Raw genomic sequence first — 57,671 nt, 5'->3', positions numbered from 1 at the left:
CCTTGCTTCCTGCGCATCGAGGAAAATGAAGCGCGAAGACCAGCGATAGGTGAGGGGCATCAAGTCGAGGCTGTTGAGGATCCCCGGCCAGCTCTCAGCCGGCAGACCGTCTATCGCGACGACGCCGAGGAAGCGGCTTTCAACCTTTGGGGTCAGGCCATGCTCGAGCTCAGCCGTCGCGATCCAGTCGAGATACATCGGCGCATCGGGCAGTCGGATCGGATGGTTCTCACCAGTGATGCAGAAGCGAACGAATTGCAGCAGTTCGTCGTAGCGGGCGAGCCGCTCCCCTCCCCTTTCGACGACCTCGCGTGTTTCCATCCGGCGAATCGAAAGGGTGTTGGCGAGGTACTGCTCGATCTCGCGCACAGCGTTCTTGAAGACGAACAGTACCGTGTCGGCATAGCTCTTCTTACGGCTCTCCTCGTCCGAGTAGATGTATTTGCTGAGCGCCGTTTTCTTGGACTCGAGCGGCCGATATGTGAGGACGAGCGCGTGTTTGCTCTCGAAATGTCCCTGCTCGCGCCCGAAATGCGCGCGCCGCTCGGCGTCGATCGCGCGGGTAATCGGATCGGGGAAATGGCATCGATCATCCGACGGATAGTCGAATGTCGGGATGCGCACTGCCTCGACCTGGATCATCCAGCCGCTTCCGAGCCTCGACAGGATCGTATTGATCTGGCGAGAGAGTTCGTTGCGCTCCAGGTCAGTCGCGCTTTCGGAGTCCGGCCCGGCAAAATACCAGCCTGCCATTAGACTCCCGTCCTTCAATAGAAGGACGCCATTGTCGACCAGACCGGCATAAGGGACGAGATCCGCAAAGGATGGGCCGGTGGCCCGGAAGCGTTTGAGAGCGACCATGTCTTCCCTCAATACCGGCGCCATGGCGAGGAGGTCGCCTTGTAGTAATGCTTGTAGGAGATGTGGCGAATATAGACCTGCCGCATCAGCGGGTCCGCCTTTGCCATCATTCTCAAGAAACCAACGATGACGATCCAGATGGCAACGCCGAACAAGGCGGAGTATGCCGTCAGCACCACGAAAATCAGAATGACAGAAGCAAGCCCAGTGAGCAGCACAAGTTCCCTGTCCGCCCCCATCAACAGGTTCGGGCGTGACAGGGCACGATGAATGCGGTTGCGTTGCAGTCCCGATGAGGACTCAGCCATGAGCCCCCTCCCCTTCTCCGCTTGGATCGATGGAGGTGGCTCGCACGTCGGAGAGCCCGATAGAGGCGCCGGTGGCGCCGAATAGGCCGACGATGGTGGTGGCGCCGAGCAGAATGCCGGCGACGAGCACGACATAAACCAGTCGCCGCGCGAAATCGTTGAGTTCGCCCCCAAATATCAGCATGCCGCCGGCGATCGCTACTGCTGCAAGTGCGATGGCACCGGCAACCGGGCCGGTAATCGACTCCTGGATTTGTTGCAGCGGACCTTCCCATGGGAGGCCGCCGCCGGAGCTCGCGAGTGCCGGGGCGACTGACGCTAAGATGATGGGCGCTGCAAGGAGTGCTGCGGCGATAACAGCGTTCTTACGCGACATGGCGGGCCTCCTGTTCTTCCGTGAGCTCATCAGACTCGATTTCGTATTCACCGTGGGCGTAGCGCTCGACCTGTATGACGTCGCGAACCCGCCGACCCCTTGCCGTTCGCTCGATCGAGATGATGAGATCGACCGCTTCTCCGATCACATCCTGCATCGGCTGCTGACTGGCTTCAGCTGTCAGTTGCTCGAGACGGCGGAGCGCCGACATGGCGGTGTTCGAGTGAATCGTGGCAACGCCTCCTGGATGGCCAGTATTCCAGGCCTTGAGCAGTGTAAGCGCAGCGCCGTCACGGACCTCGCCGACGACGATCCGGTCGGGACGCAGGCGCATCGTGCTTTTCAACAGCCGCGCCATGTCGACTGTATCGCTTGTGTGGAGAAGGACGGCGTTCTCGGCTGTGCACTGGATCTCTGCTGTGTCCTCGAGGATGACGAGGCGGTCGTCAGGCGCCGACTTGACGATCTCGTTGATGACGGCGTTCGCGAGCGTCGTCTTGCCGGAGCCGGTCCCACCGGAGATGATGATGTTGAGCCGGGACGAAATTGCGCTGCGGATCGTCAACGCTTGCTGTTCGCTCATCACGCCGGAACGCACATAATCCTCAAGCGGGATCAAGCGCGAGGCGCGACGGCGAATGGTGAAAGCCGGCTTCGAGACGACGGGCGGCAAAAGACCCTCGAAGCGATGGCCTCCGATCGGCAACTCGCCTGAGACGATCGGCTGCTCGGTATCGACCTCGGATTGGAGCGCATGCGCCACCGTTCCAATCACCATTTCCGCCGCCGCGGACGACATTTCTCCGGCGGGTGCCACGCCATGGCCGAGCCGTTCGATGAACAGTTTGCCATCTGGATTGAGCATGATTTCGACCACGGTCGAATCATCGAGAGCGACGCAGAGCTGATCGCCGAGCGCCTCCTGAAGCTTGCGGACGAGTCGAGGATGAGAGCGAAGCTGGTTCACGGCTTTTTCCTTAGGCTGCCTGGCCCAGAGGGCCGGTGAATTGAGAGCGATAGCTGGACGGACGCAGCCTCTGGAACGCTTCCGCGTTCGCCTGAAGGATTCCCGCTACGGCTATGGTCACTCCGATACGGCTCGGCTCGCCAATGCGCCCAAGCGGCCAGCCGACACGGCTGAGAATGCGTTCGAACCGCAGGTCGGTCACGGTAACGATCTCGGTGATGGCGTTTGCGAGGCACCACTCGATTATGCCCGCAAACATGGTCAGCGTTACCTCATGCACCGAGCCCGATCCCCTGCCTTCCTCAAGGCTGGTATCAACGCAGAAGCGGGAGCTCTCCACCATCGCCGGGTGTGCGCTAAGCCCGTCCTTCGGTAGAAGCGACGGAAAGACGTTCGTCACCATCGTCGGGCCAACGGCCGGCAGGAGCCGTGCGCAACCACTCACATCGCCGGCGTTGGAAACCGCCAACACGTAGGTTGGATCAAGAGTGTCGAACCCATCCGATTCCTGACCGTCTACAACGTTGACCTCCCAACCCAGCCGCTCAGCGAAGACGCGAGCGCGTAGTTGGTGATGTTGCTGGATGAGCCGAGCTTCGTGAACATTCCGCGGTTTGGTGAGCGCGAAAACCTGCATGAATTTCTCCGTCGTCGTTTAATCGGCGGAGAAGTCAGCATGGAATGGAATTGAGCGGTAGTTGGAGGATCCTGCAATGGTGGGCGAGTGAGTCGCAGCGCGGTGCTCGCCGAGTTTGGGGAGATCAGGTCGTTTCACGCCCAACGTGGGTAGAGCGGTTTGCAGGATTCACAGATAAACAGATCGAGAACGCGAAAGCGCGAATGATCGGGTAACTCTCGGAAATGTTTCGGAAAACAGGCCTACGATCTCGATTTCATCTAGCTTAGGTTAACCAGCCGTTAACCATTAAGTCCTTGCCAACCAAAGGGTTTTGAGTATCGTCACGGTAAATCTGCCGTTCTGGCAAAAATTCCGTGATGAGAGATTCTAACGTGAGCTTCGCGACAAACTCGAACCGTAAGGCTTTGCCCAGCGTTGATGAAACCATTGGTGAGCAGGCCGATTTGCTGAGCTCGCACCTTCAGTCGATGAGCGAAGCGCTCTTTCCCCCAACCTCTCAAAAGGTTCTACGCAAGTTTACGTCCGGCGAAGCCGCGCGATTGATGGGTGTATCTGATTCCACGCTGAGAAAAATGACTTTGGCTGGCGAAGGCCCTCAGCCGGAAACTACGAGCAACGGTCGACGGCTCTATACTCTCTCCGACATCAATCAAATTCGGCATCTGTTGGCACAATCGACCCGCGGACGCGGAAGCATCGAGTTCGTCCCCCATCGCCGTCCAGGCGAGCATCTTCAAGTCCTCGCAGTCACCAATTTCAAGGGCGGGTCAGGCAAAACGACAACGTCTGCTCATCTTGCGCAACATCTGGCACTTCAGGGCTATCGGGTTCTTGCTGTGGATCTGGACCCGCAAGCGAGTTTATCCGCCCTGCTCGGCGTTCTCCCGGAACTGGATGTCGCGTCCAACCAGACTCTCTACGCTGCAATCCGATATGATCAGGAGCGCCGCGCTTTATCTGAGGTTATTCGCCCTACCTATTTCGACGGGCTCGACCTGGTGCCTGGTAATCTCGAGCTTATGGAGTTTGAGCACACGACTCCCAAGGCGCTGAGTGCTGGCGGTAGCGGTGAAACGCTTTTCTTCGCGCGGGTCGCAGAAGCACTCGACGGTGTTGCCGACAATTACGATATGGTCGTGATTGATTGTCCGCCCCAGCTGGGCTTCCTTACGCTGAGCGGGCTGTGCGCCGCGACAGCAATGATCGTGACTGTACACCCACAGATGCTCGACATCTCGTCGATGAGCCAGTTTCTGCTGATGACCCGAGACCTTCTCGGTGTCGTTCGGGAGGCAGGGGGCGACCTCAAATATGACTTCGTTCGATATCTTCTGACGAGGTTCGAGCCACAGGATGCGCCCCAAACAAAGGTCGCAGCCCTCCTTCGCAACCTGTTCGACGATCACGTCCTCACCAACCCCATGGTCAAGTCGGCGGCCGTATCGGATGCCGGGCTTACGAAGCAAACGCTTTACGAGATCGGGCGCGAAAATCTCACCCGATCAACCTATGACAGGGCGATGGAAGCGCTGGACGCCGTCAATGTCGAGATCGAGACCCTCATTAAGCAGGCCTGGGGCCGCGCGTGATGGACATTCTCACCGGCATATTCCCCTGCCGGCCTGCTTGTTGGGAGCTCCCAACAACGAGCGAAACTCCGGGTCGGATTAGAATAGGAGAGGAAATGTGAGCAGGAAGGATTCTATCGACTCTCTCTTCCTGAAGAAGCCGGTCGCTACCGCTTCATCAGCCTCCAAGTCAGCCGACCGCGTGCGCACCGGCGCAATCTCGGCGATGGGTTCGTCGCTCCATGAGATGGCTGAAAACGCCAAACAGGCGTCCAAACTACAGCAGCAGCTTGCCGAAGGTGAAGCGGTCATCTCGATCGAACCGGCGTCAATTGATACGTCCAAGATCATTGATCGGATTCCGATCGAAGTCGATCCTGCGTTCGACGCTCTTGTCGAGAGCATCGCAGAACATGGCCAGCAGGTTCCGATACTTGTGCGGCCAAACCCACAGGCGGCAGGGCGATTCCAAATCGCATATGGTCGCCGCCGCCTGAAAGCAGCAGAAAAGCTCGGCCGTCCCGTCCGTGCGATCGTCCGAAACTTGTCGGACAGCCAGCTCTATGTCGCCCAAGGCCGAGAAAATCTCGACCGGAAAGACCTGTCGTTCATCGAGAAGGCTTTCTTTGCGAAGAACCTGGAAGACGACGGATGCGACCGGCCAACGATCATCGCGGCTCTGGTCTCTGACAAAGCGGACGTGAGCCGCTACGTTGCCATCGCGCGCCAGGTCCCCCAGGAGCTGGTTAAATTAATCGGTCCCGCACCGAAAGCCGGACGCGCTCGCTGGATGACCCTCGTCGAACATCTCGCTTCCCCCGCCAAGCTTGAGACCGCACGTGAGCTGCTCGCTGGCTTAGCGGAGCAGAGGCTGGAAAGCGACGGGCGTTTTGACGCGTTGTTGCGCGCGCTTAGCGAGCCAAGCAGGAAAGAGCGTGCCAAGAGCTCGGACCTCTGGAAAACACCCCTCGGGAAGCGCGGAGCACGCGTCGAGGCGCGTGAAGGCAAGACGACTATCACCTTCGAGGAGAAGGTCGTCCCTGCTTTTGGGCAGTTCGTCTCGACGAAGCTGGATCAGCTTTACAGGGAATTCCAAGAACTTAACAGTAATGGAGAAGAGCGATGAGCTAAGCGTGTGTTCGGTGAACAGGCCAAACTCACACGGCAAAGAAAAAGGCCCCCGAAACAGATCCCGGAAGCCCTTCTCAATTAGTTCGCACCTAGAGAATCGCATTTCCCGGAATCCACGTCAAGAGTCTTTGGCATCGTTTTGGTGAGCGTTTTTCTGTTGCCTTTCGAAAGGTAATGAAAAATGCAGACTGATCGCATAGCGACGCCCTTCGGGCGGCGGCCGATGACGCTTGCCTTGGTGAAGGCTCAATTCGAGTCCGCGACCATCAAAAAGCACAAGTCAGCCGACAAGTGGAAGATCTACCGAGACGTATGCGATGCGCGGACCCTACTTGGGCTGCGCGATCGTGCGTTGGCTGTACTCAACGCACTGCTGTCTTTTTACCCCGGAAGCGACCTGACTGTAGGCGCCAATCTCATCGTGTTTCCGTCAAACGCGCAGTTGTCGGCTCGCGCTAATGGAATCGCCGGCACGACACTTCGGGAGAACCTGGCGCTTCTCGTGGAGGCCGGTCTGATCTATCGAAATGATAGTCCGAACGGCAAGCGCTACGCGCGAAAGGGGCGGGACGGTACTATCGAAACCGCTTTTGGCTTCAATTTGGCTCCGCTGCTTGCTCGATCAGAAGAGCTCGCGGTCATGGCCCAGCGGGTGGCTGATGAAAACCAGCGCCTTAAGGTGATGAAGGAAAAGATCACGATCGAGCGCCGGGATATCCGGAAGCTCATTTCCGCTGCAGTAGAGGAGGGCGTTTCGGGTGATTGGCAGGGGATTGAGGACCAGTTTGTTGCCATTGTCGCCCGGCTTCGAAACACCAGGGCGGCTAGGGAACTGGCAGATCTCCTCGACGAATTGACGTTGTTGCGGGAAGGCGTGGTCAACATGTTGGAAGTGCAGGTTCTTTCAGCAAAATCCGATGCCAATGATAGCGAAATCCGTCAGCACATACAGAATTCAAATACCGAATCCATCAATGAACTTGAACCTAGCTCTAGAAATGAGCTCGGGGCAAAACCGAGCCAAGCGCCGAGGCGTCACGGGGAGCCGATGAAATCATTTCCACTTGGTATGGTGGTTCGGGCGTGCCCGCAGATATCGGATTACGCGCCCGGCGGACAAATCGATCAATGGCGCGATATGATGGCCGCTGCTGTGGTGGTTCGTTCCATGCTGGGCGTTTCTCCTTCTGCCTATCAGGAGGCCTGCGAAATCATGGGCCCCGAAAATGCTGCCGCGGTGATTGCCTGCATTCTTGAGAGGGAAGGTCACATCAATTCAGCGGGCGGATATCTCCGCGATCTCACCGCTCGCGCGCAACGGGGTGAGTTTAGCCTCGGCCCGATGTTGATGGCACTCATGCGAGGCGCCGCGTCAACCCAGGCCAAATCGGCGTAGCAATATGCGATAGGAAGCGAGCTGTTGGGAGCTCCCAACAAACAGCAAGAGGCGGAAAAGCAAGGGGTCGATCTGACGCCGCGCTCTCACCACGACGACTCATGATATGAAACCGCCCTGCACAGTCGCATCGCTTCCGGGTTTACCCAAGCAGGGTTTTCGGACGCCCTGCGTTTCGGTTGTTGATGAATAGAAGGTCAGTTTCATGAAGCCATTCGACAACGGCCCTTTCACCGCAGTCGCTGCCACGGTGGCGGAGGACCTGCGTGCGGGTGACGGTGAGTCCGAGGTGAGCGCCCTCTCCCGGCGCCAGACCAAACTGTGCAAACGACTGGCGAAGTTCGATCTGGTTGAGATTGTTGAGATCCTGGCCGGCCTCTTAACCCACCCCGACAACCATTGCGCAACCCCTCGCATTGAAGCGCTCATCCACTTGGCTGTCCTGCACTGCCGGGGAACGCAGAAGCCAACTCTCCTGCAGATCCGTGAATGGCTGAATGATATCCTCTTGAGCGATGCCCTTGGCATCGGCGAAGATCGCGTCGAAGACGTTTTTGCCACTGTCGTTCCCTCACCGAGTGGTAGCGCGATCCTGCTGGAGGGTGCGTGGCGCGATAGCGCTTTCTGCCTTCAAAATATGATGGCTGCCTTGCTCCGGTTGATGGACGAACCCTGGGCGGCGTCCGCGATGGCTAATGTGATGGCCTTACTTCAACTCGCACGCAAGATGGCAGAAAAAGCCGGGATCCAACGCTACGAAATGACAACCGTTGGGCCACAGCAAAAGATCAAGGTGACTCCAGAGCGCGTCGAGTTGACACGACGCGCGGTTCAATTTTCCTTCCAGGACATCATCGCGCTTCACGTGGTTGCCCGCGACATAGCGCCCTTCGTCCTGGATGCCCGGGATTATGGTGTTTTGGCGTCGGAGAACCTTTCCCACAGCAGCCTCGAACGCTACCCGCTCATCCGTAAGGGTAACAATTGGCTGGTTGCTTTGCCAACTGCCATCGGTGTCGCCGCGCGCAGGTTTATCCTGGAGAAAGCGAACGACGCCTCTGCCCTCCCCCGTTATGAAGACGCACTCAGGGCCGTTGAGTTGCAGGAAATTTATCACAGAATCCTACCTGGCTGGGAAATGACAAACGCCTCGGGGCCGGTCGAGCTCAGCCGGAATGTCCATGTGATCGAAACCCAGTTCGATAAGGGCGCCTACGCGCTGATCGTCCATCTTTCCGACGATTTGAACGCAGCGCTCGGCACGGGTCTCAATGGGATGGAGCAAATCTCAGTCGGCATCTGCGAGGCCCTTTCTCGTCTTGAGCGGGAGGTTGCCGCGCGAGCGGACTATCGCCGCGGACTTACCGTATTCGTGCGCGGCGGAGCAGGGCGTGGATATACGATCGACCTCGACCGGTCGCCAATTCCCTGGCATCGCGCCGATCTCGACCTTGGCGACGCGGCCAGGATGGCTCGAGACATCGACTTTACCGGCAAGCGCATCTGGAAGCTCTTGTCACGTAAGGAGGAGATCGCCTCTGAAGGGAACTCGCTTGTCAATTTCGGCGGCTTTCTAAATTTCTACGGTTATCTCCGCAGCCAGCATTTCGATTTTTTGCCGGCAGAGAATACAACTGCGGACATCCTTATTATCCCGGCGGACTTCGAGGGGCAGGAGAGGGCGCGCATTCGAAAGGCCATCGACTACCATCTGACATTTAGCCCGACGGGCCGCACTTTGATCGAAGTCGAACGCCGGTCAACCGCATCGTTCTTCAAGGAAGTTGAGACGCTCCCCTTGTTCATTGCGCCGCAGGAAGCCGTAGACGATATGTTTATGGCTGTCACTGAAACCGCGCGCCGACCTTGGTGGGTGGAGTATCGCAGGACTGACAATGATAGACCCGAGCTTACTTTGCGGATCTGGGATGCTGCGCAGCAATGGCTGGTGCGACTCGCGCGACTTCTTGAGGCGGATCTGGCCTCCCTACCCGATTGGCCGGTTTCCTTCGTGCTGGACTTTCCGGATATTGCCGATCTCGATGACAGTCTGCCCAAGGCCGATGAGAAACCACAGCGGCCGCGTGTCAGGTTGGTCGGAGGTGTTGTTCATATCACGTCCACCGTTCCCGTGCTTCGGGGCTATGTCAATGCCAGCAATATTGCCGAACGCTACCTGATCGCCGCAATGGCAATGGGTGCAAGTGAATTTGCTGGTGTTGAACGCTCGCTGGACTGGGCGGATTTGCTTGCCTCGAGGGTCGTTGGAACGGATGAGGCGAGGTTCGTACACGCCATTCCCGCCGAAGACATACCGCAAATGCTCCTGTCAGCCGTTCCTATGCCCAAGCCGCGCTTCTGGCTTGAGGAAGATCACGCTTGGTCCGTATCTAGACTGGCTCGTCGCGCCGGAACTGACCGCCATGGTGTCGTCCCCGCCGCTGACGTCAAACCGCTGCTTCATTCAACAGTTGCTTTTGTCTGGGCGCGCATAAAAGCACGATTGGAGACGATCAACCGCCGCAGCATTGTCGAACTGGCGATCCTCAATCACGAGGCGATCGACAAGGACCGCTTTGATTGGAAGCAGACGGCGGCCGCACTCCTTTCCTTACACCGCGACCAGGAAAACGTCCTGCTTGTGCATAATGAACGGGAGGCAAAGCGGGCGGCGTCGAGTGTTGCGAGCCGTGCCTTGGCAGAAATGGCAATCTGCACCTCCCCCGTTGACGGCGGTCGTTCTTGCTCCGCTATCGATTTTGACGAACTGCTGGCCGATACATGTGCAATGATCGACTGTGCCACGCAGAGCGATGCCTACTATTACGGGCTTGCCAAAGTACCGCTTGAAATCGCGAGGAACGGCAGCTTCATCTTTGACAGGGGCTTCTTGGAGGAACTCCATCTACCTTACATGTATGCCCAGGGCGACCGCGCATTTCATGATGCTGCGGAAGCCTATGGTGCCGCTTTTGCGCAAGCGGATTCTGACGAAAGCAATGACGATGTGCCGGACGGGCTAGATCCTGATTTGAACGCAGCGATATATGCCGAATTCGGGATGTCCATTGTAAATCTTATCGACCTCTCGCAAGTGGTAGCCGCACGCGGGTTGGAGCAACGCACGCTTTTCCTGGTTCTGCGAAAAAGCGAGACTTTGGCCATCTTGAGAGAAGTTGGTGCTGATGTTGATGCGGAACGCGCATACGAAGCTTTGACACTGCTGCCTCGACCTGTGTGGAACGATCCGCACCCAGTACGCGGATCGGGACGCGACTGGCAGCCTTGGCGGATGAACCGAAGGCTTTCATTGACACGCCGGCCGTGGATCCAGATTACCGAGGACGCTGATCCTGAAATGCTGCTTTTTCCAATTCTCACATCCCGGGTTATCCGAAGAATCTTCGATGTCGTTGATGGGCGGCTGGGCTCGGAAATGTTTGATACAAAGGAGATCGATCGCTGGATCGGTAAGGTCGTGAATGAACGTGGTCATGCCTTCAATCATGCGGTGGCCGCCAGCCTCCGTCGCAACGGTTTTGATGCGCAACCGGACCAACTCATGACCCTTTTTGGCGCGGACAAGAAGGCAGGCGATATCGATGTTCTGGCCTGGAAAATAGAAACGAAGGAAGTCTGGATCATCGAATGCAAGCGCCTTTTACTCGACCGCACCGTCGCAGAAGTCGGCGACCGGCTGGCGGATTACACGACGGCGGGCAAGCGCAACGGAAAGCGTACACCGATCCAGAAGCATCTGGATCGCGTCGCCTTCCTCAAAAAGAACCCTGGTCCTCTTGGAAAACTCACCGGCTTAGATCCGGACAGACTTATTCTGCGTTCGGCGTTGATTACGGACAGGATCGTACCGATGCAATTTGCCAAGTCCGTGGATCAGCTGGTGGACAGGGTGTGCAACTTCCGCAAGATCGATGATGTGTTTGGCCATAATAGATGATCCCTGACGGTCGAAAAGCACTAGGTAGTGGAACTCTTCAATGCCGGGCCTAGAGAACCGGTCGACACTCCTCGGCAGTAAAGAGAACCGAGCGATCGGTCGCTCATCGATGGTGACTCAGCGCCGGATAAGGCCGAACCGGTGGGCTTCGTCCAGCAAGTCCCTGACGGAAGAGGGCTGCCATTTCTTGCCGCCTCGTGCGGGCCGTTCACCCATCTGGTCAAGTTGAGCGCCGATGTCGCGAAGAGATAGAGTTGGATCGGCAATGGTGATTGCTGCTACCAGCTTCATCAGATGGTCCTCGGGCGCGCGGCGAGGGGACCGGGCCAAAAGTTCTTTTTCCGCGAGCTTTTCGCGAACCATGCGATGAACGGCTCGACGAAGGCGCTCAACGGTCCAGTCGTGGCCGCGGCGATTGAGCACCCGCACGACATTGTCCCAACTGTGTTGCGGACGGAGTTGCCGCACCATTGGCAGCCACGTCTGCGCGGACGCAACGAGCTCGTCGAGATAGAGTTTCTCGCGTGCTTTTGATACTGCTTTGATTGCTTCCGGTCGTCGTTCTCGCAGACCCGGGTTTCCAGGAAGCTTGCCGCGTGCCTTCGCCGCCCTGATGCCGGCTTTGGTGCGTTCGGCGATCAGCGCCCGCTCGAGCTGCGCGACAGCACCGAGGACCTGAAGGGAAAACATGCCTTGTGGCGTCGAAGTATCGATCGGGTCCCGTATCGATCGGAAATGCACGCCCCGTTCCTCCAGATCCTCGATCACGGACAAGAGGTGGCTCACGGATCTCGCCAGCCGATCGAGGCGGACGACGACCAGGACGTCGCCCGCGGTGAGTTCGCCGAGCAGCCGCGTCAGGACGGGTCGCGCGCGCGACGCACCGGAACCATGCTCCTGATAGATCCGATCGCAGCCGATGGCTCTCAACTCATCGATTTGGGCATCGTGTAGCTGATCGTCCGTCGACACACGGGCGTAGCCGATCAGCCGCTTTGGGGGCTGCTGGATATTTGCGGTTTGTCGCTTCGCCATGACGCCTCACCAGTCTCGTTTCAAACCGCTTTGTACAAACAAAGAATGCGCGAGAAAATGGTCAGTTGCAAGCGTGTTTTAGGCATTGAATAGCGGCCCATCAGACTCGAAATGCTACCGCGGACGAGCAACGGAGCGTCCGCAGTAGCAAATGCGCGTCAGCGGGCTTCCAGGGCGGAAATGCCCGAAAAACAGCGGCTTTGGTGATGGCTGCGGGAGGAGAAGCCTGCTGAAGGGCGCCGGAGCTCAATTCCGGAAATGAGGACCGGCCATGTGCACCGGCGGCGGTCGCCGAATTTTGCGATGAGTGAATCCGGTCATCCCGGCCGAAATCGCCTTGGAAGCCCGGAAAACCAGGCGTTTCCGGCGATCCAGGGCGACCGACATCGCTGATTTGCGGGCTTCTGGCAATCACTTCCGATAAGCATTACTTATCGGAATTGAGATTCAGCATCCGCGATCTATAACAGTGACGAACTTTTAAACGCATCTAGAGTTCATTTAGCAAATCATTTACCGTAAATTCAATGCGTTATGATTTGTCGAAATTGCCCATAACAAGCCTGTTAAGTCCGATTTCGGACGCTGGCATCGCGCTGGCGCGCCTCGACGAGCGCATTGCCCGTTCGCCGGTCGGGCAGGGCTGGATCGAGCGCATGCATTTTGCCGATGCCTGCGCCTCGCTATGGATCGACGGCGAGCTCGTCCACCTCGAGGATCTGGTTCTGCACGACGCCCACGCCGACATTCGCACGCCCACCCATGAACTGACGATTGCGCGTGATGTTTTGCGCACCCGCCGGCGCATTGCCGCCCAGGCATCTGGCTGGGCGCTTTCGCTCGATGGTGTTCGATCGCTGCGCCAGACGTCAGATGCGACGGCGGCCGGCGTGGACGAGATGCAGACTGTCGGTGTCACGAAGAACAGCGCGACGGTTGATCCGGAAGGGGAGGGGGAAGATGTTGACGACGCCAAAACTCTTCCGGGTGTCGATTATGCCGCCATCGATGCGGTGCTGGCCCGATCGGAAGCCGCGATCGAGAACGCAACACGGCCCGGCCGTGCCGGCGCGGCGGAAAAAGATCCGCTGGTCTATGATTTCGACTGGGACGAGGATGCTAGGCTCGACGAGTGGCGCGGCGTGCTGCGTCAGTCTGAAAACTTGCCGGCGGTGCTGCAGGCAATCGTCGCCCTCGATGCCTGGAACGAATTGTCTGTGCTGCAACACGCGCCCTGGCTCGGCCGGCTGTTCGCCGCCGCAATCCTGCGCCAGGCCGGCGTCACAACCGCCGCCCATCTGGCCGCGTTCAGTTTCGGGCTGAAAACAGTTCCAGTCGAGCGCCGCCGGCATCGCGACCGGGAGGCCCGGCTCCTCGCGATTGCGCATGGACTGATGGCAGCTGCTGAAATCGGGCTGAAGGAACACGACCGGCTGGTCCTTGCGCGGCAGTTGATGGAAGGCAAACTGATCGGTCGGCGGACATCCTCGAGACTGCCGGCGCTGATCGATCTTGTCATCGCCCGGCCGCTCGTTTCCACCGGCATGGTCGCCGAAATATTGAAGATGAAGCCGCAGTCGGCGCTTCGGATCGTTGGAGAGCTGGGATTGCGGGAGATGACGGGGAGGGGACGGTATCGGGCCTGGGGCGTCATATGATCGTGTTTTTCCCTCTTCTCATCACCTCCGTTAGTCTTCTAGGAAGAGTTGTGGTGTATTCGCATCCGAATAAGTTCGGGGATGGGGACAAAATTGGAAATTCGGCAGGATGCATGGACGGTTGGCAAGCTCTATGGCCAGCGCGGTCAGATCAATTTGAACCCTCAATGGCAGAGAGGGCCAGCGTGGAAGCAGTCGCGGCAAGTTCTGCTGATTGACTCAATTCTTAGAGGTATGGATATCCCGAAGGTCTACCTTCGCGAACGGCCGGGGGATGCGGTCTATTCACACGACGCAGTGGACGGGCAGCAACGTCTTCGCGCCATCTGGGAATTTAGATCGGGGCAGTTGACCCTTGATTATGCGGAGCGACTTCCGGACGTCGGGAATTTTCCAATCTTCGGTCTCAAATATGATCAGCTCGATCAGTCACTGCGAAACCGCTTCGATAATTTCGAAGTGAGCATCGGTGAGATTCTGAACGCGAGCAATGATGACATTTCGGCATTGTTTGCACGCTTGCAGATGGGCGTTCCGCTGAACCCGGCCGAGCTCAGGAACGCACAGCTGCGGCCGCTGAACCGGATCATGGCCTCGATCGCCGAGTCGCATGAGTTTTTTCAGAACAGCAGAATTTCTCCGAGCCGTTCGAAACATCTTGATTATCTCACTCACGGGTTTGCGGTTCTGGCGCATGGGTCCAATCGGGATATAAAAGCGCCTGACTTGCAACGCTTGATCGCCCAATTTGGACCCAACGACACCGATGCAATCCTGGAGCTTGCTTCGCGGGCCGGCGATGTCCTCAATGTGCTGGACGATGTCAACAAGGAGCTGAACTTCCGCATTACCCAGAAATGGATTTTCGTGGACCTGTTCTGGCTCATTTCGCAGAGGCATGACAGCGGCGCAAACGTGGATGCGGTTAAACTCGCAGCGGCGTACCGGCATTTCGACCAGCTGCGCACGGCGCACAATGCGGCGCCGGAGGCGCTCATCGCTGGAGGAGGGACCACGTCGCGTTTGAACCGGCACCTCTACGACTACATCGTCGCATTCAAAAGCCAAGGCGGCGTTAAAGAAAGCCTGAAAACCCGTAACGAGGCACTTCGTGCCTTTTGCCCCGACATAGACGTGAGGACCTAATGGCTTTTGATCATGACAGAATACCCGGTAACCTCATCGAGACATACAAGCGCGGGAAAGCGGCCATCTTCGTCGGCGCAGGCGCCTCGAGCGGTGCAGGCCTTCCCAACTGGGGAAAATTTCTCGAAGCCTTGGTGGACCATGGGCAGAAGCAGTCGGTGGTGACCGACGACAAGGCGAAAGAGTATCTGCAGCTTATCAAGGACCCAGCCAAATACCTGATGGTAGCGTCCGGCCTCAAGGACGACCTTGGAAACTACTTTTCCGAGATTATCGAAAAGACCTTCAAGGATCCGAAGCCAAAGCCGACTGACCTGCATAACGCGCTAATAAGGCTCGACAACCTGCCGTTCGTGCTCACGACAAACTACGACACTATCATAGAGCGGGCTTATCGCGCCGAGGTCGACGACGATGTCTCGGTGTTGACCTACAAAGATGAAGGTGAATTGCAGCGCCGGCTCTTCAAGCGCGAGTTCTTCATCCTGAAGGCGCATGGAGATGCCCAGCGAACGGGAAACGGTATCATTCTAACCGAGCGGGACTACCGCGAAATCCTGTATCGCCAAAGGGCTTACCAACATCTCCTCACGGGCATGTTCTCGATGTTCTCGATCGTGTTCGTTGGAGCATCGATGAACGATCCGGAAATGCGTCTTTTGCTAAACTACATTGCCGACGCGTACCCGCAGGACTCGGGACCAAATCACTACGCCGCGATGGCCAAGGAGGAAATAACATCCGTTGAGCAGGAGCGGTGGTTCAAGGACCTCAAGGTGCAGCTGATACCGATCAGCAAGGATAACAACTATGCGGAGCTGACCGAATTCTTGGTCGCCCTCCGGGAGGCGGCCGCTTAGTCGTCGGAGGTGTCTTTAACAGCGCGCCCTTGGGATGTCGGCCAACGCGTGACAGCGTCTGAAAAAGCAGAAGGGTACTGAACAATGCTCTGTATCCAAATTGGCGGTTGCTGCTAAGTTCGTTGCTCGAATCGTTAATTCGTCTACAGCTTTGCGGAAATAAGGGGGCGGAGCTTGTCGGATATACCATCTATACATGCGTGGGTCAGGTTTCTTAGAAACTATGGACCGATTCCCACCAACGACAACATGTATGACGAGACAATCCAGCGCGCGCTCCGTCGTCACAAAATTCGGCCGATTACGCTTCCCGCGCCACTTCGCGACGAGCTCGTTGAGAATTTTCGCGGCCCTTCCCCAGTGTCATACATCATCACCGGCACAGCCGGCGATGGAAAAACATATCATTGCCGCGAGGTCTGGGTTGAGCTGGGCGGTGACGCAAACATCTGGAATCACGGTGACAAGGTCCAAAGGCTGGAGCTTGGCGAAGGCCGGTCTCTTGTCGTGGTCAAAGATTTGAGCGAACTGCGCGATGACGAAAGTGCATCGCTGATCGCTGAATTCTCGGCCGACATCGCTGACCCAGCCGCCTCAAGATTCTACCTCCTCGCCGCCAATCACGGGCAGCTCCTCGAGAAATTTAAAACGGCGCCGAAGACGCCTGAGGTCGAACGGGTGAGCCAAGTCGTCGAAGATCTCTTGGTTACGGGGATGACGAACGACACGGGAATTCGTCTCGAACTGAGAGACCTCAGTCGATCTCCGGCGGCCCAAATGATCACGGCGATTATCGAGGCGATAACTGAGCATGAAGGTTGGCAGGGATGTGACAGCTGCGCTGCACGCAGCGACGGCGCAATCTGTCCGATCTTCGAAAATCGCCGACGGCTGATCGGCGTCGGCGAGATGGATCCTTTCAAACGAAGACTTGCGGCGATCATTGAACTCAGCGAGCGCAACGGCAGCCATTTTCCGGTGCGTCAACTCTTGGCACTGGTCGCCAACAGCCTCCTCGGTCATCCCGACGCCCGAGACGGGCTGATGACGTGCGCCGACGTGCCTGCGCTTCAAGACGCGGGGCACCTCGATTTGGCGAGCATCTATCGAAATATTTTTGGCGAGAACCTAAAGTCAAGCAGGGCCGAAAAGACCGAACTGTTTCGAAAGCTCAACGCGTTCGGGATCGGCGCGGAGACGAGCAACCGGGTTGATAATCTGCTCGTCTATGGCGCTGACGATCCGGCCTATAAATCCGACTATGACGAGCTTGTCGTTTCGGATCCTGTGTACGGGGCGACGGCAGCCTTCACGGGCGCTCAACGGACCTACCTCGAGGGCGCCGATATCAACGAGCGCGCCCTGTTCCTTGGCGCGCTTCGAGCCCAGCGGCAGCGCCTGTTTTTTACGATGCCGGAGTCCAAGATCGACGAGTACGATCTCTGGGACCTCAGCGTGTTTCGATACGCCGGCTTGTACCTCGAAACGGCGCAGAAAATTGCCGCCGGACAAGCGGCGCCCCGGCAGGCGGTCAGCATGATTGTCCGCGGCCTGAACCGAATCTTCACGGGGATGTTGGTTCAGAACCAGGATGAGCTCGTGCTTGCGACATCCGGCAGCTTTTCGCAATCGAAGCGTAGTCCTCTGCTCGATGAAATTATCTCGGTGCCTCGCGCAAGCGGCGAAGAGGTCAGCATTGTTCCGGACAAAGCCGGCAGAAACTTCGGGGTCTCCGTCAAGCTAGTGCGAGGCAGCGAAATTCCGCCCGTCTTCCTGGCATTGTCTCCGACCAGGTTCGAGTTTCTCGGTCGCGTCGCTGAAGGCGCGTTACCCAGCAGTTTCTCGCTTGAATGTCACGAAGATCTACTCGCCTTCAAAGCGCGCCTGCTGCGGGAGACCGAAAACCGTCGCAAGCTCGATGGTGACGATGTCATGACAGACGGCGAACTCGTTTTGCGGTTTATCGATATAAATTCCGATGGCCGTGCTCAGCCCCGACGCGTGATCGTGCGAGTATGACAATGGAATTTCTTGATCGCCCCACCCAGTTCGAAGACCGCAACGGCCCCGCCTACTGGATCGACGAAGCGATCTGGGGACACCGCCTTCATGACGAGCAGTCCCCTTGGCTGACTTTCCTGGAGTTCCTGACGGTGCTGCTGTCGGAGCACCGCGAAGGCCGGGCACTCAGCGAGGACACTTATAACAGCCTTTCATATAAGCCGCAGCTTCAGCTACGTCTGCGCAATCTGGTGTTCAACAATCCTCATGTGATGACTGTTCGCGCCGAAGCAGGGTCAGACGAAGCGGCATGGTCACTTTGGCTTGATAAGATGGCGGCCACGGCAGGCGGCATCGACAAACCGGATTTTAGCTATCTCCGCGATTGTTTCGAGACGTTCGAGGATTTTGCCGCGGTATTGAACTTCCTTCAGGGATCAGCAATCGAGGGGTCGAGCAACAAGCGGTGGAGCTCGAAATTCGTCTTCCCGTTTGGGCCTCATTCGCTGTTCGAGGACGTCAACGTCAAGCCGAACGGCAGCGTGTCGAACGATCGACGGTTTTTCGCCCGCACGGGCGAGATCCTCTACCTGATGTTAAGCAGGAGCAGGCACACCGACGACCTTCGCGCCTTGCTGACGTCTCGCTTTCTCGATCAACCCGCACCCTATGATGCGATGGCGCGGGCACTCCAGGGAGAAATCCAGCTCGCCAAGGCGGAACGCGGTGGCGCCTATCTGCCGTGTTCGCAGCATCCTGTATTTGATCGAATGGCCGAAGATTGGCTTGCAATTCTGAAGTTGCCAATTCCGGGCCACGACGCAATTCCGCACCTTGTGACCACTGCCGGTCTCAATCTGTTTCTCTATCAACTCGACCGGGCAAAAGAGCTGCTCGGTCATTCCAGTGTTGAACTCGTTTGCGAAATCGTATCCCCGAAGAAGTCGGTGGTGCGGGATCTGTCGGCCGACTCCTATCAACAAAACAATATGCTGCCGCAGCTGGCGATCGAGCATTTTATCATGCGGATCGCCGAGACGCCGGCCTGGACGGCTGCGGTTGCATCCGACGAACCCGTCTTGAGAGCCAGTGACCTGATGCAGCGCGAGTTTGGATGGCCAGACGGTGACGAGGATGAGACGGTCGGCGATCCCAAGCAGCTGCTTGACGAACTGCTCAAGAAAGCCACGACCCGGCATAGGCAGCACGTGGGTAAAATTCATGCGACATGGTCGCGCGCAATCGGATTGTCATCGCGCCGATCGAGCCGGCGGGTGCGCTATGCCCCTACCGATCGATTGCTGAAAACCCTGGTGGTGGCCTGCGTCGACAACAGGCTTGAATTCAAAGACTTCCTGACCCGTTTGCATCAGCGCTACGGGATCATCATTGGAGACGCGCAGGCTCGGTCGTTTGTCGATGCCGGGACGGCAGATCAAGAAGACTTTTCCGACAATGCCCATCGCCTTGAAGAACGATTGGCAAGCTTGGGCCTTCTCAGACGCCTATCCGACAGTTGCGCCTATGTCGAAAATCCATTCCAAAGAGAGAGAGCCGAGTGAACCCCTCTGATCTCATTGGCGCCGCCGGCGCGACATCGATCCGTTTGCGTCTTGACGCGCTGTCTCCTGAAGATGGCATGGCGCGCTACCTGCTCGACCGTCTGACCGGCGAGCAGGTGGCTGCGATCACCCAAGCGCTGCTCATCGATGCGAAACTGACCAAGCTTCTGAGAATTGCGTTGCCGCGGAGCCTGGTTTCACCCTTCGGTCTCCCGGAAAGCGTGCTGACGGACGAGCGGATGGTGGCGATCCGGCATGCCGATTACGACCGTCCAGCGCTTCTTTTTGCCAACACGGATGAGGATCAAGGGGCTTCGCTAGGGGATGTGACTCTGATCGGCGCGAAGCAGCTGACGGAGGAGCCGGGACCTTGGGTAGAGGCCGCCGCCGTCGGTCTCGGTTTGAGCGACAGCCAGATCGCAACCTGGACCGCTGCGTTGAGAGGGCTGACCGCAGCGGATGACTGGACGCTGCATCAGATTGCGACCTACGTCGCCATGACCCGCTCCCGGATTGAAACCGACGCAGTTCCGGTCACGGACGCACTCGGATGGGCTCTGCCGGCACTGCGGCTGCCGCGCGATAGCGGGTACTTCCTCGGGCTTGGCGAACGTGATCGCGAAGTCCCTCGCCGGTGGAAGAAGCTGTTCGAAAAGCTCGTCGCCGATCGCAAACCTCTGATGGTCAAACAGCGTCCCAATCGCCAGATCATCGACAACGAAGAACTGAGAGACCAGTTCGCCGAGGTGCGGGAGGATATTCCAGCGGAGGTGCATCCTGCCATTGAGGCGTTCATCGAGGCCGCGCCGGGGTGGGGCCCAGAAGCGGAAGCACTCAGTTTCTTTGAATGGGAGGCCGAAAGCGTTCTGCAGCTGTTTTCCGGGATCAAGCTGAAGAAGACGTCGCTCGCTCAGGAGACGATCAATTTCTTCGAGTTCACATTTCCCGACCGACTAAGTCCAGCCGACAACGAGTATCTCCGCGTTCTGAAGGGCCGATCGCTGAAGGAGACGCGGGAGGACGATCGCGAATTCTTTGAGGCTCACCGGGACGATCTCGGGCAAGACAAGGCTCTCAGGGTTAAGTGGGAGCGCTTCGTCTTCGGTCGCCCGATCGAATGTACCGATTTCCTCGAAGGCCTTCTGCGGGTTATTGAACGTCTGTTTGGCCAGGTCAACCTTGGAGGCGGGCCGCGCAAACTGAGCATCAAGTCAGCGCGGCGATCACGCAACCAATGGCTCGATTTGAACGCTGATGTTGGCCTATATTTCGGGCTACGCTACAGAGGGTTGCCGCCGCTCCTTGGCGCTGCCGTCGAATGGGACGTACCGTATCTCTTTACCTACGAAGAACTGCTTGATCGCGCGAAAACCCGTCAAAAGAAGTACCGGCGAAATGAATCGACGGCACGAAGTGCCTTGCAAATCAAATTCGATGTTGCCCTAACAGCCGGGCGGGAGCGGGCGACAGTCCAGCTCGTGTGGAGTGGCCTACCGTCAGCGATCGGTTTGGAACTGCCGAAGGATCTCGGTCGTCTCATCAAGCGACCGTTTGGACGCAGCAGCGTCACGCGGCTCTCGGTCAGTCGAAAGGGCGCACTCCAGTCCGTATCTCTAAGCGATACGGGAACGCTGCAGCCAGCTTTCGGACAGGATTCCGGAACGCTCATCCCGCGCACCAGCACCGGTATCGACCTTGCGAAGCTCTTCCCAAAACGCTTGAAGGAGGCGCAAGACGCCGGCCGGATCGCACAAGATGGTGCTGACGACATTGCTGCCGCGTGGAAGCACTTCGCTGCCCTATACACAGACGCCCTTACATCACTGCAGTCATCAGGGTACGCCTCTGCTACCCTCGTCGCCCAAGCCGACGCCTTCGGCACCCTGCTGAACAGCTTGGCCAAAAATGCCATAGGCGACCTCAACCGCCGCGATATCTGGGAGCCAGTGCTCAGGATCGGGACGATCGAAGTGCTTGGAGGCGCACCATCAGCCATTGTTGCACCTTGGCATCCGCTGCGATTGGCCGGTGTCGCAGCCAAAATGCGATCGGTCGCCGGCTTAGCCGACTATCTCTTGTCCGATGTCGACGTGAACTTCGGCGACTCGCGGCTGTTTTTCAGCGATCTTCGCGACGAACTTAGCCATCCGCTCTATCCCGAAATCGCCGTCGGCTATGACGGCAGCGAACCCGTTCTGCTCACGGAAACCAGCACGGTCAACGACTATAGCCTGTTCGAGCGGCCCGTCCGGGATCCGTCCGAGGCAACCACGGACGTTGATCCATCGGAGGCCGCACGACAGATCCGCTCGCTGCTTGAACGCTATCTCGATCTCCAACCGCATGAGCGGTCGAACCTCAGCATCATGCTCTACAACTGCGATGCAGCCGGCTTGCCGCTCGCAACGGTGAGCGCGCTGAGTTCAGTGCAGGACCAAGAAGAAGTCCATTGCAATGTGCTGGTCCGCCACCGCGACCGGGCCCGCTTGTCCGGTGTTTACACTGAGTTGCTAGAACGATCGGAAAACGATCCCGATGCGGTTGTCGTCAGCGAGACATCGCGGAACTTCATGTCAAAGCTTCGCATCGGCGTCATGCTCGACGTTGCGGGCGGGTCGAAGTCGGATGGAGCTCGCGAGATAGACGTGGCATTCCTGCATGACGTCGTATCGCGTCAAGCGCGTGAACAGTGGTTCCCGGTTCCTGCTTTGCCGGATAATCCTTCTTTGCTGGAACACGTGCCAGCGCGCTGGTCCTACCGGCGGGTCACCGCCGAAGATGAGCTCAAGGCGACGAGCTACCTGACATGTCCGCGTCAGCCAGATGCCTGCTGGTCTTACATTGATGCCGTTGCAAACGTTGTTCGACGCCAGTCGCACGTCGAGGGCGAACATTATCTACCGGCTCGTCAGATCTCGTTCCAGGATGGTGGCCTGAAGGGGATGTTCGACGAGGTGCATAACTTGGCAGAGTGGGTTGCCACCTACGACGATCTTCTCGACAAGCGGCAGCTTGCCGCCCAAGGGATCAACGTGATCCGGTATCGTCGCCAACGCACGCATGGCCGCAACATGGTCGTTTCGTCCACATCGGAGCTGCGAATACTTCACGTGCTGGTCAGACGGCGGCTTGCGGAACTCTCCTTGGGTCTTGACGACGATCGTCTTGCGGGTCTCGCGCGGCGAATGATCGAAGACGCCAACGCCATATCGGGCGATATCGTTCTGCGTGCGGCCAAACGGGGCGTTTCAGCAGGAGAACTGATTGGGTTGGTGTTGAGTCGAGCGCTTGTCGAAGAAGAGCTTGGCGAGCGCGCAGCGGTTGCCTGGTTTCTGCTCGACGACTACGCGGAATGGCTCGGACAAAAGGAAGAGGGGATCGCCGACATCCTTGGTATCAGCCTCTCGGCACGCCAAGATGGTCTTCCAAAGCTCAGGGCAATTGTGACCGAAGCCAAATATGTCGACCAGACGGGTTTGGCGGAGGCGAGCCGCAAGTCACGCAGCCAGCTGCGACAGACTGTTGCCCGTATCGATGACGCTTTGTTTGGCGATCCCGGACGCCTCGATCGCGACCTCTGGCTTTCCCGCATCTCCGATTTGTTGCTGGACGGTACGGCAGCACTAGGCCAGGCAAACCTTCTCGAACGGGTTCGAGACGGCATTCGCCGCGGTGCTGTCCCGATCGATTTGCGCGGTTATTCCCACATTTTCGTTTCCGGCCCAGCGACTGACGGCAGTTCGCTGGGAGAGCAGGATGAGTTGCCGGAAATTCAGATGGGGCTCCAGGAAACGTTCACGCGCGAGGGGCTCCGCAAACTGATCAAGGCTTACGAGGCGAAACAGAGCCTAACCGAACTTCGCGCCCAGCTTGGCGAAAAGCATACCTGGAACTCGGTCAGTTATCGTCACCCCGCGCCGCGGGTGGATTGGACGAAGCCTATCAACGAAGAACATTCGATTGCGGGGAGCGAAAAGCCGATCAGCCATGACTATGATCAAGATGACGACGAGGGCGATCCCGAAGGCGGAATTGTTATTGAGACCGTAGAACCGGGCACAAACGGCAATGGTTCGGTCGCCGTGAGCGGCGACGGCGGCGGTCTGTCCGGCGGGGAAATCACCCCCGCCCCAGCTTCGACCCAAACCAAAGACGAAGACCAGCCAACTATCTCACGATCGTCTTTGACGAACACGCAACCGGGTGCTCCTGCGTTGCCGGGCGGCGGCACGGCTGCTCCGACGCCTGACAAATTTCCTCGCGCCGGCGCCGAGATCGGCATTGCCGCTCTCATCGAAGCTCGCGCTCAGAAAGCACGCGAAAACTCGGCAGACGAACGTGAATGGTTGGATAGCACCGCACAAAAGCTGCGCTCCGCACTGCTCGGCTACAATCTCCAGGCCAAGATCGTCGGGACGCGTTTGACCCCAAACGCCGCACTCATCCGTTTTATGGGGTCGGATCGTTTGCGCGTTGAAGACATCGAAGCGAAACAATCATCGCTTCTGACAACACATGGGCTGAGGCTGATCTCGATTTCGCCATTGCCGGGCGAGATCGTCGTCGGCGTGGCCCGGCCGCAGCGACAAGTCGTTTCTCTTTGGGATGTTTGGGGCCGACGGGAAATTAATCGCAATGCTGCGGGCGTGAACACGTCCTTCGTGCTCGGCCTGAAGGAACTTGACGGCGATATTCTCTATCTGAATCTTGGTGGCCCATTCGCCGGCGGACAACAGCATGAGCCCCACACGCTCGTTGCGGGCGCAACGGGGTCGGGGAAATCCGTGCTGATCCAAGCGCTCCTCCTCGACATCGCTGCGACCAACTCCAGTGATCTGGCGTACATCCACCTGATCGATCCGAAAATGGGTGTCGACTATGCGGCAATCGAGAGACTGCCGCATCTGCAGGGCGGCGTGATTGTCGACCAGACGCGGGCGGTTGAGGTGATGGAGGGTCTCGTCACAGAGATGGAGCGCCGCTATGAGCTGTTCCGGTCCAAGGGGGCTCGAGACATTCGAGCGTTCAATTCCAAAGTCGAGCTCTCCGAGCGGCTGCCATATGTCTTCCTAGTCCATGACGAATTTGCGGAATGGATGCTCACGGAAGATTACAAGTCTGCCGTGACATCCAACGTTTCGCGCTTGGGCGTGAAGGCACGCGCCGCCGGCATGCATCTGATCTTCGCGGCGCAACGGCCCGATGCGAATGTCATGCCAATGCAGCTACGCGACAACCTTGGCAACAGATTGATTCTGAAGGTTGCAAGCGTCGGAACATCCGAAATCGCGCTTGGCGTGAAAGGAGCGGAACAGCTCTTGGGGCTCGGCCATCTTGCGGCAAAGCTCAGCGGTGAGCCAGCAATTATGTATGCACAGGCGCCGTTCCTGTCCGATGATGATATAGAAGCCGCGGTGGATGCAATTCGGGCCAGTGACGCCGGCCGTGGTTCGTCTCACTAAGCCGGCCAGATGGGGTCATTTGTGGCAGACGACGCAGCTAGCGGCTGCTTCGTCGAGGCCGTAGACGTCGTCGATCGTTTCCGAGGTTCTGCCGGATAGAGGATTGATCCGCCGGCCGCGTCGCAACCGCTCCCGACGTTTCTCGTAATCGGACTTGATCTGTTCGACCCGTTCGGGCGAGATCAGATCTGTCAGGCTTTCGCCTTGGCTCCACGTGAACGGCGAGCCGTCTCGCAAGGCGGTCTTTTCATAGTCGACGGCCTCGGCAAAGCGATCGGGATGGTGTTCCGCGAGCCGAACCCATTCGATCTTCTGTTGGTAGAAGCAGAACGTGCAGCCGGACCGGGAACGCCATTGATAGTAGGCCGGCTCACCGACGTCGGACTGCTCAAGTATCTCGATGACGCCGGTCCGATCGACCCCTGCTTCACGAAGCGGAAGATGCACCCGCATGTTGGGGTGTGTGGCTTGATAGCCCTCGCGGCTTGGCTCATCGGCGCGGATGGCGACATAGGAGTGGATGATCGTCCCGCTTTCCAGATCCTTTTGCAGCCAATGCTCCAGCGGCCGCAGCTTCAGTTGTCGCGTGCACCAGCGGGTGCGGGGCGAGGGGAGAAAATTGCCGTACTCGTCCAACCAAAAATCAAAGTCGCGATCGGGGTTAAGCCGCTCGATCGGCCGACCCAAGAAGCCTTCAAGCTTATCCAGGAAGCTATAGACTTCAGGCAATTCCTTTCCGGTGTCCGTGAAGAAATACTCGATCGGCAGCTCTGGACGATGCTGCCGCATGTAAACGGCGAGCGCGGCGCTGTCGCGCCCGCCCGAGAGACCGAGGATATGACGTTCCCCACTCATTGCCTGCCAACCTCATCTTCGCCATCGGCTGCCATCATCGCGACCGCACGCGCCAGTGCAGCAAGCTGCAGTCGTCCACTCTTGTTTTCTGATCTGAGCGAAGCCACCAAGCGATCAGCGATTCCTGCGGCGGCCACCTTTTCGCTTTCGCTCAGTTCGAAGCTGCGCATCAACGGCGGTGTCTTTGGGTCGAGGCCGACGACAAGTGCAAGGGCCTCGGTTTGGGAGCGTCGATCTCGCACGATCGCCAAAGCCTCAAGTTCCCGGAAACGGCGCCCGTATCGCGCAATTTCCGTCAGCGCTTCCTGCCGATCTCTGTCCGACCAATTCCGAGCGGGGCGATGCAACAGAACACTGACCGTGCTCTCGATGTCGCCTTTCCCAAGCTCCATCGCTGCGACGCGATCTGCAAAGGCGTCGAAATTGTAATCGTTGGTCAGCCCTTTCAGCACCGATGCGCGTTCCGCGATCCCCACGAAACTCAGCGCATCGATGCCGAGCGCCTTTGCAAGTGCGAGACGCAACTCCTCGAGAAGTGCCGGATAGCTCGCTTCGGCCGCTTGAAGGGCGTGATAGACGATCTCCGGGGCGAGCTCTTCACCGAGAGCAGCGGGAAGATCGTCAAACAGGAGACGCTCGGGATCATCCGCCTTCATCACAATCCCGCGGATTTTCACGGCCAAAGGATCAAGGTTGGTCGTACGTTTTGCGAATTGTGAGAGCTCTTCAAAACGCTGAAACAGAGCTGCGGCGACAGGCAATGACGTGCCGTGATGGTCGACGCCGAGCAGCTGCGCGAGGCCGCTGAGAAACGCGGTTTCGCGCACGGACCGGTCAATCCGCCTCAAACGGAAGAGACCAGGCTTCTGCAAAAGCTTGTCGACGACGACGTCATCGATTGCTGTTTGATACACTCCGTCGATATAGACCGCGACGCTCTCGCGCTTGGCAAGTATGTAGGCAAGCGCCAATACCGGCATTACACCGGCTTTGATGCCATAGGGCGGCCGAGCCCACTCCGCATAGACAGCATCGAGAGGATTTTCGCCCGCAAGGTCGATTACATCCCACGCAGGGCGGAGCGATGCTCCTTCTTGGCTATCGTCTGGTTCCGAAAAGCCAAACACGCCGGCCTTGATCTCTTTGTGCAGTCCGAACGGTCGAAGCAAGGTAAGATAGAGGCCGAGCTCTGCAGGATACTGGGTCATTCCCAGCTGCTCATGCGCATACGAATTGACCATTGCGTGAGCTAGTTCGCGCAAAGCTGCCATCGAATTTGATGACGGTTTGTCGCGCTGGAGCAACTCGCTTTTGATAATCGGCGCCTTGGCGTAACCGGCGTCAGCCAGCGCGCTTGCAACGACCGTCAACGGCGCGCGGACGGCTTGGCTCGGGTGAGGCGCCAGATACCAGCTTGCGTTCTCAAAAGCCGTTTCGAGCGCGCGATGAAGCTGATCGATGCAGTGGGATTGTCTCGCGGCAATCTCCCGCCTTGCGATCCGGTCGCCCTCCAGCTGCGGATGCTCACGGAAAACGCGTTCGACCGCCAACAACTCCGCAGCCGTTGACCGGAGGGCAAAGCTGTCATTTGCCCCGCCTACGGCAATCACACGCCCCTTAGTCTCTAGCGCCTTAGCCGCCTTATGGGCCAGTTGGTCGACGGATTTCGTCGTCAAAGAACCGTCGCCGAGAAGCAATAGCAAAAGGCCACTGCCATGAACCGGGCGGGCTAGTATGCCGCTCGTCAAAGACTCGATCGTGTCGTTCGGGCCGACGACCTGCAGGGCTATCTCAAAAGTCCTCAGCGCGCCTTTCTGGAAGTAATGCCGTTTAGCCGTGGCAAAGCCCCAACCGACGCGGCGCGGAATGTCCGCGAGCTCAAGTGAATCCGCCGGTTGGATAGCCCTGCCAATGGCTTCCTCAAGATCGAAGTCGCTGCCGGCAAACAGTGCATATCCGCCAAGGCGTGGCTGCCGGATCAGGATAGCCCAATCGACGAGATCCTTGATCGCTCTGCTGATCGCTTTGTTCCCGAAGCCGGGTACCGACGCGTTCAAAAAGTCGTCTGCGAGCACGACGCCAGAACCGTTGCGGAAAAACTCGATGATCGCGGCCGCTTTCGTCAAGGCAACATGCAAACCGGTTCCTTTGACGCCGGCCCGCTCGATTGCTTCGAATGCGAGGCTGAAGCGGTTGCCGTCCACACCCGCCGTAAGGGCCATTCCGAAGTTGGCAGCAAGATAATCCCAGAGCATCGAGGGGTCGTACGTCCCGCCCTTAAGATCGGTCGTCTCCAGAAACTCCTTGAAGCCGGAGGGCTCGGCGGAACTTAAAAAACCGAAGACGCTCCGCTCGTTCTGGGCAAACCGCGCTCTCGAGATCGGTCCGAGCAGAAGCGCGCTCACCGGGTTAAGAGGCCATGTCTGCTCAAGCGCTTCCGCGAGCACATCAACGTCAGTCGGGCGGCGTTTGGCGACCGCTTCAGCAACAACGCGGGCGCCGGACGCATCATAATCTGGGCGCTCAGCGGCTATGGCCCGGCCGAGCAGCGCAACCGTTTCGTCCGCACCCGAAAGAAACGCGATGTCCTGGTAGCGGCCTTGGACCTTACGCCACTCCTGGCGCGCGTCGCGGGCAGCGCGCGCTGTGTATTGGTCGAACGACTGGTGGAGAATGCCAATGACGACCAAGCGGCCGTTGCTGCGCGAGGCATGCTCGGCGAGATCCTGCAGCAGATGGACATCACCGCCCTCGAGTGCCTCGTGCTCAAGAAGTTTGCCGAGTTCGTCGAGGATGAGGAGGGTTCCGCTGGACGCGCCTTCGCCGCCCACTATCAAAGCTTTGATGAGTCGGTCATCGCTTGCTGCGAACTGTGTCGCGGCGTCCGCCGACCAATTGAGCGCATTACGTGCGGCTTCGACGACAGCGTCCCGGAGGCGTGTCCGACTGCCGGTAACGGCGACGACTTTCCAGGGGCCGCTGGTTTCCGGGAACGCCTGATTGAACAGCGTTGAAAGAGGCTCTCCCGCAATATCGCGAGCAATTTTCCGGTTCTTCTTTGCGCCGGCGACGAGGTTCGCAAGTAGCAAAGCAGCGCTCGACTTGCCACCGCCATAAGGGCCGGTCCAAGTGTAGGCGCTTTGATAGTGGTCTCGCTGGCTCTCCCCAAGAGTGCGCAGAGCTTTTGCCACACTTGCCTGTAACACGTATCCGACCAATGGCGGCGTGCCGTTCAAGTCGGCATCGAGCCGGGCCGATCGCGCGAAACGGCGATCAATGGAAACAATACTGGCAAGCTTGCTCATGCTGCGATCTGATGGTCAGGTTTGCGAGGATAGGCGAGAGAAAGAACCGTCGTCGGATCGAACGCGGCCGTGCGTTGAATCTGGCGAAGACCGGCTGTGTCGACCCATTGCCACGCGCCTGCAGTCAGATCGTCAAGCCGCATCAGTCGAGAAATAACGCTGTCTTCGTCGAGTTTGAAAACGCGGCCTGGCGAGCCTGCTCCATAACAAATCTGTTCAGCCGTCAATGTGGTCGCGCCGCCGGATCGTTCCCAGAACTGACCAAGCGCGAACGCGAAAACCGCGTCATGAAGGCCGGGCTTAGGGCCACGAACAAACTCGTACCAGCCCCCAAGCCGAGCTTCCCGGATCAACGCAAGCTCGGCTAACAGAGGCTCTGCCGCGTCTTCATTAAGTGTATCTGCGCGCCGCACATAGCTGCGCAAGAAAACTTCGATATCGCGCTTGAGTGTTCCGCGCGTTGCCCGCCATCGGTTGTTCTCCACCAAGGCCATTAGCTGGTCAAGCAACATCGCCGGATCGAACTCGATCGCGTTGAGCAAATTGAACGCGTAATAAGCAGTTGTCGTCATCGCCGGCGTGCTAGCGATATGCCAATGAGCGAGCCAAATCGTCGATGATTGCTCAAGATACGGGTCGAACCCATCGTCAGAGAGAACGGAGCTACCAAGGTCGGTCGGAGCGATGATGCGATCGACTTCAGCGAAAAAGCCCGAGGCGAGAGCCCAATAGCGCATTGACACGGCCATATTGCGCCCAACGCCAAATCGGGTTATTGCATCTTGTTCCTGGAATGTTCTCGAATCGGCTCCGCCGCCAATTGCATCGAAGGCTTTCTTCAACCATAGCAGTCGAAGCGGGAACGTCTCGTGTCCCGCAAACTGCCCTCTCGAATCGATCTTTATCGTAGCGCGTCCCATGAAGGGGACCTTACTGGTGAACCTCTCCAGTTTCAAGGCGAGACAGCGCGGCGGCATCAACAATGTGGCCGGCAGCGGTTAATATCTCTTCCGAATTCTGGTAGCGATTACAGAGAATCCGAATAACGCCACGAGCGTCCGCTTCAGAAAAACCAATAGATTCAAGAACATGAGAAGTCTTGATTTGTCCTGAGGTGCATGCCGAGGCTGTTGAAAGCGATACGTGGCGGCCGATGCGGGCACAGAGCTCGTCCGCATCGACGCCGAACAACTGGATTGACGCTGTGCCTGGAACCGTTGGCGCATCGCCGCTGACCCGACGAAAGCGAAGCTGCCGTTGTTCGAGCATCTCAAGCAAGCGCTCGATCAACGCCGAGCAATGCTCTTGGTCGGATTCAAGTCGATCTCTCGCGAGCCGAGCTGCCGCACCGAAGCCCGCGACGAGTGCGACCGGCTCAGTTCCCGGCCTCATACCGCTTTGCTGGCCACCACCCAAAGTCAGTGGAAGCGGCTTCGGCGCCGATGCTGCAACATACAATGCCCCTATGCCCATTGGACCATAGCACTTGTGGGCGGAAAGGGTGAGGTAGTCGACTTCAAGCTCAAGGACGTCGACATCGATCTTGCCGGCTGCTTGTGCAGCATCGCTGTGGAAGAACGCGCCGCTCTCATGCGCTAACACAGCAGCTTCCTTTACCGGCTGAATGACACCGGTCTCATTGTTGACCATCATCACTGATGCAAGGAGGAGATCTTGGTCGACGAGTTTTGCAAATTCGGCAAGATCAAGCCGACCGCGACGATCGACGGGAGCAATGCTGACGTCGAACCCTTCGGACTGCAACGCATGAGCAGGCTCCAAGACTGCCTTATGTTCGACTGCCGAAACGAGGACGCGTTTCCGGTTTGGTTCGAATCTGCGAGCCGCGCGCGCCACGCCCAAAATGGCGAGATTGTTAGCTTCTGTGGCGCCCGACGTGAAGGTGATCTCGCTTGCGGTGGCGCCGATCAGGTCGGCAACGGATTTGCGGCCCTCTGCAATCGTGCGTGCGGCAACCTCGCCTGAAACGTTCGGCGAACCCGCATTGCCCGGGTGCGCCCAAACGGCAAGCATCGCGTCGCGAGCTTCAGGCGCAAGCGGTAGAGTGGCAAAACCATCGAGATAGATTGGGTGCTCCATTTCGAAATCTTCCCCACTGGGCTCGCGTTGGATGTTAAAGAGAATCGAACGATGAGGTTTCAGATGTCGAACCATATAGCGAATGAACTACAGCAAGAGAATTCTCATAATCACAGCGCCGCGGAACATATCCGGATAGCTGATATCTATCGAGAGCAGTATGCGCACTTCCGCTCAATGAACGACATCTTGTACAAGATCCCTCCGCTTTTTACCGTCGCGCTAGGAGGCTTGTGGTATTTTGCGGTCTCTCAGCTGAAGACCGATCGAGTTGTGGCAGCGGGCATCTTTTTCTTTTGTGTGATTCTGAGTATTGCGTTCATAAATATCATGGGGAGATTTGGGCGCGCCTTTAACGGATATCTCAATAACCTTAATAAGTTCGACGGTGAATATCGGGTGACCTTGAAGCCGTCCAACTTGCCTTCGACTGTAAAAACAATCCAACTTCTTCTTGGGGTTTCAGCGATCGTTTCGATTATTGGCGTGGGCCACGCGATCAGGACGCAGCCCCTGCATTCGACGCCCGTTGAAGCGTCGGTCGACCAAGCTACTAAGGGCGGCATTTCGCAGATAGGCGTCGAGGAACCGCATCGAAGCCAGTAATGTCCGTACGCGCCGAGAGGATTCGAGGGTTCGACTATCATCAAGAGCAGTGCTCGCAAACCAAATCAGCTCGGCCACGCGAGGGGAGGCCCTTTCAGCAGTGAAAGCCTTAAGCTGCTGTGCGTTTCGGTCGTTCTCGACTAACGCGCAGGTTCCGAAAGTAGCCGTTCGACGAAAGGACACAATCGTTCACTGGATGGCGCTTTGTTAATTACACAAATCACCGCGGTTGACTTAGCCGCCCCCCGCGGCGACTGTCGCCGCCTCAAATCGTTCCAGGAGGATGCGTCCCACACCGGGGGAGCGTATACAGATGCCGATTTCCTGGCGCGGGTTGTCGTCCATCGTGTCAGCCGAAAGCCAGTTCTGGCTAGTTATGACAGCCACGTCATCGTCCCAGGTGAGGAACTTCGCGTGTAGTCGCGGGCGATGAACAGGCCGGATCCGAACGCCGACCTTAGCCGCTTCGGTGGTCAGCCGCGCGATGTCGGTCGCCGTGATTGCGCCGCTGTCCTCGCCGTAGAAAAGACGCACATCCAGATCGCGAGCACGTTTCGAGGCCGCGAACACGGGTGCCAAGATCAGGTTGTTCGCCGCGCCTGCAAACCGGTGGCTGGCGATGACGAGGCTCTTATCGGCAGTGTCCCTCGCCTCTCGAACGAGTTCGGCATGGTCAGATCCCAGGAGAACGCAAACGCTGGCTTTGCCTTCGTGCTGCGAAAGCTGGCTTCGCAGGTTGACGGCGAGAGCGACGAGGTCGCTCGTCAGATTGGTCCAGTGACCGTTGCCGCCCCGCGATAGCTCGGCGACCTGATCGATGACATCGGCGACCAATTGATAGTCGCGCATGCGGACCGAAACTTCGAAGCTCGAGAAGCCGCTGTAAAGCCAGTTGCACGATCCGACCAAGGCGATCACGCGGTCGGGGGTGCCGTCGTCGGCGAGCACGATCTTGGCGTGCGATCCCGTCGAAAACGGGTGGATCGTCAATCCGTCGAGCCCTTCAGCTTCAAGCTCGGCTCGCAGTTGTTGGACAACCTTAGCCGTCGAACGACGCTCGTCAGCATTCTTGTCCTGACCCCAGAGGATGTCGACCTTCACGCCCAAAGCGACGGCTTTGCGGAAATCCGGAAGCAAGGCGGCGAAGCGCTGGGCCGACACGAAGGTTGAGTGGATCAGAAGCCTGTGCCGCGCCCGGCTAATCGCTCCCCTAAGTGCGGTTTCGTGTTCGGCACCGCCAGCAATCAGGTCGTTCGTCGTGAAAGCGACCTTGCGGATTGGCGGCGTGATCTGGGCGCTCTCGGATCCGGCGAGCGACGTCGGCGTGTATGAACGCTGTTGGCCGCCCGCCGACTTGGCCGACATGGCAGCCGCCGCACGCTTGATCTCCTCGATGAGCATCGCAGGGGTGCGGGGGCTCATGCCTTCGGGCTGTCCGTCCCTCACCGGCACGAGCGCCCATCGCTTGGCGAGGCGGTTGCCGTAGGGGTCTATGCCAACGAACTTCTCGTCGGCTTGGAACAGCGCGTCAACGAGCGGTCGCACCTCTTCGATAAGCTGTCTTGCGGGGCGCTCGATGCGCACGATCGGCTCGCCTTGCTCTTCTCTTTTCTCAACGACATGCTCATGGACGAAGGGAAGGTCGCGGCTTCTGAACAGCGTCCCCGTAATCTGGTCGATCACGAACGTCATGTTGCGGCTCAAGCGCCGGGGGGCCGTCGGTAACTGATCGTAATCCTTCACAATGCGGCCTTCCGGTGTGATCTGGAATTGCACGGCAGATGCCGATTGCATCATCTCGACCCAGCCCGCGCGCATGAGACGGATCAGCGCCTCGACGATTACGCGCTCCGGGATGCACGCCCGCTCTTTAAGCGCATGCACGGAGGTTGATCCGCGGTCCAGCTCCCACAGAAGCAATTGCTCCAGAACGGTCCACGGACGGCCTTTGTCAAAGTGAAATTTGCGGCGTCCCTGTAGGACGGGAATGGCGACGCGGATGAGACTCATTTTCCACCGACCAGACGTTCAAAGGGGATGATCACCGCTTTGCCACGCTGCCGCTCGGTCTCCAGCGCCTCCAAGAACCGGCCCAGGAATGCGGCTTCCTGCAGAGCCTCGGTGCCAACGTTCGACGCGATCGTCGAGCGTATGAATTCGAGCGAACCGATGACGTACAGGTTTGACTTTGCCCGGCTGAGGAGGACGTTCATCCGGCGCGGGTCACTGAGAAAGCCGAGCGCCCTGCGAAGCGATGCATGGTGGTTATTGCGGACGAGGGACACGATGACGACGTCGGCCTCGTTTCCCTGAAACGAATCGACCGTGCCACAATAGCGATCGGCATCGATCGCCGGTGACAAGTCGCCTAAAATCGGAAAGCTCGCCCGGTTGTCATCGAACGCCGCCTTGAGTCGGCGCACCTGCTCGCTGTAGGGCGACAGGATCGCCAGGGTCGGCGGCTTTTCCAGGCTTTGGCGAACCTTTAGGAGCGATAGGATCTGCCGAACTGCCTCAACCTCGGCGGGATTGTGCCACCGTGGCCGGCGCTCGGCGTCGCTCGCTTTCATCCCAACGGTCGCTTGGACCCATGGCATGTCGATGAAGATAAGCGGGGCGTTCGGGAGCCGCTTGCTGTCGCTGGAGGATACCGGTGAAGGTGCGCCCGTGATCCGCGCTGCCGCCTCTTCATGCGTCTTGAGCTCGTTGTCATAGAAGCTATGGGACACGACCTCGGCAAGCGCCGGGTGCATCCGATGCTGCAACGTCAGTCGCTGAGCGAGCCGGCGGGCCTTGGGCTTGTTCTTGTGGACCTTGAACTCGTCTTCGATCATCCGCTCGAAGAGCAGGATCTGACCGAGTGCCAAGGCGCAGAGGGCGGGGAAATCACTCTGATCGGTGTCGACCTCGTCCAGAACCTCGTCGGTCGACATATCGCGAAGCGTCCGGCCGATGAATTCGGCGCCGGCTTCGAGAGCCTGCGCAACGGCTTGCGGATTCGCGAGCAGCTGCACGATTCGCTCCGAACCGAAAGGCGCGAGTTGTTTGTGGTCGCCAATCATCAAGCGCCGATAGGACAGCAGGAGAGGGGCAACTAGCTCACCCCCTGTCGCTTTTCCTGCCTCCTCGACCATGACCCAGTCGAATTGGCCGCGCTCGTCGAGAAGGCGCTCCAGCTCGGGCGAGTTGGTGGTTGCAAACAGCAGGTTCGCCCCCCGAACGAGCAACGCCTCCATGGCCTGGCGGCCTTGGGTGACGCTCGATCGTTCTTCTTTGGGTTTGGTGGCCACGCTCGCTTGCAGATCGCCGAGCTGCTTGCGAAGTCGTTGGGGCGCCTCGGCGACGAGCGGACTCGCGGCGAGCTTTGCAATCAGCGACTCGGTTTGGCGGACGACCTCGAAATCGCCGGCGTCATCCTTGTTGTCCTTGGATTGACTGCGCACGATGACGGGCTCGCGGGGATGTCCTTCGAGCGCCTCGGCGAGTTCATCCATGAGATGATTGACCGCAGCGTTACTCTGGGCCGTCAAGAGCAGGCGCGCGGAGCTGTTGTCGGCGAGCGTGTCGAGGACCAGGTCTCTCACCAACCGGGTCTTTCCGACCCCCGGCGGGCCCTGGACTAAAAACAGGGGGATGGTCGATATGATCGCGCCGAGCGCGGAGCGTTTCGATTCGTCGAGCGCTGCGAAACGCTCGTCCGACTTCGCCACTTCATGTGAATCGAGGATCCTCGACCGTGGGTCGTCGAGCATGCGAAGCAGTTCGGAGTGGTCCGCGAGCGCCCTCAGTGCCCTGAGGCGGCGGCGCAGCTGGATGTCGCGGCCCACGAAATCTGCCGGCACGAGCGCCGCGTCGCGGAAGTTGGTCGGCCTTTCGGCGCCGACAAAGATATAGGTCGGCTGCGACGCGCCTTGCTGATCCTTGCGGCTGAACTTCCACGACGTGTCGGAAATTTCGCGGTCGCCGACCTGGCGCGCTTCGGTCAGCACCCAATCCTCAATGCGCGCATCGCCCATCATCACGTCCTCGAACCGCTTGGCCGGCGGCCGGAGCCCGAGCGCGATCGAAAGTGCGTCGCGCTCCGGATCTTGGCGGGGCACCATGGCGACGCAAACTTCCTCGCCGTCCGCGCTCGCAGCCCCATGGGCGTCGACCACCTGCTTTATGTCGACTGGATAGACGTCGGCGGCTGCGTAGAGCGCCTCAAGAAATTGCGTGAGCGCCAACGCCTGGTGAACGCGCTTCGCCCTGTCAGGCTTGGCTTGTTCCTCATCAAGCTCGCGCCGTAATTGCTCCCAGCTTGATAGTTTCCCACGCAGCCTCGGAAATCTTGCGACTGCGTCCCGCTGGTCCATGATCTCGAGCGAGCGAGCCTCAAGCTGTACCTGTCCCAAAATGTTAACCGCGGCTGCTTCGGTGGCCTCTGCCCGCTCGCAATACGCCATCTCCCACGTTCCTGGCACGCCCGGCTTTTGGATGTACTGCGTCAGTGAATAGGTGAGCAGTGTGCCGGCGAGCGTCAATCTGAATGGCTGTGCTTCATTCTTTATCGCGAGTAGAAGCGGCGCGTCGCCGAGATCGGCGCGAACGAATCCAAGCATAGCTTCGACGTCATCGACTTCTACGTCATTACCAGAAGCCTCGCGGATACGTTGCGCAAATGCTCCGGCGAAACGGAAAACTAGATGAAATTTCGCTTCCCGGCCTGCGGCGCTGGCGCCGAGATCACGGAGGATTTCTTGAATTCGCAGACGTACGATTTCGCCGTCGAGCCGATCCAGCCGCTCGATCCGGATGAGCTGTCGCAGAAGCCTGACTTCAGCAGAAGACAGGTGGTCTGCTACATCGGAGGGAATGATGCGAAGGTCAATGACCCGCTTCAGGTCGGCTCCCAATAATCCTGCAGCCAATTCGCCAAATGCTCGCCAGTCCTCGACAAATGATGCCGGCGCGCCGGTCTTTGTGCGTGTCGCGCTCGGTGCGTTCGCTGCGCCTGCAAGCCTCAGCGACCACTCGAAGCCAGTGAGCTGAAAATCAGGTTCGCTTCCGCCAGACGCCAATATCGACCACTGGTCGATATTGCGATGCAGAAGCCCTTGATCGTGGAGTATCTCCAGCGCGAACGCAATCTGCGACAGATTTTGCCAGAGCAGCAGCCGATTGCGGGTGATGCGCGGGTTCTGCAGCCAATGGTTCGCTTGCCGATGCTGGAGAAGCGTTGCCAGCGGTTGGCGTTGGCCGAGATCGAGAACGAGATAGAAGCCCGAATCGTCGAAGCCGGCTTGCAGCAGCGTTGCAATCGACGTCGACGCTCCGGGATATCCCCCTAAACGGTAAAGATGACGCACTTCGTGCTGCCAAAGTTCACGAAGCTCTTCTTGTCCTTCGCCACTCGCACGTGGCCACGCTTTGATGAGAACGTGATTTCCGCTCTCATCGACACCAAGTGTTAGTGAAGGTCGTCCTGATTTTCGATCCGCTCTCTGAAGGTCGCGATCCTCGAGCTTATAAGCTGACAGGAACGTGCCTTTGCGGCGCGATTTGATTGCCATACAATCCCCCCCCCTTCAACTCAAGATAGGCGATGTCTTTTGATGAGAATAGAGAAGAAGCTGCTGAAATAGCTCCTCCAAATGACATTCGCGGCAAGTTCCCACCATTCTTTCGAAGAGTCCTATCGATCAATGCTGGCCATGCAGCCCGATTACCAGTGCCGCTGTCAACTGAGTGACTGCTGTAGATCCAACTGGCACTCGCCTCACTAGGTCCGTTTCTGAAGCTCACCAAATGCAACCTGCCTCTCCGGTCACGGTACCAAATCGGTTGTCCCAGCTAGGCAAGTTCTTGGTTCGCCTACGAATCTGTCACAGAGGGAGTTAGGAAGAGCGGGGTCGCTCGTTCGGATCCGTTCAAGGCGCTCAACCTATTCACGCCGACCGAATCGACTCCGTTTCCAGCTTGGCGAGGTTAGCTAACACCGTATCCATTCCACGGCGCGCCTAAACAAGGCGAGCATGTCGATTTCAGAGCTTAAGCTTAAATCCAGGGATGAGCCGGTGCGCTGGTTCGAGGTGTTCACTGATGGCAAAGGCTGTGGGGATTGCGGCGTCCTGTCGTCAAGATCTGGTATGAGCATGGTCTCGCATCCGATCGGTGGCGCAGCTTCAAACTATCGAACGACAAAGCTTCGCCGAGAAGCTTCACGATGTGGTCAGCCTCTACGTCTTGCCGCCGGCCCATGCGATTGTCCTTTCCGTTGATGGGAAAAGTCAGATCCAGGCGCTGGATCGAACCCAGCCGGGTCTTCCCATGAAGAAGGGCCGTGCCGGCACGATGACTCATGATTACAAGCGCCACGGCAGCACGACACTTTTCGCCGCCCTGAATGTTCTCGACGGCTCCGTCATCGGCGGCAACATGCAGCGGCCCCGGCATCAGGAGTTCATCCGCTTCCTCAACACCATTGAGGCTCAGTTGCCGAAGGATAAGGCGGTTCACGTCATCCTGGACAACTACGCCACACACAAACAGCCCAAAGTCCGGGCCTGGTTGGCGCGGCACCCACGCTGGACCTTCCACTTCGTTCCGACATCCTGTTCCTGGTTGAATGCCGTCGAGGGTCTTCGCAAAACTCACCCGTCGTCGGCTGAAGAACGGTGTCTTTCATTCGGTCGGTGATCTTCAGGCAGCCATCAACCGCTTTATCAAAGAGCACAAAAAGCCGAAGCCATTCATCTGGAAAGCAGACCTGACTTCGCAGCCGTCAGACGTGGGCACCGATTGTTGGAATCAAACCGTTCGCCGCTCCTCCACGTATGACTTCTTCGTTACTTTGACCACGTCCGAGCGTCGCCATTGACGCCGAAGACGGCCCGACAAAATATTTCATAACAACTGTAATATTTCACTTGTCATTTTTCCTTCGCGCCGTAATGTGATTTTACAGTCGCAATTGGGGGAAATGGCTGGATCAGCGATGCCTTTACGCGTCTCTAGGTCCCCTTATCGCTTAAAGCGTCCGTTTTAATATTACAATTGATCTAAAACGTTTGACCCGCCCTCTCTCGCGGGAGGGTGTCTGCACGCTACCTCACCTGACCCAGCTGAAAGTGAGAGGAACGTACAAAATGACCAAACTCGGAAGGCATGCCATCGTGATCGCCACACTATTCGGACTGATATCGGCTGCTCCGGTGTGGGCGGATGACTTGTCGATCGCCGATACCTCACAGGGAGCCTTCAAGGGGATTGCACACGACAGTTACGTGGAGTTCCTCGGCATACCCTATGGTCAACCGCCAGTCGGTGAACTCAGGTGGAAGCCTCCTGTGGAAGCCGTAAAGCACGAGGGCGAATTTTCTGTGACCGAGGTCGCTTCAAAGTGCGTCCAGTTGGAGTTCAAGGCGGTCGTGGGGTCTGAAGATTGCTTGTATCTCAACGTGTTTCGCCCGACGGCGAAGAGCGATACGCTATTGCCCGTGCTGTTCTTCATCCATGGTGGCGGGCTAATGCGGGGATCAGCGGACCAGGCGAACGGAGCAGTGCTCGCCACCGAAAACAATGTGATCCTCGTTTCAATAAACTACCGCCTTAACGGGTTCGGATTCTTTGCTCACAATTCAACGCTCGACGCCTCCGGCGTCCGTTCGGCCAACTATGGTCTGCTTGACCAGCGGCTCGCCATGCAGTGGGTCCGGAAAAACATTAGAGGTTTCGGCGGCGATCCCGATAACGTGACCATCTTCGGGTATTCCTCCGGTGCCATCTCCGTCCTTGCCCACCTAGCTTCGCCGAGCTCGAAGACGCTATTCCATAAGGCAGTTTCACTTAGTGGCGGTTGGTATCCAAAGGGACGAACGCTTACGGAAGCCGAAACCTCTGGTGAGAAGGACGCCGACGCGTGGGGCTGCAAAGGCGATCGGAAAGCGGTCCTAGCATGCCTTCGGTCCCAGCCAATCGAGGCCGTGGTGAAAGCGTCCACACCTCCTGGTGAATACGAGTTTGTCCCTCTCGTAGACGACTACATATTGCCTATGTCCCCGGAGGACGCATTTGAAAGCGGAAACTACAACAAGGTGCCGTTCATCACAGGCGCGACCCAGCACGAATACAGCAGATACATGTATGGCGCCGGCGAGAAGACGAAGGAAAACTTCGCCGAGGACGCGGCGAAATACCTCTCACCATATTCGAAGCCCAGAATCGATGCATCCGCGCTGGCGAAGACCTACGATCTCTCCGCCTACCCAAACCCGACACAGGCTTATGCGGCCACCGCAACCGACTTCATGATCGCATGCCAGCATCTCAAGATGGCCGACGATATGGTCAAATACGACCGCAGGGTCTGGGCTTTCCAGTTCGGTTTCCAGGGTAACCCTCCGCCGCCGTTCGACGTTCCCGCCTGGTACGGCGATATCGGCAACTACCACGGCGTCGATCACGACTACTGGTTTGCGAAGTTCCCTGATTCCTCGTCGCCTGACATCAAGAAGCTATCGGCGGAAATGCGGTCCTACCTCACAAATTTTGCGCGAGCCGGCGATCCCAACGGAGCGGGTCTGCCTGTATGGCCAACACTGGCGGACAAGCCGGAAACAGTGTTGAACTTCGCCAAACCAATTAATCCGGAGTGGAACGTGAAAAGCGAACACCATTGTGACTTCTGGAGCAACTACGAGCTCCAGCTATAGGCTCCAGCGCCGCCTCCAACAGAGGTGGGTAGTACCCCGCCTCTACCTTCAAGTCTCGTAAGACACAATACCGCGCTGTTATATGATAACTTCGCTCGCGTATCGGATTACGAACCGTAGTTGTCATTGCAACTTTGTTTGGTAGGTTCAGATAGGAAGGACATTTTCTAATATATGCACCCACCATGTAGGCGAAGCCCCAATACGTCCTTCTCGACGCTCTCTACTGAATGAGGCCTTCCATGAACCATTTGACGACACCATTCGACTTCTTAGGTCACGCCCGGCGGCTACTCTCGCAGTGCTCCAACTGGCGAGCTGCGTATCGTCAGCATGTCCAGAGTGCTGCGAGAAAACGCGGCCCAATTATAGTTCTGGATGGTTGTGTATGGATTTGCGATTCGGCAGAGGACTTCCCGGATGAGTTCGGCTCACCAGCCACCTTTCCTGAGCAAATTAGACTAGCGAAATGAACGCAGCTGGAAAAACGAGGCTTGTGGCGTCCGTTCCAGCAGAAGTTTATGCCGAAACGCTGCCTCCTGTCGAGGCTTCTCACTGACCATCAGGTCGATCATCGCGAACTCGCCGGAGTGGAAACGCAATCTGACCGGCCGCGTCATGCGGAAGCGGAATAAGCGGGCGGTCTAATGCTGGGTCTACCGCGTCAATTCAATCGCCATCCACTTGGACGAACAGCTGGAGTTCTTCTCAAGCGAGGTGCCGAATGGGCCGCTCGCCTGTCACCTGTAAGCGATCAAGTCGAGCGAAACGGTGCTGGGGCGCAGGAATTCGACCGGCACGTTGGTGCTCTAACGCTGAAAAGCCACAGAATATTGAAGGCCGAGCGTGGGCTGATCGTCGCCGGTCGTTTCGCATTCGGAAGAAACTATTGATGTATCGGCCCAGCATCCTTCGAAGATATGTAGCCCCTGCGATCAATGATCTGCGGGTATAGCCGATCGGTGTCCTTGCGCGAGACTACGATCCTGCTCGATGAGCGGTTCCACCGAATTTACATCAGTACCATGACGATTGGCATCCAGTTGCGAGATTGTAAGCGGATAACAAATTATCATCGATGGACGTTAATGCGCGCACGGCGACGGCAAGAGCCAGTTCACACGCGAACTGCAGCGGGATGGTTTCGATCGATTATCCCTAAAAGATAATTTCAAGAATTCGATTGCATTATTCCGCAATTGTCTGCATCTTTTAGCTTCGACATTCCTGTATCGTCCGATAATGAGGAACCGCTGATGTCCGCAAGCCCGGAAGTTTACGGCTTTTTTGATCCTGTAACTTTTTCAATTCAGTATGTCGTCGTCGACGCGGCAACGATGAAGTGCGCAATTATCGACCCGGTGCTCGACTATGACGCCAAGTCCGGCGCGACGTCCACGACACATGCTGACAAGATTCTCAAGTTCATTTTGGATAGAGGCTACGAGATCACTTGGATCCTCGATACCCACCCGCACGCGGACCATTTTTCGGCCGCCGCTTATCTGAAGGAAATGACCGGCGCACCCACTGCGATAGGCGAAATGGTTGTTAGTGTTCAGAATTTGTGGAGGCGTTTCTATAACTGGCCCGACTTTCCTGCAGACGGATCGCAGTGGGATAAGTTGTTCGCCCATGGCGAAACCTTCAAGATCGGAAGCATCGACGCCCGGGTGATGTTTTCCCCTGGTCATACTCTTGCCTCGATCACTTATTTGATCGGAGACGCCGCTTTTGTGCATGATACATTATTTATGCCGGATTCAGGTACAGCTCGGGCGGACTTCCCCGGAGGTAGCGCACAGCAGCTTTGGAGCTCAATCCAGGACATTCTGGCCCTACCAGACGAAACCCGGATTTTTACCGGTCATGACTATCAACCAGGTAATCGCGAGCCGCGGTGGGAATCGACAGTCGCCGAGCAAAAGTCGAAGAACATCCATATATCCGTGTTCAAGACCGAAGCCGAGTTTATCGCCGCCCGAGTCGCTCGTGATAAGACACTAGCGATGCCGAAGCTGATCCTGCACGCGCTGCAAATAAACACAAATGCTGGGCGGCTGCCGCAACCTGAAGACAACGGGCTGCGCTATCTTAAGATACCGATTAATCTGATTGGAGGAGCAGCGTGGCACCAATGACGCGTTTGTCCTGCGAAGCCGCAGATATGAGATCGAACGTTGATGAGGCCTCCGACTTTTTGAAGAAGTTGTCGCATCCGGACCGTCTGCTCGTGTGTTGCGCGCTCGCCGACGCGGAGCGCTCCGTGCGCGAGCTTGAGGACCTTCTTGGAATCCGTCAGCCTGGGCTTTCGCAGCAGCTTGCCGAGCTGCGTAAGATCGGCCTTGTCGCTGCTCGCAAAGAGGGCAAGCAAGTATTTTATCGGTTGAACGACCCACGGGTAGCGACGTTCATCACCACGATGCACACACTCTTCGGCAGACAACACGAAGCGTCCTGCGCCTTGTAAAAAATAGGTGTCACTATCGCAGAGTGGCTTGTCTCATTCTATCTTGCCGGATTATCATGAATCGCCTCTCCCGATATCTACCCATCCTCCAATGGGGCCGTACTTACGACGGTACGATGCTGACCAGCGACTTTCTTGCTGCCGTTATCGTTGCCACCATGCTTATTCCTCAATCGCTGGCCTATGCGATGCTGGCCGGACTACCCGCGGAAGTCGGGCTCTATGCGTCGATCTTCCCGCTTGTAGCCTACGCATTGTTTGGAACAAGTCGGACGTTGGCCATTGGACCTGTCGCCGTCGTGTCACTTATGAGTGCCTCAGCGATATCGGAGGTTGCTGCACAAGGCACAGCCAGCTATGTTGAAGCGGCTCTTGTACTGGCATTGCTGTCAGGGTTCATACTACTCGCGATGGGACTGTTCCGCCTAGGTTTCCTAGCGAATTTCTTATCGCATCCCGTTATCTCTGGTTTCATAACTGCAGCGGCTCTGTTGATCTCAGCCGGGCAAATTGGCCACATTATGGGCGTCAAGGGCCGTGGCGACACGCTGCCCGAAATCGTCTATGCGTTGGCCATTCAACTTGGCAATGTCAATCCTGTGACCTTTGCAGTTGGAAGTTTGGTATTGATCTCCCTCTATGCCTCTCGCAAGGGTTTGAAACCGATGCTGGTCATGGCGCGAATGCCCGCGCGTCCAGCAGAAATCATTTCAAGGGCCGCTCCATTGGTCACAGTCGCAGCTACAACGTTACTTGCCACTGTTTTCGATCTTGGTGCTCATGGCGTAGCACTCGTGGGCACCATTCCGGCGGGACTGCCGTCGTTGGGCTTTCCCCACATATCGCTCGACCTGATCGCCACGCTAGCCATGCCGGCCTGCCTCATCTCAGTCGTCGGTTTTGTAGAATCCGTGTCAGTGGCGCAGACGCTCGCCGCAAAGCGACGCCAGCGGGTCGATCCTGACCAGGAACTAATTGGCCTCGGTGCAGCCAACGTCGCAGCTGGTCTCTCGGCGGGCTATCCGGTTACCGGTGGCTTAGCCCGCTCGGTGGTCAATTTCGAAGCCGGCGCCGCCACCCCGTTGGCGGGTGCGTTCACTGCTGTGGGCATTGCGGTCGCTGCAATGTACCTTACGCCACTACTCTCCAATCTGCCACGTGCAACTTTGGCGGCCACCATCATCGTCGCGGTGCTGTCTCTGGTAGATTTCGCCGCGATGCGACGCGTCTTTCTATATTCCAGATCTGACTTCGCGGCGATGGCTGCAACTCTCGTCGTCACGCTCGGCCGAGGTGTGGAACTCGGCATCGTAGCCGGAGTGCTCCTCTCGCTACTTCTCCATCTTTACCGAACCAGCCGACCACACATGGCCGTCGTCGGTCAAGTTCGCAACACGGAACACTATCGTAACGTGGACCGTCACTCGGTCGCAACCTGGCCGGAAATCCTTTCAGTGCGAGTTGATGAAAGCCTATATTTTGCCAACTCGCGCTATCTTGAAGACCAGATCGCGGAGATGGTCACCAACCGGCCTGCGGTGAAGCACGTCATACTGATGTGTTCGGCCGTGAATGCTATTGACGCGTCTGCGCTGGAAAGCCTAGATGAAGTAGGCCGCCGGCTCACCGAAAGCGGAATCGGCTTTTACCTTTCAGAGGTGAAGGGTCCGGTAATGGACCGGCTTAAGGGAACCGAATTCTTGAGCAGTCTAAACGGGAAAGTTTTCCTCAGTCAGCATGAAGCAATCCAAACACTGACCAAGCTGGAATATGAACCATCCCCATGATTGTCGGCGATTACGGAGTAAGCGGTCAACAGATGGCGTCTGGCTTGAAATTCCAGGGCATCGCGTTTCGATTTCGGCTATCGAGAAGCCTTAGGCGACAGCCTATTTGCGGGTAGCGACCTTGGCGACATACTACTCATCTGATGATGCCCCTTATAATATAAGGGGCTTTTTGGAGTAACTTCTGAGACTCCGAACACCGTGATCGCCGGGCATCGCCCTCGTGGTGCACGGTGTCGTGTTGAAGGTTCGAAAGTTGGATTATCCAAGGCGCTCCGTGCATAGCAGGCGAGCAGCAAGAACGCCGCTTGTGCTCACCGTGATCGGGGTGTCGCCACCCTGCTAATTAATGACAGGTACCAATGTGTCGTCAAGGGTATTGTCAATGATTTCCTTGATCAGAAGCCGAATGATTTTTGCGCACGTCGACGCCGCTCATATGCCTCTCCGCGGGATTCAGTCCTTCAAAAACTGTCCCTTTGCTCACAAACGCGCTACGTGGAATCACCTAAACCCTGATGTTGCATTCTGGGCGGAGTCAGGCAGTTGCGGTCGTTTTAAGGGTTGCGGTCTGCCTAAATGACCTGGTTAACGACTTTCACGGCCACTTTGCGACTGCAATTAGAGACAGCGCCCAGTCGAAGTAGGCGGTCTCTCGTTCCATCACGGAAGTTGAAGGGCACGGATAAATGAAAGTTTCTGGCGCAACTTCGCTGGGCATGACACCCTACTGACAGCCCTCCGATCCTGTCTGAATTAGATACCCGGAGGCTCCAGCATCGGCATTTCTTGGAGAATTTCCTAATGAATGACGTCATACCTAACAAGGGTGAAACGAACCTCGATATGTTCACGATGGTGGTTCTCCGCCGTCGGATCGAAGCAGTCATTCGCGATATGATCAACACCCTGTTTCGTACCGGCCGTTCCGGCGTACTCAACACCGCGATGGATTTCTCGTGTAGCGTAACCGACAGTGATTTCCAGACCGTAAGCACCGCATTGGGTCTGCCCGTCCACGTTGGTGCGATTGATCTAATCTCAAAAGCGGTCGCGACGAAGTTCGGGAACGACATTCATCCGGGCGATTGTTTCGCTAACAACAGCGGCTACCACGGAAATACCCACTGTGGTGATTTCACGCTGTGCGCCCCTGTGTTTTTCGAGGGCGAGGTAATATTTTACGCCATAGCCCGCGCTCACCTTGGGGATATCGGATTTCCAACTCCCACAACTTACGGACCGCTGTCTCGTGATGTTTACGAAGAGGGTTTGAAGTTGCCCTGCGTGCGCATCCAGAGAGACAATCGTGATATTCCCGAAGTTGTGGATATCTGCAAAGCCAACATCCGCGCACCCGAACAGTTTTACGGCGACTATTTGGCCACACTCGCCGCCGTGCGTACCGGTGAGATTGGTATGCAGAATATCTGTGCGCAGTATGGTGTCGGCACCGTGCGCAGTTTCCTCAAGCAATTTCAAATCTACGCCGAGACGATGGCGATCGAGGCGATCCGCAAATTGCCGGCAGGTCGAGTGACCCGAGAAGAGCGTTACGATTCTGAAACCGATCTGCACCCCGACGGCATTCCGGTCCGCGCCACAGTTGAAGTCGATCCCGCAGCGGGGATGATCACCGTGGATCTGACTGACAATGTTGATAATTTGCCGCTCGGAATTAACCTGACTGAAGCAACCATGCGCGCGACGTGCCTGACGGCTGTACTCACCGTGCTGGGCCCAAATGTTCCGCGCAGCACCGGCGCTTATAGCCGTATCCGCATTCTAAGCCGCGAAGGCGCCGCGATAGGGCGGCCAAAATTTCCGGCGGCAACTTCATGCGCGACGACAAATCTGACGCAACTTCTTGGACCACTCGTCCGCTCAGCCTTCGCCGAAATCCAGAAGGGTCTGGGCAGTGCGTGTGGCACTCTAGGCATGCCTGCATCTTGTCCCGTGGTCAGCGGAAGCGACAGCCGCCGCGGCGGTGAAAGTTTCGTTAACCAGATTATCATGGGATACTGGGGCGGACCTGGGCTGCAGGGACATGATGGTTGGTTCACGCACGGCGGCAGCGGCTCAATGGGCCAGTTGCGTCAATCTAGCGTCGAAGTCGTCGAACAGCAGCAGCCCGTGCTCGTTGAACGTTTAGAGATCGGTGTGGACAGCGGCGGCCCTGGGGAATGGTGTGGCGCTCCTGGCGCAATCTGCGTTTTCCGCAGCCGAACCGACGGGATCCGCTATACCGGCAACGCTGCGGGGCATGATTTCCCGCCCTTCGGGGTCGCTGGCGGCAAACCAGGCGGCGCGAATGACGTCCTCTGGGAAAGCCGTAACGGTGCGCACCACACCCTTCCAAATTCATTTGATGTGGTACTCAACGCCGGGGAGAAACTTATCTCTCGCGCGTCGGGCGGTGGCGGTTACGGCAATCCGCTCGACCGCAAGCCCGACCTTGTAGCCCGTGATGTACAGGAGGGTTGGATAAGTATCGAAAGAGCGCGAAAGGTTTTCGGCGTTGTGCTGCAACGGTCCGGATCCGAGTTCCGCGCCGATCCTGCCGCCACGCAGGTTCTACGTGACCAGATAATCTCCCGGACGCCGATCGTCCTTAAACCCGAGTTCACATCCTGAAAGGTTTGCACGAATGGCATATGAGATTTCCGCCGATGTGGGCGGCACATTCACCGATCTCGTGCTGCGGATCGACGGCAAAGCGGTAGAAATATTCAAAACCTCGACCGTCCCCAGCAATATTTCTAAAGGCATTCTTAACGGCGTGTCAATGATTGCAGAGACTCTCGGATTGACCCAACGCGAGTTCATGAACGATTGCAAGTCATTTTCCTGTGGAACGACTATAGCCACGAATGCAATTCTCGAAGGGCGGCAAGCAAAAACCGGATTGATTTGCACAGAAGGATTTCGCGACACGCTTCTTATTCGCGAAGGAGGAAAGCCGGATTCTTACGACTTCTACATGGATTACCCGGCCCCTTACATCCCTCGGCATTTGACAATAGGAGTTCCCGAGCGGATCAATTCGGAGGGTGGCATCGAAAAAGCCCTGGACGAAACAGCTGTCCGCGAAGCACTGTCCCGCTTCCGCGAGGACAAGGTGGAGGCGATTGCCGTCTCATTGATATGGTCGATCGCCAATTCTACACATGAGAGGCGTATCGGTGAACTCATCGTCGAGGAATTACCCGGCATCCCCTTCAGCTTGGGACATCAGGTCAATCCGTCAGTCCGTGAATACCGGCGCACATCGGCGGCGGCGATCGACGCTTCTCTTAAGCCGCTTGTACAGGCCAGGGTCACAGAGATCGACACCATGCTGGCTGACGCAGGCTTCAATGGTGTGCTGACCTTCATCACAAGTAGCGGGGGTCGCACCTCACCGACGGAGATCGTGCAACGTCCGATCTCACTATGTCTTTCAGGTCCGTCTGCAGCGCCGCAGGCTGGTTGCCGTCTGGCACGGTCCGAAGGTATCGAGCTAGGCAACATCCTGACCACTGATATGGGCGGCACCAGCTTCGAGGTTAGCGTCAGCGTAGACTGGGACACGCCCATGCACCGCGAGGGGATGATCGGTGACCACATGTTTGGCGTCCCGTCGGTCGAGGTCAAGACCATTGGAGCCGGTGGCGGTTCGATCGCATCGATCGACGCGGGCGGGTTCATCCACGTCGGGCCTGAGAGCGCCGGCGCTATGCCTGGCCCTGCTTGCTACGGACGCGGCGGCAATAAACCGACCGTTACGGATGCCAATGTTGTGAGGGGATTTATATTGCCGCAAACCTTCGCCAACAAGCAGTTCAAACTGGATGTTGAAGCAGCCGAACGTGTTATCCGCGAACAGATTGCGGAACCTTTAGGAATGGAAGTTAGGGAAGCAGCGAACCTGATCTGCTTGGTGGCCGAGCAGAATATGGTTTCCGCGATCGAGGACATTACCATCAAGCGAGGGGTCGACCCGCGCAACTTCACCCTAGTATCGGGGGGTGCCGCAGGGGGGCTCCATGTGGGTGCTATCGCGCGCGAACTTGGAATCCGTCAGGTCCTTATTCCTCGCGCTGCAGGTGTTCTCAGTGCGTATGGCATTATGACAGGCGCGATCAAGATGAGTTTTGCCCATTCGCTGTTCACCCATTCTCAAGATTTCGATCTTGACGGGGTGAATGCACTGCTTGCAAGGCTGCGCATCGAAGGAACTGCGTTTCTCGATCGGATGGACGTTCCCGATGAAGTGCGCGAGTTGAAATTCAGCGTTGAGGCGCGGTACGCCGGCCAAGTTTGGCAAATTACCCTCCCTTTCACCGCAGCTTCGTTGGACAAAACCGGTCTTGCGGATCTTGAGGCAAGCTTCCACGCTTTACATGAAGCGTATTATGCCGTGCGCTCGCCAGGCGAAAGGGTTGAATTCACCGAGTGGAACCTTGATGCCATAGGGCCAGTCTCAAGTGAACCGACGGAGGCTGAAACCGACATTTCACCTACCGCCGCCTCGGCTCTCGTTGGGCACTCTCGCAGTGAATTACGTGAATGTGGCGGGCCTGTCGACATCCCCATATATGATGGTGCGCAACTGATGCCTGGAGCCACAATGGTTGGTCCAGCCTTGGTGCAGGAAACAGTGACCGTCAACTACATTCCGCCGGGTGCGACTGGACGCGTCACAGCCCAACGGGGCCTGTTCATAACCATTCCGGTGGAAGAGAGCCGGATCCGTGTCGCCTGATCCGTGCTCATCGCGCCGGAAAACAAGGGAACTGCGTCATGCATGTTATCGCCACGACGGCGGGTCTTGTCGGCATCGCCGAAATGAACCGCCCTCCAAACAACTTTTTTGACAAATCGCTAATCCGCTCTCTGGCCGAAGCTTTTGAAGGCTTCGAGGCGCAGGGTATGCGGGCAATACTGCTTTGCTCGCGAGGGAAAAATTTCTGCGCCGGCGCTGACTTTTCCAATCCTGCGAGCGAGACAGTCGGGTCCGTCCACGACGGGATGGACGATCACCTCTATACCTACGCCGCGCAGCTATTTCGTTGCCGCCTTCCTATCGTCGCAGCAGTCCAAGGGGCAGCCGTGGGCGGCGGGCTTGGCGTTGCGATGGTGGCAGATTTCCGCGTTGCCTCGCCTGAAAGCCGGTTTGCTGCCAACTTCACCCGTCTTGGATTTCATCCGGGTTTCGGCCTAAGCGTAAGCCTGCCACGTGTGATCGGCGGGCAGCAAGCAGCAAAACTGTTCTACACCGGTCGTCGCATCACGGGCGACGAGGCTCACCGAATCAATCTTGCCGATGTGCTCGTCCCGGCTGTCGATTTGCGCAATGCCGCAATCGAACTTGCCCAGGAAATTGCTGCATCAGCACCGATTGCGGTTCAATCCGTTCGCGCGACCCTGCGCGGGTCCCTTGCGGCGGATATTGTCGCCGCTACCCGTCATGAGCTTGCCCAGCAAGAAATACAGTTCCAGACCGAGGACTTTGCGGAAGGAATCGAAGCCATGGCCGCCCGCCGCCTGCCCCAATTTGTTGGACGGTGACTCAACTGATGAGGAGCGTTGGATGAAAAGATACACTACCTCGCACTGGGGCACTTATGAGATACACCAGCCGAACGACGGGTTGCCGGAATTAGTGCCGCACACGGAGGATCCGGATCCTTCTCAGATCGGACTTCACCAGATTGCGGCTGGTCAAGCCGCCTGCCGTGTGCTGCGTCCCGCAGTTCGAGAGAGTTGGCTGCGCGAAGGCCCCGGTGTGGCTCCGCCCACACGTGGAGACGAGCCGTTCATCGAAGTGTCTTGGGACACAGCACTAGACCTTGTCGCGCGCGACCTCGGTCGGGTGCGCGGTCGGTTCGGTAACAGTGCTATCTTTGGCGGTTCTTATGGCTGGTCGAGCGCCGGCAGGTTTCATCACGCGCAAAGCCAGATCCATCGCTTTCTCAATAGCATCGGCGGCTATGTGCGGCACCGAGATTCATATTCGATAGCCGCGGCACAGGTGATTATGGGTCATATTGTGGCGCCTATGTCCGAGCTTGAATTTAATCACACCTCCTGGCCGGTGATGCAGGCACACACGGAACTCTTCGTTGCGTTTGGTGGTATTCCGGTCAAAAATACACAAGTCAGCGCCGGCGGTCCGGTTCGACATCGTGTGGTCGACGGGCTCAAAGGTCTGGCTCGGGCAGGATGCCGTTTCATCAACATCAGCCCGGTGCGCGACAATCTCGTAATCGAAGAGGCTGACATCGAATGGATTCCGATCCGCCCGAACACAGATGTCGCTTTGATGCTGGCTGTCGCCTATGTCCTGGAAAGCGAGGGACTTGCGGACACTGCTTTTCTCAACAGCCACACTGTCGGCTACGAGATCGTGCGCTCTTATCTTCTGGGTCATGCCGATGGCACGGCAAAGGCACCCGACTGGGCCAGCAACATCTGCGGCGTTCCCGCCGCACGCATCCACCAGCTTGCTCACGAGATCCATATACAACGCACCATGATGAACGCCGCCTGGTCGCTGCAAAGGGCGCGGTTCGGAGAACAGCCCTTTTGGGGACTGGTGCTGATTGCCGCGATGCTGGGCCAGATCGGTCTTCCCGGCGGCGGCTTCGGAGTGGGCTATGGCATGACGAACAGCATTGGCAGCCCCGATCGTAAGATGCGTGGACCGACGTTGTCTCAAGGATATAACGCGGTCACGGACTTTATTCCTGTTGCTCGCGTAGCTGACATGTTGTTGAACCCAGGTGCTTCGTTCACCTACAATGGGGAAACACGCAACTATCCAGACATTCGACTGGTTTACTGGGCGGGAGGTAACCCATTCCATCACCATCAGGATCTGAACCGCTTGCGAAAAGCTTGGCAGAAACCTGAGACAATCGTGGTGCATGAACAGTTCTGGACGGCCACCGCCAAACACGCGGACATCGTTCTGCCGGCCACCACGAGTCTGGAGCGTGACGACCTCGCTTTCGCTAACCGCGAAGGACATCTGGTTGCGATGCGCCGCGTCTTGGCGGCTCCTGGATCAGCACGAGACGACTATGCCATCTTCACCGCCTTGGCCGAGCGATTGCACGCTGCGCCTGCCTTCACCGAAGGGCGCAGCGTGGAGGAATGGTTGCGGGTGTTGTATGAAGGAACCCGCGCGGACTGGTCCGAAACCGGCGTCACAATTCCGCCGTTCGACGTCTTCTGGCAAGACGGCCTGATCGCTCTACCGTCACCGGAGACCCAAACCTCCATGCTTGATGCCTTTCGCCACGATCCGGTAGCGCATCCTCTGAATACACCGTCCGGGCGGATCGAACTGTTTTCCAAAACGATTGCGGGGTTCGGACTGGAAGACTGCCCTGGTCACGTCTATTGGCAGGAACCTCCAGAATGGCTGGGCGGGGTCGTCGCGAAGGACCATCCTTTGCACCTACTCAGCGATCAGCCGACCCGCCGGCTACACAGCCAGTACGATCATTCCTCGTGGAGCCGCGACGGCAAGATAGCGCAACGCGAGCCCGTCTATATTCATCCAGAAGACGCGGTCGCGCGCGGCATAAGTCAGGGCGACGTCGTGATGCTATACAACAGTCGCGGAAAATGTCTTGCCGGCGCGTGCGTTTCGGATGCGGTGATGCCAGGTGTCCTGCGTCTTGCGACCGGCGCTTGGTATGACCGCCGGCCAGGCGATGATCTAGAGAAGCATGGAAATCCCAATGTGCTGACATTGGACATCGGTTGCTCGGGCCTGTCGCAGGGTTGCTCGGCACAGACGTGTCTGGTGCAGCTCTCCGGTCCGATTGAAGACCCGCCGCCCGTCACAGCTTTTGATCCGCCCCGTTTTGTCAGCGCCTGACAAAACGAGAACCGTATCCCGCGGGGACCGCAACAGAAGCCAATCAAGGATATCACCATGACCGAGCGCAAATATACGGACGTTCAACTCTTCATCGGCGGCGTCTGGCGCGGCGGATCCGCGGGCCAGACCTCAAACATCATCAACCCCGCCACCGGCGAAGTGATTGGCCAATTGCCTCATGCCACGATTGCGGATTTAGACGCCGCGCTCGCCTCAACCGCCAAGGGGTTTGAAATTTGGCGTAACACCAGTCCCACCAAACGCGGTGTTATTTTGCAAAAGGCCGCAGACTTGGTTCGTGAGCGAGCCCTCCGTATCGCCGAGATACTTACCATGGAGCAAGGCAAGTCCTATGCCGAAGCCAAGGGAGAGGTACTCAAAGCGGCCGACATGATCGAATGGGGCGCGCAGGAAGGGCGGCGCACCTATGGTAAGACCGTGCCGTCCGGTCCCGAGATGCGGCTGTACACTTTGCAGGAGCCGGTCGGCCCCGTTGCTGCCTTTGCGCCCTGGAATTTCCCGGCCATCTCGCCCACCCGCAAGTTGGCTGGATCGTTGGCGGCGGGTTGTTCCTGCGTGCTTAAGGCCGCGGAAGATGTGCCTGGCACGGCTGTAGAAATCGTCCGAGCGTTTGTCGCGGCGGGAGTGCCAGACGGCGTGATCAATCTGGTTTTTGGTGATCCTGCGCAGATCTCAAATCACCTGCTGACCTCGTCAATAATACGCAAGCTTACCTTCACCGGATCGGTTCCCGTCGGCAAGCATCTAGCCGCGATGGCGGCGCAGAACATGAAGCTCTCAACGATGGAGCTAGGCGGCCATTCTCCCGTCATCGTTTTCGATGATGTCGATGTGCAAAAGGTCGCCACCATGTCTGCGGAGGGGAAGTTCCGCAACGCCGGACAAGTGTGCACTTCACCCACCCGTTTTGTTGTCCAAGACACAATCTATGAAGCCTTCCTCTCCCGCTTTGTAGAGGTGGCATCAAACATAAAAGTTGGCGATGGTTTTGAGCCCGACGTCGAGATGGGCCCCTTGATCAACGAGAAGCGTATGATCACGATGGAGAATCTGGTCGGCGACGCTGTTGAGCAGGGCGCCCGCCTGCTGACCGGCGGCTCGAGGCTCCTGAACCGGGGATCGTTCTTTGCGCCCACCGTGTTGGCGGATGTGCCCTTGTCAGCGAGGATCATGAACGAGGAACCTTTTGGACCCGTCGCCCTGATCAACCGGTTCGACGAGATGAGCGATGCCATAACTGAGGCTAACCGCCTGCCGTATGGTCTTGCCGCTTACGGCTTTACCCAGTCTATGACGCGTGCTGCAGAGGTGTCGCGCCGCGTGGAAGCTGGTATGGTTGCCATCAACGGCTTGACGGTATCCTTCCCTGAAACGCCCTTCGGCGGCATCAAGGATAGCGGTTACGGCCGCGAGGGTGGAAGTGAAGGTATCGAATCTTACACTACGAAGCGGCTGGTCATCGAACAATCATTGTAAGCTCGCGCCGGCTATTATCCACAGACATAGGCCAGTTATGACCCTCATCATCGAAAACCACGGCAAGACGACTCAAATCTCGTTCAATCGGCCAGACCGCCTGAACGCCATTGACAGTGCGACCGCATTCGAGGTGCAGGAGGCATTTCAGGATTTCGAGGCGTCAGACCAACGCGTCGTTGTTCTTACCGGCGTGGGCGAAACGTTTTGCTCGGGAGCTGACGTGAAAGATTTGCCGGAACTGTGGCGTTGCATTCCGGGTATCGGCTTCCAGTTGTCGAAACCACTGATCCTCGCGCCCTCAGGTTGGTGCGTCGGCGGGGCGATGGTCATGGCGATGAAATCGGATCTGCTTATAGCCTCCGACACGACTAAGTTTTTCTACCCCGAGGCATATCGCGGATTTACCGGAGGGATGATTGCGGGCCTTGCCGCGCGCATCCCGCACAAGATCGCGATGGAGGTAATGTTCATGGGCGAAAGCCTTACAGCACAGCGTGCTTACGAAGTCGGTTTTGTAAATCGGGTGGCACCGAACGGCGAGCACGTCAATCTTGCGCTGGAATGGGCCGACAGGATCGGCTCTGCCGCGCCGATGGTACTGGAGTTATTCAAATCCTTCGTCAACACGTCAATCCTGCCCGAAGGACCATCGGAAAAGGCGGCCAGCGTTAATCGGGACATTGCGAGGATCAAATCAAGCCGTGACCGGGACGAAGGCCTGCTCGCACTCAGGCAGAAGCGCAGTCCCGTTTTCGAGGGCCGTTGACATCAACCTGCTCGGAGTTCCCGGGCGAGGACACCTATATGAACCGCGGACTGGCGCATTTTGATTTGCTAACTGCACGTCTTTTCGTCGCAGTTATCGACCATCAGAGCATTGCTCAAGCCGCCCGCCACAATGGCATTGCAGCCTCGGCACTCAGCAAGCGGATCAAGCTTCTAGAGCTTGAGATTGGCTCAGCGCTTCTAAATCGCCATCGACGGGGCGTAGAGGTGACAGATGTGGGCATGATAGTGCTGCGCCACTCACGTGCCATGCTGCACGAAGCTCGCCAGCTTGAGGCGGGTCTCGATGCCACACGAAAGGGTCTGCGCGGCCGCGTCGTTCTTAGCGCAAATGAAACAGCCCTGATGGAATTCGTTCCCCGCATTCTGCCTCGGTTTGTCGAAGCGCATCCGGGTGTGCAAATCGTGCTCGAAGAACGGGCCAACGCTGCCGTGGTGCGGGCGGTCTGGCAGAACGCCGCGGACATCGGCATCTATGTCGGAGATGTGCCGCCGGTCGAGGTCTGGCACCGGCCTATCTTTCGCGACACGCTGGTCCTGGTGGTCCATCCTGACCATCCGTTAGCCGGCCATGCCTCGGTCTCTATGGAACACATCCTGAAATTCGAGGTCGTCGGACAGGCAACGGAAGGCACGCTTATGCCGCTACTAACCCGAGCGGCGGCGGCGCTAAACCAATACCTCAAGGTGAAACTCTATGCCGACGGTTATGACACGGTCTGCTTGATCGTAAGCCATGGGCTGGCTATTGGAGTCGTATCGGCAAGCTCGGCCTTATTGTTCGCCGAACGCCTAGGCCTTGTCACCGTGCATATCAGCGATAGCTGGGCCCAACGTGAACATCATGTCTGCGTTCGTGTGCTCAAGGATTTAGCCCCGACGCAACGGGCCGTTCTCGACCACCTGATCGACGCCAGCGATCTCGCAGCACTCTGAGGCGGCTCCCGCCCCCCATTCCAAGCCTCTCAGTCACCCATCGCCGCCGGATATGGCAGATTTCCTGATTGCCGCTACAGAAACGTCATCCGCGACTGTAAGCTGATGGTTAGAGATTCTTAGCTGTAACGCGGAGTTTGCGCTTTGGAAAGAAATAACATGACCCTCCACGATCGCGATATCGCATCCGTCGTCCATCCTCAGACCAACCTGCAAACGCACCTTCGGACTGGTCCGAATATCATCACCCATGGCGAAGGGGTCTATGTCTTCGACGACGCCGGCAGGCGCTTTCTCGACAGCGGCGCTGCGCTCTGGTGCTCGTCCCTGGGCTTCAAGAATGAGCGCGTTGCAAAAGTCGCCTATGAAGCCCTGCAACAGATGCCCTACTTTCAGTTGTTCAGGGGGTATTCGCACGGCCCAGCCATCGAGCTGTCAGAAAAGCTACTTCAATTGGCACCCGTGCCGATGTCAAAGGTTTTGCTGCAGTGCTCCGGGTCCGAGGCCAATGATAGCGCGGTCAAGATGGCCTGGTACTATTGGAACGGTGTGGGCAAGCCTGAAAAGCGCAAAATCATTTCCCGCATGGGCAGTTACCACGGCTCGACGTGCGTTGCGATCTCGATGACTGGCAATGCCGCGTATCACCGCAGCTTCGGATTGCCGTTCGAAGGGTTCATCCATACCGAAGGGTTGAACTACTATCGGAACGCTAGTCCGGGCGAAACCGAGGAACAATTTTCCCAGCGCCTAGCCGACTCTTTGGAGGCGACGATCCTAAAAGAAGGGCCGGAAACCATCGCTGCCTTCTTTGCGGACCCCGTTCAAGGCAACGCGGGCGCTCTACCGCCGCCGCTTGGATACTTTAAGAAGATCCAAGCCGTCCTGCGTAAGTATGACATTCTTTTTGTCGCAGACGAAGTGATCTGCGGCTTTGGCCGAACCGGAAAGATGTGGGGCTCTGAAACCTGTGGCCTTTCTCCGGACATGATCACCTGTGCCAAGGGTCTGTCTGCGGCAATGCTGCCAATCTCGGCTCTGCTGATTAATCAGCGCGTGTTCGACGTCATGACGAGTGAGAGTGATCGCATCGGCAGTTTCGTACACGGATTCACATATGCCGGACACCCTGTTGCCTCAGCTGTGGCGTTGGAAGTCCTCAGAATTTACGAGGAGATCGATATCGTTGCGCGCGTCAAATCGCTAGAACCGCGCTTTCTTGAAATGATGGACTCACTCACTGATCACCCGCTTGTAGGCTCTGCTTCGGGCGTCGGATTGCTGGGTGGGATCGAGATTGTTGCCGACAAGGAAACACGCAAGAGCTTCGCGCCGCAGGTGGGCATAAACAAACTGATCGACAAGCACGCGGAGGCAAACGGTATCATTTTGCGCACGACGCCGGCAAACCGAATCGCTTATTCGCCTGCCCTGATCATCAGCGAAGACGAGATCGCTGAAGTGGGCCGGCTCACCCGCATCGTGCTGGATGGCGCCATGAATGATTACCACAAAGCCAAAGCTGCAGCTTAGCCCCGTGATGGAGCTGTTAAGCCGTAAAACAGCTCCGTCGCCAACCGTTCAAATAACTGAGGTTCCGATGAATAAGCAGTTGCACCGTCCAGATACGATAAGCCCGGATGAATGGGATATCCGCTGCGACCTGGCCGCCCTATACCGGCTTGTCGCGCATTACCGCTGGACCGACTTAATTTACACGCATATCTCGGCCCGGGCGCCTGGGGCTGACCATCACTTTCTTATCAACGACTATCGGCGCATGTTCCACGAAATGCGCGCTTCAGATTTGGTCAAGATCGACTTAAATGGC

Annotated in this window: 36 protein-coding genes and 2 pseudogenes (2 of these 38 cut by a window edge); 25 read left to right on the top strand and 13 right to left on the bottom strand. The window is 57.7% G+C overall.

The genetic code is table 11. From position 1 onward, the window contains the following. The 5 genes in view from ACTJKM_RS20295 to traI are tightly spaced (at most 10 nt apart) and all read right to left on the bottom strand, a layout consistent with a single transcriptional unit that may run on beyond the window. Positions 1-861: the beginning of a conjugal transfer protein TrbE gene (locus tag ACTJKM_RS20295; protein ID WP_440637099.1), read on the bottom strand. It extends 1,596 nt beyond the left edge of the window; only the first 861 of its 2,457 coding nucleotides appear in the window; it begins with the start codon at positions 859-861; the stop codon falls past the left edge of the window. Positions 862-869: 8 nt separating this feature from the next. Continuing rightward, positions 870-1,169, bottom strand: coding sequence for a conjugal transfer protein TrbD (locus ACTJKM_RS20290; protein WP_427143233.1), 300 nt, complete (start codon positions 1,167-1,169; stop codon positions 870-872). Then, entirely contained in the window at positions 1,162-1,545 is a 384-nt protein-coding gene (locus tag ACTJKM_RS20285) for a TrbC/VirB2 family protein (RefSeq protein ID WP_427143234.1), read from the bottom strand. The genes ACTJKM_RS20290 and ACTJKM_RS20285 overlap by 8 nt, the downstream gene beginning before the upstream one ends. Further along, positions 1,535-2,512, bottom strand: a complete 978-nt coding sequence (gene trbB / locus ACTJKM_RS20280) for a P-type conjugative transfer ATPase TrbB (RefSeq protein ID WP_113334007.1) — start codon at positions 2,510-2,512, stop codon at positions 1,535-1,537. The genes ACTJKM_RS20285 and trbB overlap by 11 nt, the downstream gene beginning before the upstream one ends. A gap of 10 nt (positions 2,513-2,522) precedes the next feature. Further along, on the bottom strand, positions 2,523-3,149 hold the full coding sequence (traI, locus tag ACTJKM_RS20275) for an acyl-homoserine-lactone synthase TraI (protein ID WP_440637096.1): 627 nt from the start codon (positions 3,147-3,149) through the stop codon (positions 2,523-2,525). 359 nt (positions 3,150-3,508) lie between these two features. Between traI and repA the strand changes: the two genes are divergently transcribed. From repA to ACTJKM_RS20255, 4 genes are all read left to right on the top strand, one after another. Beyond that, positions 3,509-4,741 carry a plasmid partitioning protein RepA gene (gene repA, locus ACTJKM_RS20270; RefSeq protein WP_427143236.1) on the top strand — a complete coding sequence of 411 codons (1,233 nt, stop codon included), beginning with the start codon at positions 3,509-3,511 and terminating at the stop codon, positions 4,739-4,741. A gap of 97 nt (positions 4,742-4,838) precedes the next feature. Further along, positions 4,839-5,846 (top strand): plasmid partitioning protein RepB, encoded by a 1,008-nt coding sequence (gene repB / locus ACTJKM_RS20265; RefSeq protein ID WP_427143237.1) that lies wholly within the window; start codon positions 4,839-4,841, stop codon positions 5,844-5,846. Between the two features lie 186 nt (positions 5,847-6,032). Further along, positions 6,033-7,247, top strand: a complete 1,215-nt coding sequence (gene repC, locus ACTJKM_RS20260; RefSeq protein WP_427143238.1) for a plasmid replication protein RepC — start codon at positions 6,033-6,035, stop codon at positions 7,245-7,247. A gap of 205 nt (positions 7,248-7,452) precedes the next feature. Then, positions 7,453-11,205, top strand: a complete 3,753-nt coding sequence (locus ACTJKM_RS20255) for a hypothetical protein (protein WP_440637093.1) — start codon at positions 7,453-7,455, stop codon at positions 11,203-11,205. Positions 11,206-11,322: 117 nt separating this feature from the next. Here the strand turns inward: ACTJKM_RS20255 and ACTJKM_RS20250 are convergent, their stop codons facing one another. Beyond that, positions 11,323-12,240, bottom strand: a complete 918-nt coding sequence (locus tag ACTJKM_RS20250; protein WP_427143240.1) for a recombinase family protein — start codon at positions 12,238-12,240, stop codon at positions 11,323-11,325. A 527-nt stretch (positions 12,241-12,767) separates the two neighbouring features. Between ACTJKM_RS20250 and ACTJKM_RS20245 the strand changes: the two genes are divergently transcribed. The 6 genes from ACTJKM_RS20245 to ACTJKM_RS20220 all read left to right on the top strand — a co-directional run bounded on the left by ACTJKM_RS20245 (position 12,768) and on the right by ACTJKM_RS20220 (position 24,929). Further along, entirely contained in the window at positions 12,768-13,898 is a 1,131-nt protein-coding gene (locus ACTJKM_RS20245) for an RHE_PE00001 family protein (protein WP_440637091.1), read from the top strand. A gap of 93 nt (positions 13,899-13,991) precedes the next feature. After that, entirely contained in the window at positions 13,992-15,044 is a 1,053-nt protein-coding gene (locus tag ACTJKM_RS20240; RefSeq protein ID WP_440637089.1) for a DUF262 domain-containing protein, read from the top strand. Continuing rightward, a complete protein-coding gene (locus ACTJKM_RS20235; RefSeq protein WP_440637087.1) occupies positions 15,044-15,904 on the top strand; it encodes an SIR2 family protein in 861 nt (286 codons plus the stop codon). The genes ACTJKM_RS20240 and ACTJKM_RS20235 overlap by 1 nt, the downstream gene beginning before the upstream one ends. A 249-nt stretch (positions 15,905-16,153) precedes the next feature. Further along, positions 16,154-17,923 carry a hypothetical protein gene (locus tag ACTJKM_RS20230; RefSeq protein ID WP_440637085.1) on the top strand — a complete coding sequence of 590 codons (1,770 nt, stop codon included), beginning with the start codon at positions 16,154-16,156 and terminating at the stop codon, positions 17,921-17,923. A 2-nt stretch (positions 17,924-17,925) separates the two neighbouring features. Further along, entirely contained in the window at positions 17,926-19,467 is a 1,542-nt protein-coding gene (locus tag ACTJKM_RS20225; RefSeq protein ID WP_440637083.1) for a hypothetical protein, read from the top strand. Next, positions 19,464-24,929: an FtsK/SpoIIIE domain-containing protein gene (locus tag ACTJKM_RS20220; RefSeq protein ID WP_440637081.1), complete on the top strand. Its 5,466-nt coding sequence runs from the start codon at positions 19,464-19,466 to the stop codon at positions 24,927-24,929. Before ACTJKM_RS20225 ends, ACTJKM_RS20220 begins: the two co-directional genes overlap by 4 nt. 15 nt (positions 24,930-24,944) lie before the next feature. Here the strand turns inward: ACTJKM_RS20220 and ACTJKM_RS20215 are convergent, their stop codons facing one another. Genes ACTJKM_RS20215 through ACTJKM_RS20200 form a run of 4 tightly spaced genes read right to left on the bottom strand, consistent with a single transcriptional unit; the run spans position 24,945 to position 31,189 of the window. Continuing rightward, positions 24,945-25,784 carry a phosphoadenosine phosphosulfate reductase family protein gene (locus ACTJKM_RS20215; protein ID WP_440637080.1) on the bottom strand — a complete coding sequence of 280 codons (840 nt, stop codon included), beginning with the start codon at positions 25,782-25,784 and terminating at the stop codon, positions 24,945-24,947. After that, positions 25,781-29,089 (bottom strand): hypothetical protein, encoded by a 3,309-nt coding sequence (locus ACTJKM_RS20210; protein ID WP_440637079.1) that lies wholly within the window; start codon positions 29,087-29,089, stop codon positions 25,781-25,783. Before ACTJKM_RS20210 ends, ACTJKM_RS20215 begins: the two co-directional genes overlap by 4 nt. Further along, the gene (locus ACTJKM_RS20205) at positions 29,086-30,009 is read right to left on the bottom strand and encodes a DUF4007 family protein (RefSeq protein ID WP_440637077.1); all 924 of its coding nucleotides are present in this window, start codon (positions 30,007-30,009) and stop codon (positions 29,086-29,088) included. Before ACTJKM_RS20205 ends, ACTJKM_RS20210 begins: the two co-directional genes overlap by 4 nt. A gap of 10 nt (positions 30,010-30,019) precedes the next feature. Next, complete coding sequence (locus ACTJKM_RS20200; protein WP_440637075.1) at positions 30,020-31,189, bottom strand: cysteine desulfurase family protein; 1,170 nt, start codon at positions 31,187-31,189, stop codon at positions 30,020-30,022. Positions 31,190-31,252: 63 nt separating this feature from the next. Between ACTJKM_RS20200 and ACTJKM_RS20195 the strand changes: the two genes are divergently transcribed. Continuing rightward, a complete protein-coding gene (locus ACTJKM_RS20195; protein ID WP_440637073.1) occupies positions 31,253-31,795 on the top strand; it encodes a hypothetical protein in 543 nt (180 codons plus the stop codon). 234 nt (positions 31,796-32,029) lie between these two features. Here ACTJKM_RS20195 and ACTJKM_RS20190 read toward each other — a convergent pair whose 3' ends face one another. Further along, positions 32,030-33,679 (bottom strand): phospholipase D-like domain-containing protein, encoded by a 1,650-nt coding sequence (locus tag ACTJKM_RS20190; RefSeq protein WP_440660742.1) that lies wholly within the window; start codon positions 33,677-33,679, stop codon positions 32,030-32,032. Between the two features lie 122 nt (positions 33,680-33,801). Beyond that, positions 33,802-37,347, bottom strand: a complete 3,546-nt coding sequence (locus ACTJKM_RS20185) for an AAA domain-containing protein (protein WP_440637069.1) — start codon at positions 37,345-37,347, stop codon at positions 33,802-33,804. A gap of 529 nt (positions 37,348-37,876) precedes the next feature. Here ACTJKM_RS20185 and ACTJKM_RS20180 point away from each other — a divergent pair. Together ACTJKM_RS20180 and ACTJKM_RS20175 are read left to right on the top strand one after the other, a co-directional pair. After that, positions 37,877-38,614 (top strand): annotated as a pseudogene (locus ACTJKM_RS20180) (IS630 family transposase); the annotation flags it as partial. 308 nt (positions 38,615-38,922) lie between these two features. Beyond that, a complete protein-coding gene (locus tag ACTJKM_RS20175) occupies positions 38,923-40,488 on the top strand; it encodes a carboxylesterase/lipase family protein (RefSeq protein ID WP_440637067.1) in 1,566 nt (521 codons plus the stop codon). Between the two features lie 545 nt (positions 40,489-41,033). Here the strand turns inward: ACTJKM_RS20175 and ACTJKM_RS20170 are convergent. Beyond that, positions 41,034-41,132, bottom strand: a pseudogene (locus ACTJKM_RS20170) (ferredoxin--NADP reductase); the annotation flags it as partial. 612 nt (positions 41,133-41,744) lie between these two features. Here ACTJKM_RS20170 and ACTJKM_RS20165 point away from each other — a divergent pair. The 12 genes from ACTJKM_RS20165 to ACTJKM_RS20110 all read left to right on the top strand — a co-directional run. Further along, positions 41,745-42,629 carry an MBL fold metallo-hydrolase gene (locus ACTJKM_RS20165; protein ID WP_440637066.1) on the top strand — a complete coding sequence of 295 codons (885 nt, stop codon included), beginning with the start codon at positions 41,745-41,747 and terminating at the stop codon, positions 42,627-42,629. Further along, positions 42,626-42,958 carry an ArsR/SmtB family transcription factor gene (locus ACTJKM_RS20160; RefSeq protein ID WP_440637132.1) on the top strand — a complete coding sequence of 111 codons (333 nt, stop codon included), beginning with the start codon at positions 42,626-42,628 and terminating at the stop codon, positions 42,956-42,958. The genes ACTJKM_RS20165 and ACTJKM_RS20160 overlap by 4 nt, the downstream gene beginning before the upstream one ends. Before the next feature lie 56 nt (positions 42,959-43,014). Continuing rightward, positions 43,015-44,745, top strand: coding sequence for a SulP family inorganic anion transporter (locus ACTJKM_RS20155; protein WP_440637064.1), 1,731 nt, complete (start codon positions 43,015-43,017; stop codon positions 44,743-44,745). A gap of 804 nt (positions 44,746-45,549) precedes the next feature. Beyond that, positions 45,550-47,379, top strand: a complete 1,830-nt coding sequence (locus tag ACTJKM_RS20150; RefSeq protein WP_430764914.1) for a hydantoinase B/oxoprolinase family protein — start codon at positions 45,550-45,552, stop codon at positions 47,377-47,379. 13 nt (positions 47,380-47,392) lie between these two features. Next, positions 47,393-49,489 (top strand): hydantoinase/oxoprolinase family protein, encoded by a 2,097-nt coding sequence (locus ACTJKM_RS20145; protein ID WP_440637062.1) that lies wholly within the window; start codon positions 47,393-47,395, stop codon positions 49,487-49,489. 38 nt (positions 49,490-49,527) lie between these two features. Then, entirely contained in the window at positions 49,528-50,295 is a 768-nt protein-coding gene (locus ACTJKM_RS20140; protein WP_430764912.1) for an enoyl-CoA hydratase/isomerase family protein, read from the top strand. Between the two features lie 22 nt (positions 50,296-50,317). After that, on the top strand, positions 50,318-52,615 hold the full coding sequence (locus tag ACTJKM_RS20135) for a molybdopterin-dependent oxidoreductase (protein WP_440637060.1): 2,298 nt from the start codon (positions 50,318-50,320) through the stop codon (positions 52,613-52,615). Positions 52,616-52,672: 57 nt separating this feature from the next. Then, positions 52,673-54,115 carry an NAD-dependent succinate-semialdehyde dehydrogenase gene (locus ACTJKM_RS20130; protein ID WP_440637058.1) on the top strand — a complete coding sequence of 481 codons (1,443 nt, stop codon included), beginning with the start codon at positions 52,673-52,675 and terminating at the stop codon, positions 54,113-54,115. 37 nt (positions 54,116-54,152) lie between these two features. Further along, on the top strand, positions 54,153-54,884 hold the full coding sequence (locus tag ACTJKM_RS20125) for an enoyl-CoA hydratase-related protein (RefSeq protein WP_440637056.1): 732 nt from the start codon (positions 54,153-54,155) through the stop codon (positions 54,882-54,884). A gap of 38 nt (positions 54,885-54,922) precedes the next feature. Continuing rightward, the gene (locus ACTJKM_RS20120) at positions 54,923-55,840 is read left to right on the top strand and encodes a LysR substrate-binding domain-containing protein (RefSeq protein ID WP_430764908.1); all 918 of its coding nucleotides are present in this window, start codon (positions 54,923-54,925) and stop codon (positions 55,838-55,840) included. A 159-nt stretch (positions 55,841-55,999) separates the two neighbouring features. Beyond that, positions 56,000-57,373: an aminotransferase gene (locus ACTJKM_RS20115; RefSeq protein ID WP_440637054.1), complete on the top strand. Its 1,374-nt coding sequence runs from the start codon at positions 56,000-56,002 to the stop codon at positions 57,371-57,373. 67 nt (positions 57,374-57,440) lie between these two features. Continuing rightward, positions 57,441-57,671 carry the 5' portion of a class II aldolase/adducin family protein gene (locus ACTJKM_RS20110; RefSeq protein WP_440660741.1) on the top strand. The gene runs 543 nt beyond the window's last position, so 231 of the gene's 774 nt are visible here — the first part of the coding sequence; the start codon lies at positions 57,441-57,443; the stop codon falls past the right edge of the window.

The organism is Ensifer sp. 22460 (assembly GCF_052044935.1).
Classification (GTDB): Bacteria; Pseudomonadota; Alphaproteobacteria; order Rhizobiales; family Rhizobiaceae; genus Ensifer.
The sequence above is the reverse complement of the archived record's forward strand: the minus strand, read 5'-3'. Positions and strand labels throughout refer to the sequence as shown.

Coding starts and splice junctions, on each gene's coding strand:
- ACTJKM_RS20290 (WP_427143233.1), bottom strand. CDS start 1,169: ATGGCTGAGTCCTCATCGGGACTGCAACGCAACCGCATTCATCGTGCC.
- ACTJKM_RS20285 (WP_427143234.1), bottom strand. CDS start 1,545: ATGTCGCGTAAGAACGCTGTTATCGCCGCAGCACTCCTTGCAGCGCCC.
- traI (WP_440637096.1), bottom strand. CDS start 3,149: ATGCAGGTTTTCGCGCTCACCAAACCGCGGAATGTTCACGAAGCTCGG.
- repA (WP_427143236.1), top strand. CDS start 3,509: ATGAGAGATTCTAACGTGAGCTTCGCGACAAACTCGAACCGTAAGGCT.
- repC (WP_427143238.1), top strand. CDS start 6,033: ATGCAGACTGATCGCATAGCGACGCCCTTCGGGCGGCGGCCGATGACG.
- ACTJKM_RS20255 (WP_440637093.1), top strand. CDS start 7,453: ATGAAGCCATTCGACAACGGCCCTTTCACCGCAGTCGCTGCCACGGTG.
- ACTJKM_RS20250 (WP_427143240.1), bottom strand. CDS start 12,240: ATGGCGAAGCGACAAACCGCAAATATCCAGCAGCCCCCAAAGCGGCTG.
- ACTJKM_RS20245 (WP_440637091.1), top strand. CDS start 12,768: ATGCGTTATGATTTGTCGAAATTGCCCATAACAAGCCTGTTAAGTCCG.
- ACTJKM_RS20235 (WP_440637087.1), top strand. CDS start 15,044: ATGGCTTTTGATCATGACAGAATACCCGGTAACCTCATCGAGACATAC.
- ACTJKM_RS20230 (WP_440637085.1), top strand. CDS start 16,154: ATGTATGACGAGACAATCCAGCGCGCGCTCCGTCGTCACAAAATTCGG.
- ACTJKM_RS20225 (WP_440637083.1), top strand. CDS start 17,926: ATGGAATTTCTTGATCGCCCCACCCAGTTCGAAGACCGCAACGGCCCC.
- ACTJKM_RS20215 (WP_440637080.1), bottom strand. CDS start 25,784: ATGAGTGGGGAACGTCATATCCTCGGTCTCTCGGGCGGGCGCGACAGC.
- ACTJKM_RS20210 (WP_440637079.1), bottom strand. CDS start 29,089: ATGAGCAAGCTTGCCAGTATTGTTTCCATTGATCGCCGTTTCGCGCGA.
- ACTJKM_RS20205 (WP_440637077.1), bottom strand. CDS start 30,009: ATGGGACGCGCTACGATAAAGATCGATTCGAGAGGGCAGTTTGCGGGA.
- ACTJKM_RS20200 (WP_440637075.1), bottom strand. CDS start 31,189: ATGGAGCACCCAATCTATCTCGATGGTTTTGCCACTCTACCGCTTGCG.
- ACTJKM_RS20195 (WP_440637073.1), top strand. CDS start 31,253: ATGTCGAACCATATAGCGAATGAACTACAGCAAGAGAATTCTCATAAT.
- ACTJKM_RS20185 (WP_440637069.1), bottom strand. CDS start 37,347: ATGGCAATCAAATCGCGCCGCAAAGGCACGTTCCTGTCAGCTTATAAG.
- ACTJKM_RS20175 (WP_440637067.1), top strand. CDS start 38,923: ATGACCAAACTCGGAAGGCATGCCATCGTGATCGCCACACTATTCGGA.
- ACTJKM_RS20165 (WP_440637066.1), top strand. CDS start 41,745: ATGTCCGCAAGCCCGGAAGTTTACGGCTTTTTTGATCCTGTAACTTTT.
- ACTJKM_RS20160 (WP_440637132.1), top strand. CDS start 42,626: ATGACGCGTTTGTCCTGCGAAGCCGCAGATATGAGATCGAACGTTGAT.
- ACTJKM_RS20155 (WP_440637064.1), top strand. CDS start 43,015: ATGAATCGCCTCTCCCGATATCTACCCATCCTCCAATGGGGCCGTACT.
- ACTJKM_RS20150 (WP_430764914.1), top strand. CDS start 45,550: ATGAATGACGTCATACCTAACAAGGGTGAAACGAACCTCGATATGTTC.
- ACTJKM_RS20145 (WP_440637062.1), top strand. CDS start 47,393: ATGGCATATGAGATTTCCGCCGATGTGGGCGGCACATTCACCGATCTC.
- ACTJKM_RS20140 (WP_430764912.1), top strand. CDS start 49,528: ATGCATGTTATCGCCACGACGGCGGGTCTTGTCGGCATCGCCGAAATG.
- ACTJKM_RS20135 (WP_440637060.1), top strand. CDS start 50,318: ATGAAAAGATACACTACCTCGCACTGGGGCACTTATGAGATACACCAG.
- ACTJKM_RS20130 (WP_440637058.1), top strand. CDS start 52,673: ATGACCGAGCGCAAATATACGGACGTTCAACTCTTCATCGGCGGCGTC.
- ACTJKM_RS20125 (WP_440637056.1), top strand. CDS start 54,153: ATGACCCTCATCATCGAAAACCACGGCAAGACGACTCAAATCTCGTTC.
- ACTJKM_RS20120 (WP_430764908.1), top strand. CDS start 54,923: ATGAACCGCGGACTGGCGCATTTTGATTTGCTAACTGCACGTCTTTTC.
- ACTJKM_RS20115 (WP_440637054.1), top strand. CDS start 56,000: ATGACCCTCCACGATCGCGATATCGCATCCGTCGTCCATCCTCAGACC.